The organism is Pseudomonas sp. lyk4-TYG-107, from assembly GCF_030209055.1.
GTDB classification, from domain to species: Bacteria; Pseudomonadota; Gammaproteobacteria; order Pseudomonadales; family Pseudomonadaceae; genus Aquipseudomonas; species Aquipseudomonas putida_A.
Genome location: NZ_JARVST010000012.1, coordinates 169,509 through 227,179, shown reverse-complemented (window position 1 = coordinate 227,179; position 57,671 = coordinate 169,509). Strand labels below are relative to the sequence as shown.

Below are 57,671 nucleotides of genomic sequence, written 5' to 3'. Positions count from 1 at the left end.
TGCCCACGTCCAACAGGTTCGCGGAGGCATTGAACGTCGCGTCGGACAACCGGGCCGTCGGGCCAGGAAGCAGTCGTGGGCGCATCATGCTGAAGCCGGCAAAGTAGGTGCCCACACCCGACAGGCGCAGGTACGGAGCACTCAAGTCGATCCGTGCCGTGCCTTTGGAATTCTCGGCGAGAGACAGCGCTGCGGCGAACAGACTGAGGCTCTGATTCATGCGCAGATTGACGTCACCGTCAAACGACAACAGACCGTTGCTCAGCAGGCTGAGATTGTCGAAACCGCCCGTCATCAAGCCATCGGCACTCAGACGGGCTTGACCGTAACGCAAGCCATCGGCGCCTTCGCCGGGTTGCAGGTTCGCGGGCAGCAGCCCGTTCCCTGCCGCTTGACCAATGATCATTTCCCTCGGCGAGCGCACCGCGTTGCTCGCCGAATCGGAATACAACGGCGTCTCCAGCGCCAGTTCCAGACGACCACCGGCCGCCCCGACGCCACCCGCCGCCGCACGCAAGTTGCCTTCAACGAAAAGACCGTTATAGGAACTCAAACTGATGCGCCCGCCGTCCGTTGCGATACGCGTCGGGCCTTGACCGGCGATATCCAGAACGGCCTCGGTGCCCGAGGCATCCAGCCGCGCGCCCGGACGTACAATCACGTAGGCATCGGCAGCCGTGGCGGTTGCCAGCTTCGCATCGATCTCGCCGCCGATGATGAGGCTGCCGCCCTTGCCGACCTGCCCGTAAGTGCGGCCCAGGGTGTCGGTCGCCGTATTCGCACGCCCGGCGACATCCAGCACGGCCTGCTCGCCGATCCAGATCGAGCGGTCATGTGCGCTCGGATCAGCCGTTTGAATCGAAGTGGCCGGCTGGATCGAGCCGAATTGTTGCTGACGAATATCGATCGTGCCGCCCCACGCATTCAGTTCACCATCGACGGTGATCTGCCCGGCACCACGCAGCTTGATGCTTTGCCCCGGGTCGACACTGATGCGCGAGCCACGGCCCAGGGTCAGCGGGCTGTCGGCCGCGTCGATCAGCCCGACCAGCGTCGCGCCACCTTGCAGGGTCAGGCTGGCACCGGCACGTTGGGTCAGCACGCCCTTGGTCGGGTTTTCCTGGAACAGCGTCGGTGACCACAGTTCCAGCGCCGTTCGCGGATCGGCGCCACTGACCTGGTTGGGTGCCGCATCACCGAAACGGTACACCGGCAGGGTCACATCAATCGCGGCGCCTTCGGCAACGTCGAGCCCGCTGAGACCGATCAGGTTGTAGGCGGAGAACCCCTTGCCGAACAGGTCAGTGGACAGTTGCAGGGTATTGTCTGCCAGGGCTTTATCCGTCTGGCCGACGAGAATCCTGTTGGCCTGCACCGTCAAGGTGCCGCCGCCCGTGACGCCGTAACCGCGCAGTTCGCCATTGAGGTTCAGATGCGATGTGCCCGGCGCGGAAATGGCACTGGACTCCAGCGTCAGATCACCGCCCTTGCCACCCCGGGTCTTACCGTTAGCGAGCACAGCGCCACCGGAAGAAACGTCGAGCAGGCTGCCGGCAGCGACGTCGATATCACCGCTGCTGCGGATCGATATCAGGCCACCGTTCAGATACGCGAGGCTGGCGTTATCGTCCGGGTTGGTGCGCAGGTTGCTCCACAGCCCTCGGGTGTCGAGATGCACGCCCTCGGCGATGCGGGTTTGCGTGGTTTTTTCGGGCTTGGCCGCCAGGCGCGTGTCGGTGTTTGCGCCACCATTGAACTGATTGAGTACGTTGCCCAGGCGCAGACTGCCACCGCGAGCGGTCAGGTCGGCGCCGATCTGCACATCCGGGGAATACAGGGTGATGTCGCCACCGTTATCGACCGTCAGCGCACCGTCAACGGCGATCTGATCCTTGGCCGAAACCTTGAGTGCACCGAGGCGGAATCCGTTGAGCTGATCGTTATCGAGATACAGCTTGCCCTTGCGGGCATCGGACACCACGCCGGTCAAGTCCGGATCGTTGCCAGCGACCGGACGCGTGCCGCCGATCTGCACCTGATCGAGCAATGGATTGAGGGTGTAGAGCAGGCCATTCGACGCCGCGACGAAGGTCGGGTCGTAACTGCCGACGATCAACTGCGCACGCCGGGCCAGTGCGGTCTGGCTCTGCTCATAGCCATCGAGCACCGGTTTCGGCGCCTGATTCTGCCGCTCGCCCTGATACACCTCGCCGATCATTTGCCCGTCGAGTACGGCGTTGGCCGTGGAAATCACCAGTTGCCCGGCATCGCGGCCCACGGTGTAACCCGACTCGAAACGCGAGCGCGGGGCAATCAGCGGGCTGTAGTAATAACTGGTCTGGCCCCAGCGTTGGCTGCTGTCTTCATAGCCTTTGTACAGGCCGGTGTAGAGCAGGTCCCCCGGCGCACGCGACACTTCATACAACTTGCCGTCGGCGCCACGCAGCCAGCTCTGGCGGATCTCGCCGCTCTGCACATCCAGGGTGCCGCCGGACAGGTTGATCAGCGAACCCTTTTCAGTCACCACGTCGTTGCCGGCAAAACTCACCGTGCCGCCCTGGGCCATCCACTCGCCGACGCTGTGCCCTTGCGTGCCGAGGTAACCGCCGACTTCCAGCAAGCCACCGGCGGTGTACCAGCGATCCGTGGCGTAGCCGTTGGTGCCGGCCGGTACATACACCAGATCGCGCACATCGACCCAGATGTCATTGCTGTTGAGCGCGCCTTTCTCGCGGTTGACCGAGGCATCGCGCTGCTCGTTGCCTTGCACGTTGATCTTGATGCTGTTGTTTTCCATTGTCACTTTGACGCCGAGGGCACCGGATACATCGATCATCGCGCCGTCGCGCACCAGGCTGCGGCGTTGTGCATTGACCGCGACCTGGCCGCCGGTGGCCAGGGTGATCGAGCCGTTCTGGAACTCGACACTGCCGCCGCTCTGAATCTCGACGCGTGACTGATCGCCACGGATCCGGTTGTTGGCCGTGACGCCCGTCAGCGCGGCCTGATGCTGGCTGTCGAGGGCGGTCAGGTCGCTGCTGTCGAGCATGATTGCCGTGGCACTGCCCTGCCCCAGCGTGACGCTGCCGTTGCTGTCGGTGCTCGGGTTGGTCAGGTGAATCGTGCCCCGCGTCGCCACCGACGTGCTGGCGAGCAATACACCGTTCTGCACCACCTCATGACCGGTCAGGGTGATGTCGCCGGTGGCGGACTGGATCAAGCCGTTGTTGGTGACATTGCCCGCCACGGCACCGGCCTTGAAACCGGGGATGACTTCGTTGCCGAAGGTGGTGGACAGCGCATTGCCTTCGGTGCCCGAGCCTTTGCGGATGTAGAAACGGTCGCCGGCCGCCAGCACGGTCTGGCCCTTGGCGGAGTTGATGCTGCCGTCGTTCTGCACTTCATTGCCGAGCAGCAAGGCATAACCACCGGCAGCGGTAGACGATGCCGGCTTGTGGGTGTCGATGGAGGCACCGCGTTCCACCAACACCTTGCCGGCGGCATCGGTGAACGTCGGCTGGGTGCCGGTGCTGTCGAAATACAGACCCCGATCACGGAACTGGATATCGGTGATGTTGGCGGCAGCGGCCACCAGGTTGCGCACGTTGACCTGACTGCTGCCGCTGAACACGATGCCGTTGCGGTTGATCAGCATCACCGTGCCGTTGCCCTTGATCTGGCCTTGAATCTGGCTGGCCCGGGCATTCGGATCGTTGACCCGGTTGAGCACCGCCCAGTTCGACTGCTGGGCGAAATCGACCGTGGTATTGCGACCGACGTTGAAGGTTTCCCAGTTGAGGATCGCCTTGTCGGCGGTCTGCTCGATTGTCACTGTGGTTTTGCCATCGACCTGGGTCTGCTGCGGGCCCTTCGCGTTCTGCCAACCCTGGGTCAGGCTGTTATCGACTTTCAAGCCACCCTCGCCCAGGCCGTCCGGCACGAACTGTACCGTGCCCAATGCGGCGGCGCGCCCGGCCGCCTGCGCCGCTTGTTGCGCGGCAATCGCGGCGACCGTGTTATTCAAGGTCTGAATCGAGCGCTGCAATTGCTGGTTGGCTTTTTGCTGCTGGGCCAATGGCGGTGTCATCCCCGGCAGGCCTCCCACGCTCGGACGCGCAGCCGCGGCCTGCTGCGCCGCACCCTTGGCGGCAAACCAGCTCGAACTGAACGCCGTCTGCGCTTGCGCGCTACCCGCCACCAGACATAACGCCACCGCGTGCGCCAATGGCTTGAGCAGCCACAGCGCCGGCTCCACGGCATCACGCTGGAAGGACTGAACGTGGGTACGACGACGGGAGGGGCGAGCGAGCATCACTACGAGATCCTTTTTTGATTGCCACACTTTGGTTGCCAAAGAAGCCGCAGGCCTGCAAAAACCTGCTGTTACGACATAGGCCGTTGGCGGAGGGCGCGACCGAACGGATGTCACACAAACTTCATGTTCGGCGTGTATCCGAGCCAAAAAAAATGACGGCAACCCGAAGGTTGCCGTCATCGGTGTTACGACCGCGCGAGCTTACAAAGGACGACCGATAGCGTTGCAGACGCTGGCGTTGTTGATGTCCAGGTTGTTGCCCGAAGTGTTGGTGATGAAGTTGGCGGTCACAGCGGTTTTCCAGGCATTAGGCACGGCGACGAACTTGTGGGCCTGGGTCGCAGCGTTGTTGCCCGGGTTGCTGTAGTGCTGGGTCAGGAAGGCTTTGACGGCCGCGGCCACGGCTGCATCCTTGTAGCACTGACCGAAGATGAAGTTGGTGTAGGCAGCCAGTTTGTAACCCGAAGCCGGGTTAGCAACCACTGGCGACCACTTGGACGGATCGGCAGCATCGATAGCATTCGCCGGAGGATTGACCGACGACAGCGCCAGCGTCACGTTGAGCGCAGTCGGCTGAACACCGTTAATGCGAGCAACAACAGCGTTGCTGGTGGCATCGACGCCGTCCGGACCTACATAACCGATGGAACCGTCAACCGCGTTCACGGCAGTGGCAACTTCGGAAGTGTTGGCGACGCCAACCCAGTTCGAAGGCAGAGCGATGCCGCCGATACGAGCGCTGGTGAAGGTGGAGTTGGTCGCAAACTGAGTCGGGCAGACCGAGCTCAGGTGACGAGTCAGGATTTCCGAAGTGCCGCTGGAAACGTTGCGATAAACAACGCGGATCGTGGTCGCGTCGGAAGTACCCAGCAGAGCACCCCAGGTGGTTTTCTGGCCCGAGAACACTTCGCACAGCTGAGCGCTGGTCAGGTTCAGCGCGGTCTGGCCGGCTTTTTTGTATGGGATGGCAACCGAAGTGGCCACCGACGGCAGTTGAATCAACGGGCCGTACGAAGCGTTGTAAGTGTTCTTGTAGGTGCTGAGTTCCGAAGCGTTGAGGATCGAGTCGCTACCGGCGAAATGCACGGTGCCGGTGGTGCTGAAGCCGGCCGGGTTGTTGGTCAGGAAAGCGGTCTTGCCACCGCCGCTGCCGATGGCCGCGTAGCTGAAGTTGGCAGGCAGGATGCTGTCGGCCGAACCTTTGTACAGAGCGGCTGGCAGAGTGGCGCCACCACCGGTAACGGCCATGGCTTGAGCGGAAGCCAGAGCGGCGACGGTCAGGGAAGCGGCGATCAGAGTGCGCTTGAACATGAAGAATCTCCTTTTCAACGATGGTTGTGAACACAGGTTTTCAGGGGTCTTGCATGACACTGGGAAGACTCACCGCTGACCTTCGCAAGCGCGGTCCGTGGTTAAGTCGCACTGAGAAATTCGCATCTTGCAGTGACAGATAAAGGAAAAAACCTCGGGAGCTGCGCGCTGATTTTCCGACGGTTTTCTCGGGTGTTTGCGGGGGATTGCGAGGGGTCTGGATCGTGGGTTTGGCTGAAACTGGCTGCAGCCGTTGCGGGGTGGTTGCAGATGACAGAAAGGAGAACCCGAGGATGGGGGGAATCAGGGTCGGGTGAGTATCAGGCTGAAGGGAAAATATTTGAATTTTTTGCTGTTTCGGCCGGCGTCATCGCGAGCAGGCTCACTCCTACAAATTGAAATGCATTACACCTGTAGGAGTGAGCCTGCTCGCGATGACGCCAGACCAGACACCCGAAAAATCACCTACTGCACCAACTGGTTGATCTCAATGATCGGCAACAACACCGCCATCACAATCACCAGCACCACCCCGCCCATCACCACAATCATCAGCGGTTCGAGCAACGCGGTCATGCCCATCGCCCGCCGTTCGATATCGCGGGACAGCGTTTGCGCCGCACGTTCGAGCATCGGCGGCAGTGCGCCGGTTTTCTCGCCGCTGGCGATCAGGTGAATCAGCACCGGCGGAAACACGTTCTCCACCCGCAGCGCCGCCGCAAGGTTCACCCCTTCGCGAACCTTGGCCGTGGCGTCGCTGACACTCAGGCTGAGCCGATCATTGGATAGCGTCTGCCGCGCCGCCTCCAGCGCGCGCAACAACGGCACCCCGGCACCGCCGAGAATCGCCAGGGTCGAGGCGAATCGCGCAGTGTTCAGGCCCAACACGAAACGCCCGATCAGCGGCAATTTCAGCACCCGATGATGCCAACTCAAACGCGCCGCCGGATTGCGCAGATACAGGCGCCAGCTCCAGAACGCCCCTGCCATGATCGCCGCACACAACCAGCCCCACGCCCGAATGAAATCACTGGCGGTGAGCATCGCCAAGGTCAGCCCCGGCAAGTCCTGCCGCGCCTGGGAAAACGCACTGACCACCTGCGGCACCACGTAACTGAGCAGGAAAATCACAATGCCGATCGACACCAGCCCGACCACACCGGGGTAGATAAACGCGGTGAGGATCTTGCCGCGCAGGTTGTTGCGCTCCTCGATGTAATCCGCCAGCCGCTCCATCACCTGCGCCAGATCGCCGGACTCCTCGCCCGCAGCGATCAACGCGCGGTAGATCTCCGGAAAATCCCGTGGTCGCGCCGCCAGCGACTCGGCCAGACGCATGCCGCTGCGCACATCGGCGCGCACCGCACTGAGGGTGTGGGCGATGTGTTTTTTCTCGGCCTGCTCCACCGTTGCGCTGAGTGCCGCTTCCAACGGCAGGCTGGCACCGAGCAGGCTCGCCAGTTGGCGGGTGGCCCAGGCCAGATCGTTGTCCGACATACGCGCACTGAACAAGCCACCGCCGCCATGCTGGGCGACGTTGCTTTCCTTGTGCACCGACAACGCGGTCAAACCACGGCTGCGCAACACGCCGAACGCCGCGCCCTGGCTGTCCGCCTCCAGGTGCCCGGACTCGATCTTGCCAGTGGCGTCGGCGGCTTCAAAACGATAGCGATTCATCAGGCGTCCCGGGTCACACGGAGGATTTCTTCAGGGGCGGTGGCACCGCTGCGAATCCAGCGCTCGCCGTCCTCGCGCAGGCTGAACATCCCGGCCTTCGCCGCTGCCGCACGCAAGGCCTGCTCGCCTGCCCCCTGGTGAATCAGGGTGCGGATGTCGTCGTCGATGCAGAACAATTCGTGAATGCCGGTGCGACCGCTGTAGCCGGTGTGATTGCAGGCGGCGCAGCCCACCGGGCGCCAGGTGCCCGGCGCTGCTGAATCTTCCTGTTTGCACTCTTTGCAAAGGCGCCGCACCAGCCGCTGGGCCAGAACGCCGAGCATCGACGAAGCGAGCAGAAACGGCTCGACACCCATGTCGATCAAGCGGTTGACCGCCGACACCGCATCGTTGGTGTGCAGCGTCGCCAGCACCAGATGCCCGGTGAGCGAGGCCTGCACGGCGATTTGAGCGGTTTCCAGATCGCGGATTTCGCCGATCATGATGATGTCCGGGTCTTGCCGCAGGATCGCCCGCAATGCCAGGGCGAAGGTCATGTCGATCTTGGCGTTGACCTGAATCTGGCTGATCCCCGGCAGGTCGTATTCCACCGGGTCTTCGACGGTGAGGATGTTGCTGGTGCTGGCATCCAGTCGCGCCAGCGCCGCATAGAGGCTGGTGGTCTTGCCGCTGCCGGTGGGGCCGGTGACCAGTACGATGCCGTGGGGCTGGCGGATCAGGTGATCGAGTTTGGCCAGCACCTGCGCGTCCATGCCGAGGGTTTCCAGGTGCAGACGCCCGGCCTGTTTGTCGAGCAAACGCATCACCACCCGCTCGCCATGCCCGGTGGGCACGGTCGACACGCGAATATCGATCGGCCGCCCGGCCACGCGCAGCGCGATACGACCGTCCTGCGGCAGGCGTTTTTCGGCGATGTCGAGTTGGGCCATGATCTTGATCCGCGACACCAGCGCACCGTGCAGCGCCTTGCGCGGCGAGACCACATCACGCAGCGTGCCATCGACCCGGTAGCGCACCACCGAATGGGTTTCGAACGGTTCGATATGAATGTCGCTGGCCTCATCGCGTGCAGCTTGGGTCAGCAAAGCATTGATCATGCGGATCACCGGCGCACCGTCCTGGGTGTCAAGCAGGTCGGTGATTTCCGGCATGTCCTGCATCAGTCGGTCGAGGTCGACTTCGTTTTCTGCTGCGCCGACCACAGCGGCGGCGCTGCCGGTGTCGGCGTAGGCCGTGGCGAGCAGGCCATCGAGTTCGTCGTCGCGCACGCGCTTGAGCGACGTTTCACCGAACTGCCGGCGTACCTCGCTGATCGACCAGCCGGGGGTCGATGGGCACACGGTCAGCACGCCGTCGCACAACAGAATGCGCTGGGCCTTGGCCCAGGCGTAGGGCAGTGAACTCATCTACACCCTCCCCCCATCCCGTGTAGGAGCTGCCGCAGGCTGCGATCTTTTGCTTTTAAAGATCAAAAGATCGCAGCCTTCGGCAGCTCCTACAGGTCCAGCGTCGCCCCGGCTCTCTATGGTGAGGGGAATTCTTGTGGTGAGGGGATTTATCCCCGATGGGTTGCGCAGCAGCCCCGAAACCTGACATCCGAATCCACCTGACTGACCGCGTGCATAGGTTTTGGGGCCGCTTCGCTGCCCATCGGGGATAAATCCCCTCACCACAGGTTTACTTCTCAGATTGAGGGTCGGATTCAAAAGCGTGTACTCCCTTCGATCGGCACCGCTTTGATAGCCGCGCGGGGGCCCGAAGCAGGAACTGGGCTAGGCACCCCCTGCGCCGCCGTTGGCAACTGCGGCGCCTGCATGTCCGGCATCGCCCAGCTGCGTTCCGGTTGCAGCCCGCCCTGGGCGCGGCGCATGAAGTCGTAGCGGTTGAGGGTGATGCTGCGCCCCGCTTCGCTGTCGCGGATGATGTACGGGCGCAGGAACACCATCAGATTGGTCTTGGTGATCGCCCGGCGTTCGTTGCGAAACAGCGCGCCGATCCCCGGCAACGTCCCCAGCCACGGTACCGCTTCATTGCTCTGGCTGTAGCCGTCCTGCAGCAAGCCGCCGAGGACCATGATCTGCCCGTCGTCGAGCAGGATGCTGGTATCAATCGCACGTTTGTTGGTCACGATCCCCGCCGACGTCGCGCTGGCCGACGCACGTTCGTCGATGCTGCTGACCTCCTGATAGATATCGAGCTTGACCGTGCCGCCCTCGGAAATCTGCGGCCGCACGTTGAGCTTCAAACCCACCTCTTCACGGGTCACGGTCTGGAACGGGTTGTTGCTGGTCCCGCCGCCACCAGTAACGTAGCTGCCGCTGACAAACGGAATGGTCTGGCCGACAAAAATACTCGCCGCTTCGTTGTCCAGCGTCAGCAGGTTCGGCGTCGACAGCACGTTGGTGCCGCCCTTGCTCTTCAGCGCCCGGGCCAGCACTTTCAGGTCGAGGATCTTGCCGATGCCGGGGATGTCCACCGTGCCGTTGACGTAACCGAGGTTCAAGCCCTGCGGCAGCACATCGAGACTGGTCTTGCCGTTGAGGTTGATCCCCGACCCGCCAAGATTCGCCCCGCCGATCACACCTTTACCGCCGAGATTGCCGGTCTGCCACTGCACACCGAATTCGCTGGCATCGTCCTCGCCGACCTCAACAATCAGGCTCTCGATCACCACTTGCGCGCGGCGCTGGTCGAGCAGGTCGATCACCTCGCGCAGGTTGCGATACAACGGCTCCGGCGCGGAAATCAGCAAGGTGTTGGTGGTGGCGTCAGCCTGAATCGTCACCCCGCCCGCGCTGAACGCGACGTTCTGCTCACTGGCCTGACTGCCGCCGCTGCCGGTCGAACTGCTGCCCTGCGCGTAACTGCCGCCGGTGCTGCCGGTGCTCGACGTGGTCGAGGTGTTGCCGCTGGTTTGCGTGCCGCTCTGCGCGCTCGAACCGCCATTGTTGTTGCCATTGCTGCCCATGGCACTGAGCACCGAGCGCGCACTGTCGCTGGTGCCGCTGTCGCTCTCGCCAGTCAGCAGCCCGCGCAGGGCCTGCGCCAGTTTCGCCGCTTGCGCGTTACGCAGATAAACCACGTGCAGGTTGCTTGGATTGCTCTGCGCGTTGTCGAGTTTGTAGATCAGGTTGCGCGCCAGCTCGGTGCGCTCGGGGCTGCCAGCGCGGATGATGATGGTGTTGGAGCGCGGGTCGCCGATCACCGCGATTTTCTGCGTCGGATCGTTGCCCGGCGCGTCGAGCAGATCGGCGACCATCGGCGCGATGTCGGCGGCGATGCCGTTCTGGATCTGCACCACATCGGTGTCAATCGCGCTCGGGGTGTCGATGGTCTGGATCAACTGAGCGACGCGCGTGAGGTTCTCGGCGTAATCGGTAACCACGATGGTGTTGTTGCCGGGGTAGGCATTGATCGGGTTGTTCGGCGACACGATCGGGCGCAACACCGGAATCAGGTTCACCGCGTTTTCGTATTGCAGGCGGAAGGTGCGGGTGAGCATCCCGTTGCCGGCGGGTTTGTCCGGGCTGTAGATCGGCCCGCCGAGCAGTTTCGCGTCAGCCTCCGGCACCACCTGCGCGACACCGCCGACATCGACCACGCTGAAACCCTGCATGCGCAACGCCGCGAGCAGCATGTCGTAGGCCTGGCGTGCCGGCACCTGACCTTCCGAGACCAGCGTCAGGCTGCCCTTGACCCGAGGGTCGACCAGAAACTGCTGGCCGGTGGAACGCGACAACGCGCGCACCACCGCTTGAATATCGGCATCGACAAAATTCAGCGTCACCGGTTGATCGCCCAGCGGATTGCTCGGCAGTGCGCTGCCGCGTGGGGCGCCGCCACTGCGTGCGCGTTCGGTGATGTTGTGCATCTGCCGTGGTTGCGGCGCGGTTTGTGCCTGGGCGCGTTGCCGATCGAGCAGCGCATCACCGCTGCGCTGGGTGTTGGCCAATGGCCGACCGAGTTCGCTGTCCACCAGCAACGGCGGCTGGTTCGGCGGCGTGGTGGTGTTGCTGCACGCGCTCAACGCCATCAGCAGCATCGGCAACGCCAGACGTGCCGGTTTGGATCCTGACCCCTTCATGAAGCTTCCTTAGCGCCCAGCGCCTGATCCATGCGAACGGTGCCTGACAATGTGCCGGCAGTGACTTCGGTCGAAGCGTTGTCGGCGCGTTGCAGACGGGCCTCGACCACTTGCAGAGAAAGTTGTGCCGGGGTGCTCAACAGCCAGTCGAGCACGGCATCGGCTGGCGCCGCGTCGAACGTCAGTTGCCAGGCGCCGGCCTCTCCGGCTTGCAATTGGTAATGCCCGGCCAGGCCGCTGGCCTGTAGCGTCTGTTCAAGAGACTGCGCAAGACTTTGCCCTTGCGGACGCACACTGACCTCGCGCAACAGCACTTCCAGCGCTTCGGTCTGCGCGCGCAACTTCGGCGTTTCGGCTTGCCAATAAGTGATTTTTTTCAGCGGCGGCTGGATCAATGCCACCCACACCAACAGCGACAGCAGCACCACCGCCATGCCGCCTACCATGCGTTTTTCGCGCAGGGTCAACGCTTGCCAGCGCACCTGCAACTGAGCGCTGAAACGCTGCCAACGGGCGCGATAAACCGCGAGCGATGCCTTATTCATCTTCTGCTCCGTTGTCGTCAGCGCTTTCGTCGGGAGTGCTGACTTCGTCGCTCGGGCGCAGCAGCCAGCCTTCATCATCGGCCGTCGCACTGATCCCGACCTGGGCTAATGCGGCTTGCCAATCCTTGTCCCTGTCATTGGCGCCGCGCCGGGCATCGGCCAGCAGACTCAACTGCAAGCTGCCATCGACAAACGTCAGGCGCTCGACTGTGCCAGCCATGAACGGCATGCCACTGCCGGCCTGCAACACCAGCCGATTGAACGGCTGCGCCGGATCCTCCGCCGCGCCCTTCTGCCGCGCCGCCAGTTGCTGACGCGCCTGCTGCAGCGGATTGAGGATCACCGGCAACTCGGGAAACGCCTGCTTCACCCGTTGCGCCATCTGCGCCTTGAGCTGCTGGCCCTGACTGGCTTCGCGGGCGGCATACAGGTTCAAGCCGATGACCCACACCGCCACCGCCAATGCGCACAGCCCCAGCGCCCGGCCCCAACCGCGATGCTCGCGGCGCTGCTGTTGCACCGCGCCCTGCAGGCCCCAACCGGGCAACGGCCCGGTCCAGCGCTGCACCTCGGCCATCGGCAATTGCGCTTCCGCCGGCGCTGCCGAGCCGATCCAGTGCAGCGGCGTGCCGCAGCTCAGCAGCCAATCGCCAATCTCGTCGTCGAACAGCGGCTGCACCCGCGCCACCTGCACGCTTTCGCGCAGCAACAAATGGCCGTCCTGCCGACAGGCCACCGTGCCCGGCAGCACCGGCAAGCTGTACGCCGCCGGATACAAGCCGCGCAGATTCAGCCCGGCCTGCTTCAGCAATTGCCCCAGATGCTGCAAGCGCTGATGCGGCGCCCAGGCGATCTGCACCTGCCCCGCTTCATCCCGCGAACTGTGAGCGATGTGCATGTCGTTGCTGTCGCCGAGCATCAAGGCCTGTGCCGCGCATTGCACCGCCGCTGCGGTCTTGTTCGCTGGCAACGGCGGCAGGTCGATGCTCGCCAGCAGGCTGTCCGCCGGGTGCAGAAAAACGCTCAGCGGGGGCTGCTTCGCTGACTGCCCCAGTTGAGTAAAGGTCAGACGCTGCTCACGAATGACCTGCCCCTGACGGTCCAGCCACACGCAGTCCATTTCACTGTCGAGACTCAACCCCGCCAGTGGCGGCAAACTCACACGCAACTGACTCATACGCCCACCCGCGACCAGATCACTTGCGGCAGACGATCCTCGCTGCGGTGCAACAACGCATCGAGACTGACCCGACGCTGATCACGCCGCGCCTCGCCGCGCAGACGAAACCAGTCACTGGTGATGCCGACCTTGACGCTGGTCAGCTCCAGAGTGGGCATGCGCAAGCGGTTGACGAAATCGCCACGGTTGATGAACCAGCGCCCGGCGTCACGCTCATTGATCAGCGCCTGCGCCCGCTCCAGCGACAACCCCGGCACATACGCGGCCAACACCGGCGCAGTGGCGGTGTTGCCATTGAGCCAAGTGGTGGCCGGGATCACCGTCAGGTACGGCGCCAGTTTGCCGATGACCGCCTCATTCACGCCCTCGACGCTGCGCAAATCATCGACACTGCGCAGCATCGGCAACTTCGGATTCTGTGGCTTGCGCGAAACATTCGGCGACGTGGCGCGGCCACTGTCAAAGGCGTTTTTGCTCGTGGTGTTCTCGGCTATTTGCGGGTTCAACAGATACGGATAAGAGCCAATCACCCGCTGACTGATGCGCTGACTTAACCCGGCACTGATGCCGATCAACTCGCACAGCCGCTGAAACGCCTGCACCTGCGCTTCATCGACACGCTCGTTGGCCACCAGATTGCGCAGGTTGAACTTGCCCTGCTCATCCTCCAGCCGCCCCTCGAAGCCTTGCGCATTCAAGCGCTGCGCCCATGGCTGATCGAGCCGGGTCAACGGATCACGCTGCCGCGCATCCCAGAGCAATTGCCGGCTGATCTCCAGACCACCGTGCAACACCCAGCGCCCCTGCACACGCTGCTGATCCGCTTCCAGCGCACGGGTCGAAACGCTCTGCCGCGTCAACATCCCCGCCGCAATCACCGCGACCACCGCCGCGATCAACAGCGCACTGATGATCGCCATCCCCTGCTGGTTCGATTGGCTGTTCATCACCGGCCTTACAGCTGCCAGGAACCGATATCGGCATTCACGCCGTCGCCGTCAGGCTGACCGTCGGCACCGAGGGAAAAGATATCGATCTCGCCATTCGCGCCGGGGTTGAGGTACTGATAAGGACGACCCCACGGGTCATTCGGCAGACGCTCCAGGTACGAACGCCAGTTACTGTTCTTCGCATCCGCCGGCCGCTCCACCAGCACTTTCAAACCCTGAGTCATGCTCGGATAAGTGCCGTGATCGAGACGATACAACTTCAGCGCCTGCATCAAACCGCCAATATCCTGCTTGGCCGCCGTGGCCCGCGCCTGATCCGGCCGATCGAGCACCTTGGGCACCACCATCGCCGCCAGAATCCCGAGAATAACCACCACCACCATGATCTCGATCAGGGTAAAACCCTGCTGCCCGCGGGGCATCCGGCTCGGTCGCTTGGGCTGTTTGAACTGCGCGATATCCATCTCGACATTCCCTTGGCTTGATTCGATTCGACGCGCAGTGTTGCAAGAAGATATGTCAGGGATGTTGAAAATCCTCGGGAGTTTTCGTCGTCAAGCCGTCAAGGACGCGGGTTAGGGTCGAGGGCTGAGTTAGAGTTTTGGGCCTGTTATGCCGACGCGTTCCCGAGAAAGCGGATTCACCCTGATTGAAGTGCTAGTGGCGCTGGCGATCATTGCTGTGGCGATGTCGGCAGCTGTGCGTGTGGCGGGGTTGATGACGCAGAGCAGCGGGATTTTGCGGGATCGTTCGGTGGCGATGATTGCGGCGCAGAGCCGGATGGCCGAGCTGCAACTGGAAGGTCGATTGCCGACCGGTGTGAAAGCCGTTGATTGTGATCAGGGACGCCTGCTATTGCGCTGCGAACAAGCCATCGCCACAGCCGAAAACGGCCGATTGCTCAAGGTCGGCATCCAGGTCTTCAACCGCAACCAAGACGCCCCGCCCCTGGCCCGCCTGGAAACCCTATTGAATCGCCCCCTGTAGGAGCTGCCGAAGGCTGCGATCTTTTGACGTTGATCTTTTAGAACCAAAATCAAAAGATCGCAGCCTCCGGCAGCTCCTACACAAAAATCTCAGGCAACGGAATTGGGCGCATGCACCATCGCCATCGCCAACAAACCAACGCCCCCAGACTCCAACGTCGTACAAAACATCTTCGACCAACATAAAACCCTGTGGGAGCGGGCTTGCCCGCGAAGGCGCCAGAATGGCCGACGTAAAATCGGGGGCGGATTTACTTTTCCTGCAATGCGCAATGCCTTAATGATGATTGCCTGTCGAATGCCCGATCATTTCCAGAGGATGGTATCGGCCGGAAGCAGTCAGCGCATGACAATGGTATTGTCCACTCCTTTTCATTGTTTCTGACAGATTATGAATAGAGTCAAACTTTCAATCCGGGCCGTTACTCCGGCACCAGGCATCCCTGAATCCATGGATACCTGACATGGCCAACACAACGCAAAACGCGAGATTAAATGAGTTGCTGGGCATGAGCGAAGCCAGTATTGACAGGGCTAAGTCCAACACAGACTTATTGAAGGTGATCCATCAGTTCGTCTCCTACGATGGCCCGCTCGAATTCGATCGCACACGCGCATGGTGGTTTTTCGGCACTGGCCTGCTCTTGCTTGCGAGCGCTGTGGCTCTGTATTGGCTTGGGAGCATCTATAGCGTCGCTCTGTTCTTTTACCGGTTGGAAGTTGATCCCGACTCGTTCGGCATGGGCACAGGTTTTTTTGGCATCGTGATTGCCGTTTGGAGTCTGGCATGGATGAAAACCACATCTGATCGGTTGCCGTCGCTCAGTAAAAGAATTGCTCGACTGTCATCCTACTTTCACAACGGACTGACCTTCCTGAGAGAAGACTCGGCCACGACCCTCAAGAAACTGGACACAGAATTTGGTGATTATCGCCGGGGCGACTACAGCCGCGAGTTGGTCGAGTCGATACGGGGTGTATTTACCGGCACGATGCGCAACCTCCCTTACACATACCGCCAACTGCACTATGTCAACAAACGAGAGGTGAACACCACGGTTACCGACGAGAAGGGCAATACCAAAACGGAGACTCGAGTGGTGTATGACCACTATGACCGGTACAGTTTGGTCATCGACTTTCCTTGGGTGACCGGAATATCGGTCAGATCTGATTACCAGTCAGAGAACGACTATTCGCACCTCATGGATACGGCTTCGCCGGATTTCAATAAAGCGTTCCGTTTGACCGGACTCAGCGAGATGCTCTGTGCGAAATTTATCAAGCCTTCGACGGTGCTGCACTTGCTGAAGCTATTCGACATTCTCGATCGTCCGAACCTGGAGTTCGGGGAAAGTGGAAAGCTTTGCCTCAGCTTCGCGAGCAGCGACCTATTCGCGTTCGGTACTGAGTATTCGCTGGCTTCACCCAAAAGGTTTTACTCAGAAATATCTGCGGGTGTCGATCTGCCGCGCCTGATGTCTGCGCTCCATTGGAGCCATGCACTCAGTGAGCTGCACGATGACAACTTTACCTCCTCGCTCCCAACAAACCGCCAAGAGAAGTAAGCAATGGACATTACCCTCATCCTCTCCGCTGTGATCGCTGTAGTCATAATCATCGCGGGCTTCAGCATCTACAACGGCATTATTGGGGGACACAACCGAGTACAACGTGCCTGGTCGGACGTCCTCGTTTACGAACGCCAGAAGACCAAAGTTCTCGATCAGTTGCAAAAGGTGCTATCAGATTTCATGGTCTTTGAAGCCAGCCTCCTCGAAAAAATCGCCGGCCTTCGCAGCGCGGTCCACGCCCTTCCTGCTGGAGCAGACGGCAATGCCCTCACGAAAGTTGAAACCGCCTCGCGGGAACTGATGGGTGGCTTGCGCATTGCTTTTGAGGCCTACCCTGACCTGAAAGCATCCGAAGCCGCGAACAACATGATGCGTGAAATTGCCGAACAACAAGAAAACGTCGGCGCAGCCATCACCATCTACAACCGCAACGTCGAACTGTTCAACAACACCATCGAGATGTTCCCTGGCTCGGTCGTCAACGGCCTGTTCAACAAGAAAACGCGTGTGACGCCATTCTCCGATACCGAGGCCTCGCAGGGTTTTTCTTACACCCCGAATTTCTAACCCGCGCCATGCGTCGAATCCATCACCCGTGAGGGTGATGGTCGATCACCTGCCTGCTTGAATAAATCCGCCGCTGATTTTTCCAAGCGCGATGCTGAAAGCAGCAGAAAACAAGATGAACACGGCGCGGGGGAGTAACCGACTCGCTCCCACAGGTTTCAGCGCCGAACACAACATCCAAAACCAACCCAAAACCCTGTAGGAGCCAGCCTGCTGGCGATAGCGGAATATCAGGCAGCAGAAACAGCGCATGTGTCATTACCATCCCTGCCCGCCCTACTCCGCATCACCCCGGCAACTGCAAATTATCCAACGCCCGATTCACCGCCAACTCACCGAGCATGATCAACTGCGCAATCCCCGCCAGCGCATGACGCTGCGACACCGGCAACAAGCTGGCGACGTTCTGCGCGAGGGTTTTGGCCGAAGCGAGTGTTTCACTGGCATCGACCAGCAGTTCTTCGGTTTTGTTGTCCGCCGTCACGGCATACATCCCACGGTGTTTACGTGGCGGCGGCGTGGAACCGGGCGGACAGAGGTAATGGTCGAGCGCGCGATCGGCGGCTTCGTGGAGTTTTTTTGAGTCGATGGATTCGTAAGGGGAAACCGAGGCGGTTTCGGGAGGGTTGGGTGTTGGTTTGATCATGGTGAAGCTCCTTGATTGCTGGAGCCGCCACGGTTCGCTGCGAAACGACGGAGGTGGCAGCTGTACGCAGGTTCGCAGACCGGGAATCAAGGAACCCGGCATACCCGAAGGTATCCCGCGCACAGCCGCCATGAAGCACCATTGCCAGAAATGGCAACGATTGGGAGCGCTGTGCGCCTTGATTGATCCGGGCTGCGAAACCCGATCGCTGATTCGTCAGCGACCGAACCACAATAGAACCCACCCCAAAGGCGCACAAGCCAGCGGATTCTGGCGTAGCTGTAGGCAACGGCGCAAGGATGTGTAGCCTGGGAGAGTGTCTGGAGATGTCTTTTTAAACGCCGACGTTTATCGAGGCATTACTGCGGTACCTCCCAACTAAAAAATCTAGCCCATTACCGGCAATTTTCCCGCGCACAAAGCGTAAACCCAGTCGGGGCGCAAAGGCATTGCGAGCAACCCGACAGAAGCCACTCACAAACAGTCAATCAAAAAATTGTAAGAAATGTTGAGCGCAACTTTTGCCTCAGGCATTCTGTGCGAAGCAAAAGTACATTGGTGGTAGATTTCCGCATTCCTCCCCCAGGGCGCATTTTCTAGCTCCCCCAAACGCTCGCCCTACGTACTTTCTCAGTGGCCGGAATGTCGATTTCTAATCCAATCAGGCCAAGGACATCTGAATCTTTGAAAAGGAACTTCCCGTGAGTGGCAAACCTGCAGCCCGCGTCACAGATCCCACCAATTGCCCGCTCCCGGGGCATGGCACTAATCCAATTGTCAGCGGCTCGCCCAATGTCAATTTCGACGGTCTTCCCGCCGCTCGGATGACCGATAAATCCGCCTGTGGTAGCCCGATCACTGGAGCGGTCAGCTCTACGGTTTTTATCAACGGGCTGAACGCCGCTACTCAAGGCAGTACCGGTGGCCACGGCAACGTAGTTGTAGGTGGCTCGGGCACGGTCATCATTGGCGATACCGTCGGATCAGCGCCTTTCAGCGGTCTGACGTCGATGCCTGTGCACTTCAGCGACAAGTTCAGGCTTATTGACGACGAGTCAGGGGAGCCGCTAGCTAATCTTGACTACGCCATTCAGCGTGCTGACGGCAGCATTGAGCACGGTGTCAGCGATTCAATGGGGTATACGCACGTAATCAGCTCGCACCTCGCCGAAACGATCCAGCTGTTTTTGGAGGATTGAAAATGGATGTCAAAGTAAATAACGGAAGTTTCCCTCATGGCTGAAGTCATTAGCAAAAACGGCCGAAAAATGTCACCTGTAGCCACCCGAACGGTGACGCCTGTCAAAGACTCCAGCACTAAAGCTGTATCCGTAGACGCAAAGCAACAAAAGAGGCGTGCCGAGAATACGGAGTTCTTAAAGAATAAAAATGTGCAGGCCTTTCTGGATACGTTGGCACAAGTCGAGGGTGGCGATTATCACGCGAAATTCGGCTATGGTTGGGCAGCCGGCTGGAAATCCGGGAAGTGGACATTCAGTGATGAGTCTACTCACCCAGGTCCAGGTTTTGGTGGTTCAACTACAGCTTCAGGAAGGTACCAGATCACCAAAGCCACATGGTCGGAACTCTCCATCAAAGCAATGGGGCTATCTGACTTCAGCCCCGGAACGCAGGACTTGATTGCCGTTGAACTCCTGCGCAACGTGAGCGCGATCGAACCGCTGATCGGTGGCGACTTAAAAACTGCAGTTGGAAAAGCATCAAAAAAATGGGAAGCGTTGCCTATGGGGCCGGGCTTGGCAAATCGACCAATCAATGGAAAGCCTTCCGGCCAACCTTATACTGATTACGACGAAGTAGAAAAAATATATAAGGGCTTTGGCGGTACTGTTAAATGAAACTAAAAATATTAGCCACCAGCCTTTTGTGTTGCGTCAGTTCATTTTCTAGCGCAGCAGACGTTCCTATCAAAGAGGGAATGTCATTTACGCAAGCCCGGAAAGTTTTGATCAAAAATGGCTGGAAGCCGAATCCAACCTACTCAGGTGAATTCGGGATTGAAAGCATCATCCAAAGAAAAGGCTTCAATGAAATCGAGTCCTGCACAGAGGGCGTCCGTTTCTGCAGTTTCAACTACATCAAGAACGGAGATTGTTTAGGTGTAGGAACTGTGGGCGAAGAAGTCAAAGACATGAAAATTTATTCCTGGAACTTCAAATGCCCTGAAAAGGATTGAAGCCAGAAATCGACAACAAGGTGGGCGGCGCTTCCCGAAGGTCCAGGCAAGAAGAATCACTATCCTGCGCAACCTTACGCCGAGTATCCGGACTTTTTATCGACCTAAAAAGCTGCGGGAGGAACTGTCCAATGAAGGCTTCAACCCTGCTACTTGTCGCAGTTTATTGCATGGGAATCAGCGCAGCGTTCGCCGGTGACCCGCAGGCGTCAAACGACAAGCACGGGCCAGCAGGCATCGCAATCGGTGAGCGTTTGGTGGCGGCCAGGGCCAAGCTAGTCAAACAAGGTTGGAAGCCCATGTCGATGCACGCCACCGACGGCTATGAATACAGTGGCGTGGAGCGGGAGTTGGCTGCACACAAGCTCTTCGAACTGGATACCTGCTCATTCGATAGCTCGCGTTGCATTTTGTACTACTCGAAGAAAGGAACTTGCCTACGCGTTGATACCCTCGGTGAGCAATTCAGTGACATGACGGTGACGCGATGGACCCATGAGTGTCCTGAAGCGACTCAATAACCACACGAAGACGGCACGGTAATAATCAACTGCTCCCACAGGTTTCAGCGTTGTACACAACATCTGCAATCAGCATAAAACCCTGCTCGCGAAGGCACCAGAATGAACACCCGATCAATCACCAGGTGCCCCGACACCTACATCAACCCGGCAACTGCAAATTATCCAACGCCCGATTCACCGCCAACTCCCCAAGCATGATCAACTGCGCTATCCCAGCCAGCGCGTGACGCTGCGACACCGGCAACAGGCTAGCGACGTTCTGCGCGAGGGTTTTGGCCGAAGCGAGTGTTTCACTGGCATCCACCAGCAGCTCTTCGGTTTTGTTGTCCGCCGTCACGGCGTACATCCCCCGGTGTTTACGTGGGGGCGGCGTGGAACAGGGCGGACAGAGGTAATGGTCGAGCGCGCGGTCGGCGGCTTCGTGGAGTTTTTTTGAGTCGATGGATTCGTAGGGGGAAACCGAGGCGGTTTCGGGTGGGTTGGGTGTTGGTTTGATCATGGTGAAGCTCCTATAAGAATGGAGCCGCCCAGAACTGTCGCTAAACAGAAAGGTGGCGGCTGTACGCAGGTTAGCGAACCGGTTATAGGCACCCGGCAGACCCGAGGGTCTCCCGCATACAGCCACCATAGCGGAGTCGCAGAAATTGAATCTGCGACAAAGCATGGAACGCTTATGCACCTATTTATAAGTCGAGTCGCTAAACCCGATCGCTGATTCGTCAGCGACCGAACCACAATAGAACCCACCCCCAAGGCGCACAAGCCGGCGGATTCTGGCGTAGCTGTAGGCAAAGGCGCAAGGATATGTAGCCTGAGAGAGTGTCTGGAGATGTCTTTTTAAACGTTGGCGTTTATCGAGATTCCCCTGTGCCAACGGTGGGGGTTGAGCACACAAAGGAGCGCTAAAGGAAACCTGATTTCACAGCTGCTCCGAAGCTGATCATGACCAGCAGCAAACAAATCACGCTCCATTGCAGCGCGACTAACTTACGTTTAAGCGGGCCTGGGAAATTGGCTAGATCTTCGGAGCTTATCTCGCCCCTTTTCAGATAAAACCTGGGGAAGGTAACAATTCCCGAAATGCCACCCACGAGCAGAAGCTTTCCCCAAGGCCCGCCATGCCGAAGTGGAGCGCGAGTCATGATCGCTGGGCAGTTTTTCAGGTGCTCCAACATCAAATCCATCTTTGTGTAGGCGAGGTGTAAACACACGCCTATCCAAAGAATAATCCCCGCCAGATCAATCAGCGCGATGGACAGAAGTACCGTATCAGTAACGCTTAAACTCATTTGCCCGTCTCATAGATCTTCCCACTGACCCTTTACCTGATGCACCTGCGAGTGTTCAAACGAGGGTGAACAAACCTGATGTCCCGTTACTTGAGAACTCCTGATTTACCCAAAGCGACCAGCACAACCATCGCAGAAAGCAGCACTATTGCGCTCCATTGCATCCATACAAGTTTCTGCCTGAGTGAGACCGGAAAGCTCGCTACATCTTCGGTGCTGAGCGTGCCCCGTCTAATGTAGAAATTGGTAAACGTAACGAGACCAGAGGCGCCACCTACCAAAAGTAATCTGCCCCAAGCGCCTCCGTGCTTCAGCGCCGCTAACCTGGTGCCGGCAGAGCTGTTTTTGAGGTGCTCAAGGATCACGTCCATCTTGATGTGGGCAATGTAGAGGGCAATCCCGATCCAGATGATCATCGAGATAATCACTACACCACACAACCCTCCAACTATCAGTTCAGCGGTATTCATTTAGTCACCTCGTAAATCACTTCGCCGAACATTTCACCGCCGGCCCCTCCTACCGCCCCACCAGCAAATGAGCCTGCCGCTACAACTACCACGCCGCAAGCAAGGGTTCCCAATCCACCGGTAGGCACGCCGAGCCCCACGCAGATTGCACCGACCACAGGAGCAGTTAGCACTGCTCCTGTCATTGCGCCACCGGCCACCCCACCAATGAAGCTACCGCCCTCCGTGTATTTAATCTTTTCACAGGCGTCTTTGTTGCCTGCCGCACAGACTTCTTGAACCTTCATGTAAGACGCCCCGCCACCTACGGCTGTACCAATCCAGCCGCCGTACTTAACAACCTTGGCCGCTCTGGCGACACCTTCCGTATGAGTGGCGTAGCCAGGAATCTGCCCCGGAGCTCCCGCCAGACTCCAGTGATGCACCAGACTTTTGCTGGATATGCCGAGGGCTGATTTCAGGCTCGGATGATCAGGGAAGCCGATGCCCTTTCTGGTTAAACCGGTGAGTTGTCTATCGAGCTTGGCAAACAAACGTGCACGTTCTGCAAAGAACTCTGAACTACGCAAGTGACCGTCACGCTGAAAACTTTTCTGGTGCAACGCTTCGATTTCCTTCAGAGAGGTTTTCACGTCCTCCAGGTTCTTGGCGAAAATCGATTCACCCACACCGATTGATGTTGAACCTTGCGAAAGAATGGATTCAATCTCGCTCCGATAGCGAACCATGAAGCTGGCCTCTTCGTCGCTCATGGGTTTGAGTGCCGCATCCACCTTCTGAGCCGCTTCCATGAGCAACGCTTCTTCACGCGTGCACTGCGGATTGTTCGGATCACTCAACACGATAAGTTGACCGGGCTTGGCATAACCGGTGACGTGAGGGTTGAGGCGCGTGAACTTCTCAAGCGTCGCCCCATCCGGCTTATCGAACAGCGCAGCTTCTAGCGCAGAGCGTGGCATGACTTGCTGAACGATGTAGAAACCGGGTTCCGCTGGTGCCTTCGCAGCAGCCGGTTTCTCCGCCGGTTCCTCAGGGTATTCCGCCCAGTACTTGGCGTGCAGGTCGGTCGGTTCTACGCCGCGATAGACCTTTTTTCTTGGTGGGTTAGGTAGCGCGGGCCTTGGTACATTTCCATATTCACTCATGCATCATCCTTGTCATTTCGGGAATACTGACTTGAAGTTCTGACAGCCGCACGCTATCGGAAAGCCCAAGTGCAGGCTGTAGGACAAAGCCTAAAATGCTACGTCCTAGCTGCTGATTCCTGTCATTCGCGGGGTGCGCAGGATAACCGGTGAGGGGAAATGGTTGTATGGCAGCAGATGGCCATCTCGTAGCGTTACCAGATGAATTGCGTGCGTTGATCTATTTTTCACACCCGATGGCTGCTTTCGGCCAAAAGCTGCCACTGAATAATTTCGGCGATTCAGTCGTGGTGCCCCTTTGAGCAGGCCAGCTTTTTTGCAGGTAAATCGCTACTAACGACGCATAGCCCAACAAGGTTGGACAGATGTATGAGGCAGATTGATATCAATACGTAGGAGAGCATAATGGGTCTTTGAGATCTATCAGACGTGTGCGGCACTCCGATGGAGGACGCAGCGAAAGTCAAGGATGCAAGGATGATGGGATTTAACAAGTTACTAGCAAAGCTGCAAAATACCTCGACCTACAAACGTATCACCCGGCGATTTCATACGAAAAGCCCTTTGCGCAACAGTTTTGTTGATTTGGCACCTATCGATTTTGCCGACCAAGATGGCCTTTACCAAGAAGCGCTACGCTTTGCGATGTGCAATGCATCAATACGTAATGTGGCCATTACCGGCCCGTATGGGTCAGGCAAGACCAGCGTTATCAAAACATTCGAGAAAAACAGCCCTTACCGCTCTTTGAATGTTTCCTTAGCGACGTTCAGTGACCCAAACTCTTTGACCCCCCCTCTCCAAGATTCGCAGCAGATCGATGTCACCGTTAAAGTTGAAAGAAGTATCCTTCAGCAAATGCTGTATGGGGCGGGCTCTGGCACATTGCCCTATTCACGGTTCAAGAGAATTTCCAAGCCACGATGGGTCGATCTCAATGCGATCTTGTTCGTAGGGTGGATAGCCTCCGTCGGTATGTTGTATCAGAATCATGACAAACTTCTGAAGGCACTCAGCAACCAAACATTGGAATGGGTCTGGATATTCACCGCGGCGTATGTGCTCCTTTATCTGGCTCGAACTGTGTCAAAGGCAATTCAAGCCTCACATTCGCTGTCAGTCAAAAAGCTGTCTCTTCAAAGCGGTGAGGTTGAACTGGACGGAATACCCGAAAGTTCCATACTCAACAAGCACCTAGATGAGATTATCTACTTTTTTGAAGAAAATGATTATGATCTAGTCGTTTTTGAGGATTTGGATCGATTCGGCAATCCTGAGATATTTATTAAGCTTCGTGAAATAAACAAAATCATAAATGATCGCCCCAAGCGTAAAGGGACGCTTCCATTCCTAAGCAGAACACAACCGCTAAAATTTGTTTACGCCATTAAAGATGACATATTTCTAAACAAAGATCGGGCAAAATTTTTCGACTTTATTCTCCCTATAATTCCAATAATAAACAACTCTAACTCCCGAGAGGTTTTGAAAAGGAGCATTGAGTCAGCAGGTTATGGCATAGGAGTCCAAGATAGGTTTATTGGAGAAGTCTCGCTATATCTTGACGATATGAGGTTAATAAAAAATATAAGCAATGAATTTTTGATATATGAAAAGAAAGTCGGTTCCAGCAATCTTAACGTCAATAGACTACTCGCAGCTATAATCTATAAAAATGCATACCCTAAAGACTTTGAGAACTTGCATCATGGAGGCGGCGCATTACACGAAATAGTTCAGCGGCGTACCAGTATTTTGATACAGTCCGCCAGCAACATAGATTTCCAGATAGAGGAACTCAGAACGCTGATTCAAGAATCAGATCACGAAACCAGCACCGCCATTGTTGAGCTTGTTAAATTGTTTTGGGGGCATTTATGCTCAACATATAATGAATATGATATTGTAAGCGTGTACTCAGGCGAAACCCCCATTAACATCTCTCAACTTTTGGAGTGGAATAACTTTGAGAAAATTTTTCAGGAGAAAAATCTAAACTTACAGGTTCGCCAACGAAATCAATACAACAACTACGAACAAAGACTCCCTCTATCTTTGTCTTTTAAAAATCTAGAGGAGGCGATATTTCCCGGTACAACATTTACTCAGCGCCACAGGAGTATAACTAATAAAAAAGCTAAAAATAGAACAGAGCTCAATGCGCAAATCGAAAAGCTAAAGTCCGAAAAATCTTCTCTAGCCAGGCAACCGCTGTGCCAACTTTTAATGCTCTGTGGCTTTGAAATTTCAGATATAGCAAAGCAGCACAATATAGATGACCCTCGCCTGCTAAATTATTTTATTCGAAATGGACACATTGACGAAACATATCATCTTTACATTTCTACCTTTCACGAAGGTAGAATGTCTCGAAACGACTGGGATTTCATACTTTCAATTCGAGACTTTAGAACGCCTGACCCAGCATCGCAGGTTGATAACCCAGCGGAAGTCTTGGAGGAACTTAGGGAGGAGGATTTTGGCTCAGGTCACTCCCTCAATGTTCACCTGATTGATGAGCTTATCCAAAATGGAACGACCAATACTAAAAGAATACAGATGGTCCTTGATTACTTTTCCAACAGCCTTCCAGAATCACAAAAGTTCTTTGACGCTTACTGGCTAATTGGAAAAAATACCCCAGCTTTAACCCGAATCATTGCTCAATACTGGCCGGGATACGGTATGGCCGCTATCGATGCCTCTTCGGCGACACAACACGTCGCACGCATTATCGCTTACGTCGAGCCGGATTTTGTTGCAGAGCAAATGAATATCGGCAGATCGTTAAGTGACTACATTTCAAAACATGCGGCAGTTATATTTGCTGAGAATATCGTATTTGAAAAAAGCTTTCAGGCTCTTGAGCTTTTAAAAATCAAAATCGAACAAATCTCTGACTGCTCCCAAAATATTGCGCTAGTTAACTACGCACACCAACAAGACCTGTATCGAATTACGGCTGACAACATTAAATTTTTAGTTGAACAGTTCGGCGCACCTGTCCAGCAACAAGAACACTACACTAATCACCTTTTTGACCTAGAGAGCGCGAACTATACCGCGATACTCGAATCCGGAAGCGATTCATTAAAGTCGTACATTGATCGAAATATTAATTCTTATGTACGCGATGTTGCCTGTGCGATAGATAGCAATAATTCAGAATCTCCGAACGCCATTGTCCGTTTGTTAAATCACTCTGAAATTGATCCGGACATGGCTATTAAATTCGCCCTGCAGCAAGATCACGTTTTTGCGAACTTCGATGATTTACCTGCCTATCAATGGGACGAACTTCTATATAACGAGAAGGTAAATGTAACATGGCCTAACATTCTCAGGTTTTACGGACTTGATGATAGCGATAAGGATCGCTTAAATGAGATTCTTGGTCGCAATGCGGTCTACCAAGCGCTTTCTGAGCAAAAAATCCCCATCACCAAGGGTGAAGAAGAACTAGTCAAGAGCCTGTGCCGTTTCTTGATCTCCGACCATGCATTAAGTGAAGTAGGCTTTAGGGCTTTGTGCAAAAGCGTTCCATATCGTTATCAGTCGTTTCCTGAGGGCTTACCAGAAGAATTCTCAATAATCCTCATCGATCTGGAGGTTATAAAACTCAACGATATATCGTTCAGCGAGACGCAAAGTTCAGCGTCGCTCAGAGCAAAGCTTATAGAGAAAAGCTTCTTGGCTTATACAACTGCGATGGATAAATACCCTCTAAGCCAGGAAGTAATAACCCTGCTCTTGACTTCAACCCTTTCGATGCAACAAAAATGTTTTATCCTGGGGCACATCACCGTAAACGACCTCAGCTCGAATGCAGAACTGGCGAAGCACGTAAGTCAATTACTCGGGCGTGAAGATCTCATCGATAAAGATTTTGATCTCGGCATGATCTCTTATTGTCTCGCTAACGCCCCAAAAACACTGGAACGAAAAAACATCCTCTACAACTTCGTAGATATACTTCCCGAGGCCGAAATTATTAGTGCGATGTTAACTTTGGAATCGCCATTCGCTGATTTAGCAAAACGTGGCATGCGGCCGAAGCTCGAAAACACTGAAAGGAATAGGCGCTTTGCAAAGTCACTAGTCGACAGAAAGATAATTTCATCCCAAAAGCCGAACGGCGATCATATTAGATTAAACACGTTTAAATAAGGGGGCTTGGGATTCGGAAAATCAAGAGCTTGGATGCCCAAACCATTTGGTTGCGTGAAAAACGCCGAACAGAATCCCTAATAAATGCCCTCTACAATCAATATTACCCGATATCTGTTGTATTTTGAGGCCGCAATCTTCCCTAAGCATTCTCGTGGTGGACATCCGATTTTGGCCGTGAGTGGTCGATCGCGAATGTCCGCTTCTGGCCGATAGCGGACATTTTCGTCTACCCGTATCAGCTTGGGAGCGACACATGCACTCGCTTGCGTCTCGGCTGCTTGCCTTTGGAGGCCCTTGAACCGGCATTCAACTGAACAGCAAAAAAATAACGACTCCGATCCAACAAATCAGGGCCTCATAAGGCTCGGCAAAACCACCCCCTCCCCCAACCTCTCCACCCCCAGCCTAACCCTCTCCCCCCTCTGCTCAATCACCACCCCATCCCCCTCCACCGCCACCAACTTCACCCCAGGCCCCACCCGCTCCCCCTGCAAAAAACTCCTCGGCGGCCCATCGTTCAAACTCAAAATCGCCACCGCCCCGCGACTCCCCGCCATCACCCCACTCACCTTGATATCCACCGGCGCCGTTTGATTGGAAAACCACTGCAACGCCGGGCTATCACTGCGTGCCGCGAGCATTTGCGGTGGCGCCGGAGGGGTGTGGGATTCGGCGGAGGTCAGGAGCAGCGACGACCAGGTCGCGACGCCGACCAGGGCGGCGAGCAGTGCGAGGGCCTGGACGGTTTGCGGGGGGGATATGCGGGTGGTGAGCATCATGGGCTGAATCTCCTTTTAGTCCCTGCTGACAGGCTACGCGGCAATTCTCACGGTTTTATTTCACACGGCTTACATGTTGGCCGTGCAGGATGTTTTTTTGGGACGGGGCAGGACGCAAAGGAGCGCGCAACCGATGAAGGTGGGCAAGCAGCAGGGCTTTACGCTGATCGAGCTGATGGTGGTGTTGGTGATCATCGGGATCGCCAGTGCGGCGATCAGTCTGAGTATCAAGCCGGATCCGCTGCAGTTACTGCGCAAAGATGCCGAGCGTGTGGCGCAGTTGCTGCAAGTGGCGCAGGCGGAGGCCCGCGCGGATGGCCGGCCGATTGTTTGGCTGAGTGATGGCAAGGGCTTTCGGTTCAGTCGGCGCAGTGATAGTGGGCGGGGTTTTGAGCATTTCAAGGATGATCCGCAGTTGCGTCCGCGTACCTGGCAGAGCCCGAAGCTGGAGGTGCGGGTGGAGCCGAAGCAGAAGGTGGTGCTTAACGCCGAGTGGATTAATCCGCCGCTGCAATTGACTCTGTCTGATGGGCTCAATCGGCTGAGTGTGCTGCGTGATGCCAGTGGCAGGATCAGTGTGCAATGAACGATCAACGGGGCTTTACCCTGATCGAGGTGATGGTCGCGATTCTGCTGATGGCGGTGGTCAGTTTGATTGCCTGGCGCGGGCTGGACAGTGTGACGCGGGCGGACAGTCATTTGCAGGCGAGCAGTGAGCAGAGTGACAGTTTGTTGCGGGCGTTGAATCAGTTGCAGCGTGATGTGGAGATGCGCGCGGGGATTGAATTGACCGAGCCGAAGAAGGTTGGCGTGGATGATGAGCCGCCGAGTGCGCCGCCTGCGTTGACGGTGCGGAGCAGTGATAGCAAGGGGTTTCGGCTGGATATTATTCGCCGTGCGGCGGATCAGCCTGGGGCTTTGCAGCGGGTGCGGTGGTGGGTCAAGGGGGATACGTTGTATCGGGCGGTGGCTGAGGCGCGCAGTCGTTATCCGTTGCCGGCGCCGGGGGCTGGGGTGGCGGTGTTGCAGGGTGTGAGTGATGTGCAGGTGCGGGTTTGGGAGGTGGATAAGGGGTGGCGGCAGTTGAGTGGGAATCGGCGGGAGGATCCGATGGGGTTGGAGGTTCGGTTGACGCGGGAGACGGCGCAGGGGGTGGAGCGGTATCGGCAGGTGATGGGGCCGCTGCAATAATCTGAATCACTGCAAAAAACTGTGGGAGTGGGCTTGCTCGCGAATGCGGTGGGTCAGTTGATGATGATTTGGCTGAATGGACGCCTTCGCGAGCAAGCTCGCTCCCACAGTTGGATTGGGTTTGGTCAGTTGGGGAATGGTTGGCTTGTGAGCTGTCATCGCTGGTAGGTCAGCTCCCACAAGCCGGTAGATATTGGTCGGCTGTCGGGCCGTCATCGCGAGCAGGCTCGCTCCCACAGTTGGATTGGGTTTTGTCAGTTGGAGGGGGGTTGGCTGTTAGGGCGTCATCGCTGGCAAGCCAGCTCCCACAGGGATTGGTGGGGTTGGTGGGGTTGGGTTAGCTGAGGACGACTACTCCGCCGGGGAGTTCGGTGCATTTGACGCCGTAGGCGTCGCGGATCAGCAGGGCGACGCCGGCGAGTTGGTCGAGGCTGAAGCGGGCCTGGACGCGGCGTTGGCCGAGTTCGCGGTTGAGCAGCAGCAACATGCCGGGGCGGTAGCGGTTGATCTCGTCGATCATCTGGCTGAGGGTTGCGCCGTTGAACACCAGCACTTGTTGGCGCCAGTTCATCACTGCGGCTGTGTCGACGCTTTGCACTGCGCCCACTTGTTGCGCGTCGTAGGTCAGTTGCTCACCCGGCTGCAGGCGCAGGCTGCGGCCATCGACATTGATGTCCACCGAACCATCGAGGCACGTCACGCAGACCTGTTGATCCGTGTTGCGCAAATTGAACCGCGCTTGGCTCGCCCGCAACCACCCTCCCCCGGCCTGCATCGCCAATGGCAACCGCGCGGTCTGCACTTCAACCTCACCGCTGACCAGCTCAAAACCTTGCACACCATCATCGCCAGAGCGCTGGTTGATACGGGTCTGGGTGTTGAGCTCCAGGCTTACGCCGTCGGCCGGTTCGAAGCGCTTCTGCTGGCCGACTTCGGTGATGTAATCGGCGCCGAGCCCTTCAAAGCCACCGGGAATCGTCCCGCGTACCAGCAGGAACGCCGCCGATGCGGCAATCGCTCCACCGAGAAACGCCCGTCGGCCAAAGCGCCGAGGCGACTGCAGCATTTCAGCGGCAGGCTGCAGGTTGTGCCACAACACCTTGGCCTCTTCGAAAGCGCGGGCATATTCGGCGCTTTGCGCGCACCAGTCGCGCAAGGCCCGGGCGTCGGCCACAGTGGCGCGGCCGGAGGTCAGCAGGACCAACCAGTCGTGGGCTTCGCTGTGCAGATTGTCGGCCGCCGATGGCTCGGCAGGTGTCAGTCGAAAGATGTTCAAACGCGCAGATTCTCAACGAATTGATCGGGCACTATTCAGAAGACGGTTTTCCGGCCCCGCGACCGAACCGCTGAAACACTTTTCTTTCCAGTTTCGCGGCGCAGAAGCCCAATGCAGCTTTGATTTCCTTCTCGACCATGCGTGTGGAGATGCCGAAGCGCTGGGAGATTTCCAGGTGTGGCGCTTCCTCCAACCGCGCTGCGATGAAGATTCTGCGACGCCGCGCGGGCAGCTCGTAGAGGGCGCTGAGCAGCGACTGGATTTCCTTTTGCCCACCGACCACCCGCGCCGGGTCCAACGCCTCGTCGCCGACTTGCAACAGCTCTTCGACTTCCTCGCCGGTGAGCAGGCGCGCATCGGCCTGACGGCGGTCGGCGGCGATGTTCAGGGCCATGCGATAGAGATAGGCATTGGGCCGCAGCAGGTTCGGCGGCGTTTCCATGCGGTCGACCCGCAGGTAGGTTTCGTGCAGCACGTCGTTGGCCAGGTCTTCCGAGCCGAGACGGCGGCGCAAGCGCACCCGAAAGTCCTCGTAGGACGTCAGGAACAGCTGGACCATCGAACCTTGTCCGGTGTCTTTCATCCCCCGGAAACTCCTTCCCATTTGGTGCATTCCATGCGTTTCCCTGACGACTCCGGTAACAACAGCAACGTGACCGGCTGACGCAACGCGCTGGGCGTCGGCCGGTCGATCCTGAGATTGCGAAAGCTCTCCACCAGCGCGGTATCGCGCCGTACATCGCCGGTGGTGGTAACCAACCGGTTGTGCTGCACCACGCCGTCGCGCCCGACCCAGACCTGCAACACCGCGCGATAACTGCCCGGACGGGTCAGCGGCGAACGGCACAGGTTGCGCTCGATCGCCGCTTGCACGGCGGTGGCGTAGCTGCGACTCACGGCGGCGCTGGCCGGCGTGGACTTTTCCAGGGCCGATGGCACGTCCTCGACCTGCGCCACCTGCAGGGTGAACGCGTCATCGCGGGCATAACGCGCCATCAGCCCGCTGCCGCCGAGCAAACGGCGCAGCGCATCGGCAGCGGTGTATTCGCCATCGACCGCCAACGAGCGCCGGCCACGACTCAACTGACTGTCGACCAGCACCGCAACGCCCGTGGCGTGGCTGTATTGATCCAGCGCCCGGGCCAGGTCCTGCGCCGGGATGTGCAGCGTCATGCGCAAATCGGCCGGCACCGGTTCGGCTGTCGCCGCACCGCTGAACCAGCCAAGCAGCAGCCCCAGACTCACCCGGCGCACGAGAGTCGCTGAACGCTGAAGACCGTCCCTGGAACTGCCTCGCTGCACGGCTGACGTACCCCTGAAAACCGTCATCCTGATGGCTGTTTATGAATCTGGTGTGACGGGCGGTGCAAAAAAACCATCACGGGATTCGCGCGAGGCTTGCACTAGACTCCATACAGAGAACGGCCGCTTCGGGCCGGCCAGGAGGCTTGCATGAAATCACTGTGGAAAATCGCCCTCGGCGGGCTACTGCTGAGCGCCTTCGCCAGTGCCCACGCCGAACAACCGTTGGGCTGTGTGGAGGTGACGGTGGGCGGCTACAAGGCGCCGAATTACGATTGTCTGAGTCAGCAGATGGGTAACAATCCAGAGGGTGCTGCCGCAGCGCAGAAGAATCAGGAAGCAATGAACGTTCCCGTGAACAAACGGCCACCAAATCAGGTTGGCCTCGCAACCCCGGCCGCAACTGGAACACGCATGGGCAACACCTTCGGCACCTCAGTCAAACCACAACGCCCACCCGCCAATAACGGAACATCCCCATTAACCAATAAATGAATCAAACACCTGAGGCTAAGAAACTCACACACCTAGAGGAAGGGGAAACACACCTGTGGCGAGGGGATTTATCCCCGATCGGCTGCGCAGCAGTCGTCAATCCCGCTGACTCGGTTTATCTGAAGGACCCGCGGCGGATAGTTTTGGGCCTGCTGCGCAGGCCATCGGGGATGAATCCCCTCACCACAAGGAATACCTCAATCACTAGAAATACCCCAATTAAAGGGTATGCACGTCAATCGCTCGGGGTTTGGCGAAAGCTCACGGCCAGACGATTCCAGCTGTTGATGGTAGTGACGACCATGGTCAAATCCACCAGTTCCGCCTCACTGAATTGCGCTTTGGCCAACTGATAAACATCGTCCGGCACATGACTCTCGGCCAACAGCGTCACCGCCTCGGCCCAGGCCAACGCCGCCCGCTCACGCGGATTGAAAAAGCCGCTGTCGCGCCACACCGCGATCGCATACAGGCGCCGATCGCTCTCCCCGGCCCGCCGCGCGTCCACCGAGTGCATGTCGGTGCAGAACGCGCAGCCGTTGAGCTGCGAAGCGCGAATCCTGATCAGTTGCAACAGCGGCGCCTCGATGCTCAGGTCGCTGGTCAGCGCCTCCATGGCGATCATCGCTTTCATCGCCTTGGGCGATGCGTTGTAGTAGTCCAGACGCGGGGACATGGGCAGGTCTCGGGAAGCGGAATGATGAGTTCACGGTAAGCGCAGAGCTGCCGGCGTTACAGCCCCAATTCCACGGAATATCGCTACACCACTGCCCCCCGGCCAAACACACAACCTTGTAGGAGTGAGCCTGCTCGCGATAGCGGTCATTCAGTCACCGCCATGTTGGATGTGCCGACGTCATCGCGAGCAGGCTCACTCCTACAAGGGGGACGGTGACCAATTTCGGGTTTTTGTGCTGCGCAACTACTGCCAATCACCCAACAGCGTTAATCTGGCCGACACCTCAATCGCCCCCCGGAGCCGCGTCGGTATGGAACTTCACGTCGTGATCAATGGCCGCAAGGACCTCGCCGGCCAGCTATACAACCAGTTGCGCGGCGCCATCGAGTCCGGGCGCCTGGCCGCCGGCACGCAGTTGCCGCCCAGCCGTCTGCTGGCCGAGCAACTGGGGATCTCGCGCAAGACCATTTCCGACACCTACGCGCAGCTCACTTACGAAAATTTCCTCACCGGGGTGATCGGCAAAGGCACCTACGTCAATGCGCGCCCGGCGCAGATTCAGCGCAAGCAAAGCCACACCGAACTGGCCAGCGCCGAGGTGATCGAGCGCTGGCGCAACCTGCCGGTGTTCTTGCGCCACCCGTCGCTGGAAGGCTCGCTGCGCTACGACTTCATCGGCGGCGCCACCAGCAAGGGCCAGTTCCCGCATGACGACTGGCGCCGCTGCGTGTCGCACGCGATGCGCCAGATGGCCGGCTCCAAAGGTTTCTACAGCGTGCCCGAAGGCCTGCCGGCGCTGCGCAATGCGATTGCCCGGCACATCGCGTTTTCGCGCGGGATCAACTGTCAGGACGAGGACATCGTGGTGTGCAACGGCGCGCAACAGGCGCTGGACTTGATCACCCGCGTGCTGATCAGCCCCGGTAGTCGAGTGGCGATGGAAGACCCGGGTTATCCGCCCGCGCGCCTGCTGTTCGGCACCCACGGCGCCGAGGTGGTCGGAATCCCGGTGGATGCCGAGGGGATTGTGGTCGAGCAGATTCCCGAGGGCACGCGGATGATTTATGTCACGCCGTCGCACCAGTTCCCGCTGGGCATGCCGATGAGCCAGGCGCGCCGCGAGGCCTTACTCGCCAGGGCTTATGAGCTAGGCGCGATCATCATCGAGGACGACTACGACAGCGAGTTCCGCTACGAAGGGCGGCCGACGGACTCACTGTTCAGCCTTGATCAGCGCGGCATCGTGGCCTACGTCGGCACCTTCTCCAAGACCCTGCTGCCGGAGCTGCGCCTGGGTTACGCGATCCTGCCGCCGGCGATTCTCGAAGCGGTGATCCGCGCCAAACAACTCACCGACCTGCACGCCTCGACCCTGCCGCAATGGGCGCTGGCCAAGTTCATTGCCGAAGGCTGCCTGCTCAAGCACATCCGCCGTTGCCATACGATTTACGCCCAGCGCCGCGAACGGATTCTGGCGCGCATGGCCGGTGATCTTTCGCCGTGGCTGGAGGCGATTCCGCCCAGTGCCGGGTTCCACATGGCGGTGTTGTGCAAAGTGCCGATCGACCTGCCGCTGGTGATCGAACTGGCGAAAAAAGTCGAGGTCGGGCTGTATTCCATCGACGGATTCCATTACCGGCAACCGGTGAAGAGCGGTCTGTACTTCGGCTTCGGCGCCATTGAAACCCTCGACATCGACACCGCTCTGGATCGCCTGCGCGACATTCTGCAACAAGTGGCGTGAATGATTGGTCTGGGCGATTAACCGCCGATTGGTTATTGGTGATCAGCAGGTGCAGGCCTATTCTGCACAGGCGTTATCCCTCAATGAGCAGGATTCGTCCGGCCTGATTCAGGAGTGTGAGCAATGTCCAACGAAGTGATCAACACCGTCCAGGTGCGCGCTGCCGCCGGCCGTTCGGAAGAACTCGGCCGGCAGTTGCAGAAGATCGTCGACACCCTGCGCCAGACACCGGGTTGCGACGCCTATATGGTCGACCGCTGCCCCGAGGACAGCCAGCGCTGGACGGTGAGTGCGCGCTGGCAGTCGGAAGCGGCGATGCAGGCGCATTTCAACCGGCCCGAGGCGCAGGGGTTTATTGACCTGATCGATAGCCGCTTGGCCAATAGTGTGGATTTCAACTCCTTTCCGATCATTTGACTTACTGACGCAATCGCTGGCAAGCCAGACTCCCACAGGGTTTCGTGTTGTTAACAATCATATGAACGACAGCAGAACCTGTGGGAGCCTGGCTTGCCAGCGATGGCGTATTCGAAAGCGCTGATATCCCCCAGATTGGTCACCCGATCTTCCCGAATATTGGCCGTTTGAATACCCCACCCCGCAGACTACTGTGGTCACCACCCCTCCCCAACTGGTGATCGAACATGAAAGCCCTGCACCTCTTCACCGCCGTTCTCGCCCTGTCCATGTCTGCCGCCGCCCTGGCTCACGACCCATCCGAGAAAGTCACCGTCCTGCAAGACCAGATGCTGAAAAACGCCCCCGGCAAGAAAGCCATGATGATCGAAGTCGACTACAAACCCGGGCAGTCCTCGATCGCCCACAAACACGACGGCACCGCCATGGCCTACGTGCTCGAAGGCGAAGTGATTTCCCAGGTCAAGGGCGAACAGCCGATCACCTACAAGAAAGGCCAGTTCTGGTACGAACCGGCCGGCTCCGAACATCTGGTGTCAAAAAACGCCAGCAACAGCAAACCTGCGAAGTTGCTGGTGTTCATGGTGTTGGCCCCGGACGAGCAAGTACTGATCCCCTTGAAAAACTGATGGTTGTTGGCACAGCCATAAATAAAAAGGCGCAAAACACTGTTTTGCGCCTTTTTATTTCCCGAGGCAATTAACCGATTCGCCTTAAAGCCAATAAAACTAATGCATCGCCACAACTCGAAAAATTGTCAGCTTATTTACAGGTTGGCGGGTTTAGTCTGAATCAACTGTCGTGCGCCCGTCACCCACAGCCGCGACAACGCTGACTTTCCGACTGAAGTTGCTTCACGGGAGACTCATCATGAAAATTGCTTTTGCCAGTACCTTGGCGATATCGGTTTTAGCCTTGTCCGCCTGTTCAGTACCCACCGCGCCGAAAGCGGTGTCGTCCCTCGATACCCTGTTCACCCAACCGGTCGGCCGCAGCAGCGCCGCCCAGGTGCAAAGCGGTCCCGGCGTGTCACTGGGCGTGGTCTACAGCCCCAGCACCCTGACCAACCGCGAATATCTGCGTGACTATCAGGCCAACGCCGGCACCGGTTTCGGCCAGAGGCTGTTGGTGCAGCCGATCCACGACGCCTACGTCAACACCTCGAAACCGGACATGGCGGTGGACTGGGTCAAGGCCTCGCTGCAACGTCAGTTCGGTTCGGTGACGGTGTACCCGGACATGCAGAGCCTGCGCGCGGCGCACCCCGATGTGGTGGCGATCGTCGACGCCCACAGCCAGTTGATTACCTCGCGCAGCTCCGACATCAAGGCCGATGTCAGTGCGGATTTTTATGATGCGAAGTTGAATTACATCGGCACGGCGAAAGGTTCGGAGGCCAAAGAACTGACACCGGTTTGGGCGGACTTCAAACGTTCGGAAGAGATCGTCGCGGATATTAATCAACAGCAGGATGTGCAAGTTCGGGCGCTGCAGAAGTTTGATCAGTCGCTGAATAACTTATTGACCAGACCGTCAGATAAAGTGTCGATGCTGGATAACAAACAAGCACATAAGTTGTATTGAAAGTAAGGCCCTCATCGCTGGCAAGCCAGCTCCCACAGGGATCTGCGGTGAGCACAAATTCTGTGAACACCCGAGAAACCTGTGGGAGCTGGCTTGCCAGCGATGAGGCCAGATTAATCAACACAAAATTCAGACATAAAAAAGCCCCGGCATCTCACAACACCGGGGCTTCTTCATTCAACCACTACTCAGGCCAGTTCAAGCTCGGCATTCGCAGCAGCCGCAGGCACCACCGCTTGCCCGCTCAACGCGAGGTCCAGCAGCTCACGGTTGGCAACGGCGTACATGGCGTAGTCAGTGCCGCTCGCAGCACGGATTTCCACCAGCATGGCGCGCCAGCGCTCGATCATGCTTTCGTGCTGTGCCATCCACAGCGCCAGGCGTGCTTCCACGTCCTGAGTGCCGTCGCCCTGTTGCAGGACAGAGATGGTGATCGCACGTTGCTGCCAGTCCACATCGTCACGGAACGCTTCACGGGCCAGGGCCTGCCAGTTGTTTTCAACCGGCAGCGCGCTGATCTGTTGCAGGTACCAGGTGATGTCCAGCGCACTGCCCACGGCGAAGTAGGCCTTGGCCACTTCGGCCGGATCCTGACCAGTGACGTCGGACGCTTCGATGATCGGCAGCAGGGTGTACAGGTGCGAGGTACCCGCCACCATACGCGCCAGCAACTCCGGTACACCGGCCGCGACGTAAGCCTGATAACGCGCCTGCCAGTTTTCACGGATTTCGCCGCTCAGCAGTTCGTCGAGCTTCAGCCCCAGCTCCTTGAGGTGCGGACCGAAGTGCGCGACGTCACGGGCAGCGTTCTGCTCGTTGCGACGGGCACGCAGGAACCAGCGTGTAGCACGGCGGCCCAGACGCATCAGCTCGTCCATCAGCTCCAGTTGCACGTCAGCGGAGACCTGGTAGTCCAGCGCTTCGATCTGACGGAACCAGTGCGGGAGGTGGAAGATGTCACGCACGATCACATAGGCGCCGGCCACGTTCGCCGGGCTCATGCCGGTCGACTCTTTGAGTCGTTGCACGAAGGTGATGCCCATGTGGTTGACCAGATCGTTGGCGATCTGGGTGCTGACGATCTCGCGCTTCAGACGGTGACGACGCATGGCTTCGGAGAACTTGCTGACCAGGGTCGGCGGGAACGCCGTTTCCATGTCGCGGGTCAGGTAGTCGTCGTCCGGCACCAGCGAGTTCAGCAGCTGTTCCTTGAGGTCGATCTTGCTGTACGAGATCAGCACCGACAGCTCGGGACGGGTCAGACCATGGCCTGCCGCAACGCGCTCGTTGATCTGCTCTTCGGTCGGCAGGAACTCGATGGCACGGTCCAGCTTGCCACGGCCTTCCAGATCGCTCATCAGACGCTTGTACTCGGCAATGCGCTCGTAGGCACGACGCGCCGCCAGGGACAGGGCCTGGGTCTGCTTGTAGTTGTTGCCCAGCACCAGACCACCGACTTCGTCGGTCATGCTCGCCAGCAACTGGTTGCGTTGCTTGTCGGTCATGTCGCCGGCCTGAACCACTTCGTTCAGCAGGATCTTGATGTTCACTTCGTGGTCGGAGCAGTCCACGCCACCGGCGTTGTCGATGAAGTCGGTGTTGGAGCCGCCGCCATTCAGACCGAATTCCACGCGACCCAGTTGGGTCATGCCGAGGTTACCGCCCTCGCCCACGACTTTGCAGCGCAGCTCGTTGCCGTTCACGCGCAGCGCGTCGTTGGCCTTGTCGCCCACGTCGGCATGGCTTTCGCTGCTGGCCTTGACGTAAGTACCGATACCGCCGTTCCACAGCAGATCCACCGGCGCCTTGAGCAAGGCGTTCAGCAGTTCGGTCGGGGTCAGCTTGTCGGCCTTGATGTCGAAGCGTTCTTTCATCTGCGGCGAGATGGCGATGCTCTTCGCGCTGCGCGAGAAGATGCCGCCGCCTTCGGACATGATGCTGGTGTCGTAGTCGGTCCAGGCCGAACGCGGCAGGTCGAACATACGCTGACGCTCGACGAAGCTGGTCGCCGGGTTCGGGTTCGGATCGATGAAGATGTGCATGTGGTTGAACGCAGCGACCAGTTGCAGCTTGTCGGACATCAACAGGCCGTTACCGAATACGTCACCGGCCATGTCACCCACGCCGACCACTGTGATGCTGTCTTCCTGGACATTGATGCCGCGCTCGCGGAAGTGGCGCTGTACGCCGACCCACGCGCCCTTGGCGGTGATGCCCATTTTCTTGTGGTCGTAACCGGCGGAACCACCGGAGGCGAACGCGTCACCCAGCCAGAAGCCGTAGTCGATGGCGATGCCGTTGGCGATGTCGGAGAAGGTCGCAGTGCCCTTGTCCGCGGCCACTACCAGGTACGGGTCATCGTCGTCATGACGCACGACGTTGGCCGGCGGCACCAGCGCGCCGTCTTTCAGGTTGTCTGTGATGTCCAGCAGACCGGAGATGAAGATGCGGTAGCAGGCGATGCCTTCGGCCGCGATCTCGTCACGGCTGCCGCCCAGTGGCAGGCGACGCGGCAGGAAGCCGCCCTTCGCGCCCACCGGCACGATGACCGAGTTCTTCACTTGCTGGGCTTTTACCAGGCCGAGGACCTCGGTACGGAAGTCTTCTTCACGGTCGGACCAGCGCAAACCACCGCGAGCAACGTTGCCGAAGCGCAGGTGCACGCCTTCGACGCGTGGCGAGTAAACGAAGATTTCGAACTTCGGTACCGGCTTCGGCAGCTCAGGGATCGCGTGCGGGTTGAACTTGAAGCTGAAGTACGACTTGTTCTGGCCGTTGGCGTCAGTCTGATAGAAGTTGGTACGCAGAGTGGCTTTGATCAGGTCCAGGTAACGACGCAGGATGCGGTCTTCGTTGAGCACCTGAACATCGTCCAGTGCGGTCAGAATCGCCTGCTCCAGACGCTGTTGCTTGTCTTCCAGATCATCGCTGCCCAGCTTGCGCGCCAGGTAGAAACGGGTCTTGAACAACCGGGTCAGCTCGCGAGCGATATCGGTGTGGTTGTTCAGGGTGCTGGCGATGTAACCCAGGTCGAAGCCCAGACGGATCTGCTTCAGGTAACGGGCGTAGGCACGCAGCAGCGCCACGTCACGCCATGGCAGACCGGCGGTCAGCACCAGACGGTTGAACGCATCGTTCTCGGCATCGCCACGGACGATGTGGACGAACGCGTCCTGCAGGGTGTCGTTGAGTTGCTGGATGTCGAGGTCCAGGCCTTCGGCGGCAGTGAACGCGAAGTCGTGAATCCAGAACTCGCGGCCGTTGGTGTGGCGCAGACGGTACGGGAATTCACCCAGCACGCGCAGGCCGAGGTTTTCCAGAATCGGCAACACGTCGGACAGCGCCAGCGGGGTGTCGGCGTGGTACAGCTTGCAATGCAGCTCGCGTTGGCCGGAGACCTGGCCCAACGGCTGATAGAAGCTCATCACCAGCGGATTTTTTTCGTTCAGGCTCAGCAGGTGCTGCATGTCGACCACGGCCGAATGCGCCGCGAAACGCTCGCGGTAACCTGCCGGGAAGCCTTTCGGGAAATCCGCCAGCACGTTGGTGCCGTGGGCTTCGCCGAAGCTTTCGACGGTCAGTGCGGCGTAGTCGTCCTGCCAGCTGCGGCAGGCCTGCACCACTTCTTTTTCCAGCAGCAGCGGGTCGATGTCGATGCGGTTCTTCGGATCGACGCGCAGAATCAGCTGCACGCGAGCCAGCACGGACTCGGAGAAGAAGGTCCAGAACTCGCAGTCGGTGGCCTTCAGGCGCTCCATCAGCACCTGCTGGATCTTCTGGCGCACTTCGGTGGAATAGATGTCGCGCGGCACGTAGGCCAGGCAGTAGCAGAAGCGACCGTACGGGTCTTTGCGCAGGAACACGCGGATCTTGTTGCGTTCCTGGATCTGCACGATCGACATCACGGTGCTGAACAGCTCGTCGACCGGGGTCTGGAACAGGTCGTCACGCGGCAGTACTTCGAGTACCTGCGCCAGTTCCTTGCCCAGGTGAGCCTTGGACTGGAAGCCGGAGCGGCGTTCGATTTCTTCGACCTTGCGACGGATGAACGGAATGACCCGCACGCTCTCGCCATACACCGAGGAGGTGTACAGGCCCATGAAGCGGTGTTCCTTGATGACGTTGCCGTCAGCGTCGATTTCACGGATCGACACGTAGTCCGGGTAGGCCGGACGGTGTACGCGGCTCGGGTGCGCAGCCTTGGCGAACGACAGCAGGGTCGGTTCGCGCAGGTAGTTCACTGCGTAGTCTTCGATGTGCCGGTCTTCGTTGGTCAGACCGGTGCGCAGCAGTTTGGTCAGACCGAGGAAGGAATTCTGGTCGTATTCGATATGACCGCCATCGGCCTGATCGACAACGGTGAACTCTTCGTAGCCGAGGAAGGTGAAGTGGTTACCCACCAGCCATTCCAGGAAGCTCTTGATTTCAGTCTTTTCGTCGGCATCGACGGCGAATGCGCTGTGATCGAGCTTGGTGAGGATCTCCTGCACCTTGGCCTTCATCGGCTCGAAATCAGCGACCGCGACGCGCACTTCACCGAGCACCTGCTCCAGCTCTTTGCTCAGCACATTCAGTTCGGCCGCGTTGGCGCAGCGGTCGATTTCCAGGTACATCAGCGACTCGTGCAGCACGCCTTCGCCGGTGCTGCCCTTGGGCAGGATTTCCAGCAGCTCGCCCTTGCTGCCACGGCGTACGCTGAGCACGGTGGTCTGCAGGGTGTGGATGCTGTAGCCGCGACGGTTCAGCTCGGTGCGGACCGAGTCGACCAGGAACGGCAGGTCGTGGTGCAGAACCTCGACCGCGGTGTGGGTCGACTGCCAGCCGTGGCGTTCGTAATCAGGGTTGTAGACGCGCACTTGCGGTTGCGCGTGATCGAAGCGCTCAAGCAGGCGCCACGCGGAAAGAGTACAGCCAGCGAGGTCGGAGAGGCGACGTTGAGTCAGCTCGTCCAGGGAAATGATGCCGAAGAATTGTTCAGCGAACAGCGCCACTTGTGGCAGTGCCTGTTCACTGATGTGCTGCGCCAGTGCCGCTTGCAGTTGGTGCTGGAAGTCGGCTTTGCTGGCTGCGGTGAAGAACGCCATCTGTGGTACTCCGCTTAAGCTTGTTATTGATGGAAAGCGTCGCGTGCAACACCCCTTTCGGGGCTTGTGTCGCCCTGTTCCTGATTCTCGGGCAGAGGAAACAGGGGGCAGGTGGGTGAAGCTGGACGAGACACTCAGGTCACATTCACCTTCCATTGAATGGGCATCTGCAAAAACGACTGTCGAGGCTGCCGACAATGCCTTTACGGGTGCTCATCCGTTGCGCAGCTTAATGGGTGCGACAATGTGTCTGCTTGCGGTGCTGCGACATATTCGGTCATTGGCACGTAAACCAAGGCTTTGGCAACGGTAAACACTAGCATTCATGGCGCAAAACGCCGGCCTGAATGCCCGTATTTACGGTACATCTGTGCCAGAAGTGACCATTGACCTGTGTCGCGTTCACGACACATCCTCTGACACTCTCACATGCAGAAATTCCCGAGGGCTGGCAGAATCGCGCCCAATTGCGACCAACACGCCCGCCGAGGCAGGAATTCCCCCATGCAAATGACCACCGCCCTACTGATCGTCAACCCATGCGACGACGAAGAAGACAACATGGCCATGCTCTGCTGCCATAGCGACAAGGGCGACATGTTTCTGATGAGCCGCTACCCGGACGAGGACGAGCTGGAGATCACCCTGGATGGCGAGCCTTCGACGCTCGACGGCGTGAAAGTCACCCTGACCAAGACTCTGCTGAAGATTGAAATCGCGGCGGCGGATGCCGATGCGCTGAATGGCGATGATGTGCTGGAAATTACCTTCAATCCGGACATGGTTGATCTGGATGAGGTTGAGGAAACCCTGAAGAACATCCTTGATGGCACCGGGACCTATATCAGCCAGATCTGATGCTGGCTGGACTGGCCTCATCGCTGGCAAGCCAGCTCCCACAGTGGCCGATGTGTTGCACAAATCGCATTCGCACTTCTGATACCCGTGGGAGCTGGCTTGCCAGCGATGAGGCGAAATTTGACGTTGTCTGGACTGCCCCCTTCGCGAGCAGGCTCGCTCCCACTTTGACGGGTGTACGCCGTTCAAATGTGGGAGCGAGCCTGCTCGCGAAGGCGTCCGAAAGAACACTGCACCTTTCTCCGGCTACAAAATTCCAACAAATCCCCCAGTCATTTCCCGCACTTTGCGCAAAATGCCGTTAGTCGCCGCCCCCCTCGATGGATTAAAGTAACGCCCCCAGCCCCGGCGTTATCCGAACGCCTGCGGCCACCCTTTCCAGGAACAGTCACCGATGGAACATCGTGAAGCGCTGCTGGCGCTGCGAACCTTTCTTTCAACGCAGATTCTCGGCCAGGAAAAACTCATCGAGCGTTTGCTCATCGCCCTGCTCGCCGACGGCCACATGCTGGTCGAGGGCGCTCCGGGTCTGGCCAAGACCAAAGCGATCAAAGAACTCGCCGAGGGCATCGAAGCCCAGTTCCATCGCATCCAGTTCACCCCGGACCTGCTGCCGGCCGACATTACCGGCACCGAGATCTATCGCCCGGAAACCGGCAGTTTCGTGTTCCAGCAAGGGCCGATCTTCCACAACCTGGTGCTGGCGGACGAAATCAACCGGGCGCCGGCCAAGGTGCAATCGGCGCTGCTCGAAGCCATGGCCGAACGTCAGGTCAGTGTCGGGCGCAGCACTTACGAGCTGTCGCCGCTGTTTCTGGTGATGGCCACGCAGAACCCGATCGAGCAGGAAGGCACCTACCCGTTGCCCGAAGCCCAACTCGACCGCTTCCTGATGCACGTGAAAATCGGTTTCCCGGATGCTGCCGTCGAACGCCGCATCCTGCAGCAGGCCCGTGGCGAAGCGCTGAATGGCGAAACCAAGCCTGAACGCCGGGTCAGCCAGCAGGCGATCTTCGCTGCGCGCAAGGAAATCCTCGGTCTGTACATGGCCGACGCAGTGGAGGAATACCTGGTGCAACTGGTCATGGCCACGCGCACCCCGGCCAAGTTCGACCCGGAAATGGCCGAGTGGATCGCCTATGGCGCCAGTCCACGTGGCTCGATCGCCCTCGACCGTTGCGCCCGGGCCCACGCCTGGCTAGCCGGTCGCGACTTCGTCAGCCCGGAAGACATTCAGGCGGTGCTGTTCGACGTGTTGCGTCACCGCATCATTCTGTCGTTTGAAGCCGAAGCCGCAGGCATCGATCAAGATCGGGTGGTGCAGCGGATTCTCGACGTCGTAGCCGTCGCTTGACCCCCATGAACGCCCCCCTGCCGTCCGAACCGGGCATCCGCATCAGCCTCACCGATCTGATCGAGATGCGCCACCGTGTGCGCGAAGTGCAGCTGTTTTCCACACCCAGTCAGCGCAGCCCGCTGATCGGCCTGCATCACTCGAAATTCCGCGGGCGCGGGGTCGACTTCGATCAGGTGCGGGTCTATCAGGCCGGCGACGATGTGCGCACCATCGACTGGCGCGTGACCGCGCGTACCCAGGAGCCGCACACCAAGCTGTTCCATGAAGAACGCGAGCGACCGATTTTCATCATGGTCGAGCAAAGCACGCGGCTGTTTTTCGGCTCCGGGCTGATGTTCAAGTCGGTGCTTGCAGCGCAAGCGGCGGCGCTGATCGGCTGGGCGGCGCTGGGGCACAATGATCGGGTCGGCGGGCTGGTCTTTGGCGACAACGAGCATTACGAAATCAAACCGCGCCGCAGCAAGCAGAGCCTGCTGCAATTGCTCAACCGCCTGGTGAAGGTCAATCAGTCGCTGCACAGCGAACGCGAGCCGGACCGCGACGCCCTCGGCGTGGCGCTGCGCCGGGCGCGTGAGGTGTTGCGCCCGGGCAGTCTGGTGATCGTGATCTGCGACGAGCGCGCGCTGTCCGACAGCGCCGAGCAGCAACTGAGTCTGCTATCGCGTCATTGCGATCTGTTGCTGTTGCCGCTGTCCGATCCACTGGATCACGCCCTGCCTGCCGCCGGGCTGCTGAGATTCGCGGAAAGAGGCGCACAACTGGAACTCGACACCCTCAATTTCGATCTGCGCCAGACCTATCGCGCTCAGGCCGAAGCACGCATCGCCCGCTGGGAATTGCTCGCACAAAAACTGCGGGTGTTGTTGATGCCGTTGAGCACGCAAAGCGAAATGGTCGAGCAGATGCGCGAGTTCCTCAATCCGCAGCGTCCGGGGAGCAGTCGATGAACGGCCTCGAACAACTGCAACCGCTGATTTCCCCGCCGCCGATCGACTTCTGGCCTCCAGCACCGGGCTGGTGGCTGCTGCTGTTATTGCTGCCGTTGCTGGGCTTCGCCGTGTGGCGTTTGCGCCGGTTCATTCCGACCAGGAAACGCCCGATCGTGCGCGCCGAACAGCCGCTCGACCCCGTGCGCATCGCCGCGCTGGCCGAACTGGCACAGATGCCCAAACCCTACGACGGCGCACCGGCCGGTGCCTGGCTGCAGCAGCTCAACGGTCTGCTCAAACGCCTGTGCCGCAACCACTACCCCTACAGCCAGAGCCACACGCTCAATGGCCGCAAATGGCTGGCGTTTCTCGACAACCGTTGCCCGGCCGCTGGCCTGACGCGCTGGATGGTGCTGGTCGAAGGTGCTTACAAACCCGAATGCAAACTCGACGACAAAGCCATCGCCGGCCTGACTCAAGCCGTCGACACCTGGATTCGCAAGCATGTTTGAATTCGCCTGGCCGTGGATCTTCGTGCTGCTGCCGCTGCCGTGGCTGATGCGTCTGGTGCTGCCGGTGGCCGACAGCGGCGAGCCGGCGCTGCGCGTGAGCTTCCTCTCCGACCTCGAAGGTCTGGCACGGCGCCGGGCCCGCGCCAACCTGCCGACGTGGCGCCAGCAAGCGCCGTTCCTGCTGCTGTGGCTGTTGCTGCTGAGCGCCGCCGCACGTCCGCAATGGCTCGGCGAACCGTTGCCGATTGCCGCCAGCGGCCGCGATCTGCTGGTGGCGGTGGACGTGTCCGGCTCGATGGACTTTCCCGACATGCAGTGGCAGGACGAAGACGTCAGTCGCTTGTCGCTGGTTCAGCATCTGCTCGGGGATTTCCTTGAAAGCCGTGATGGCGACCGCGTCGGTCTGATCCTGTTCGGCAGTCAGGCCTATCTGCAGGCACCGCTGACGTTCGACCGGCATACCGTGCGCGTCTGGCTCGATGAAGCGCGCATCGGCATCGCTGGCAAGAACACCGCCATCGGCGATGCGATCGGTCTGGCGCTGAAGCGCTTGCGCATGCGTCCGGCGCAAAGCCGGGTATTGATTCTGGTCACCGACGGCGCCAACAACGGCGGCGAAATCGATCCGTTGACTGCGGCGAAACTGGCCGCCAGCGAAGGGGTGAAAATCTACCCGATCGGCATCGGTGCCGACCCGCAAGACAGTGGCAGCACCGGCCTGCTCGGGGTCAATCCGAGCCTGGACCTTGACGAACCAGCCCTCAAAGCCATCGCCAACACTACCGGCGGGCAATACTTCCGCGCCCGCGACGGCAAAGAGCTGCAAGCGATCCGCGACACCCTCGATCAACTTGAACCGGTGACTCAGCAACCGACCCAGGCGCGCCCGGCGCAAGCCTTGTATCAGTGGCCGCTGGCATTGGCCCTGCTGCTTAGCCTGTTGCTGGTCGCCCGCGAATTGTGGCCGGACAACCCGCTGCAACGCCTGTTTACCAAGGAGCTGTATCTGCAAAGTCCGCTGCCTGACTGGCGCGAGCGTCTCAAGCGCCTGCGTCTGCGGAGGCGCCGATGATCGCGCTCTGGCCGCACTGGTTCCGCCCTTGGTGGCTGCTGCTCCTGCCGCTGCTCGGCTGGCTGATCTGGCAACTCTGGCACCGGCAGAAACGCGCCGGACGCTGGCAGATGATTCTGCCGCCGGCGTTCCACGCGACGCTGCTCAGCGGTGGCAATGGCCGCGCCAGCAAGCTGCCGTGGGTCGCCCTTGGCGTGGCGTGGCTGCTGACCATCGTCGCCCTGCTCGGGCCGAGCTGGGAACGCGTCGAACAGACCAGCCAGAAACCTGCCGACCCGCTGGTCGTCGTTCTGGAGCTGACCCCGGAAATGCTCGCCACTGACTCGCCGCCAACGCGACTGGAACAGGCCCGGCGCAAGCTGTTCGACCTGTTGCAGGCACGCAGCGATGCGCAGACCGCGATCGTCGTCTACGCCGGCAGCGCGCACACGCTGGTGCCGCTGTCGGATGACCTGGCGACCAGCCACAATCTGCTCGACGCCCTCAAGCCGTCGCTGATGCCGGAAAGCGGCCATCGCGCTGATCTCGGCGTGAGCAAAGCATTGGCCTTGCTCAAGCAAGGCGCGCTCGGTCAGGGACGGATTCTGCTGATCGGCTCCTCGCTGACCGAAGAAGAACGCCAAGGCATCCGCCGCGCCCTCGGCCAGCAATCGGCACAACTGCTGATGCTCGGCATCGGCACCGCTGAAGGCGCGCCGATCGCTCAGGAGGACGGCAGTTTCCTCAAGGACGAACAGGGCGCGATTCGCGTGCCGCAACTCGACAGCCCGGGCCTTGGCGCATTCCTCGCCAGCGTCGGCGGCGAGTACCACAGCGCGCGACTGGACGAGTCCGATTTGCGCGCCCTCGGCCTGCTCGATGGCCCGCGCAGCCTGCGCGACGATGGCCAGACCGTGCGCCTCGACACTTGGGCCGATCAGGGTTACTGGCTGTTGTTGCCGCTATTGCTGCTGGCTGCCTGCGCCGGACGGCGTGGCTGGTTGTTTTGTCTGCCCTTGCTGTTGTGCCTGCCGCAGCCAAGCTACGCTTTTGACTTCGAAGACCTGTGGCTGCGCCCCGATCAACAGGGCCTGCACTTGCTCAAGCAGAAACGCCCGGCCGAGGCTGCCGAACACTTCGAAGATCATCAGTGGCAAGGGGTAGCGTTGTACGAGGCCGGCGATTACAGTGGCGCCGCTCAGCGTTTCGCCGAAGGCAGCGATGCCCGTGCCCACTACAATCGTGGCAACGCGCTGGCAAAAAGTGGTGAGCTGGAAGCGGCGATCGATGCCTATGAACAGGCGCTGGAACTGCAACCGGATTTGCGCCCGGCGCTGACCAACAAGGCCCTGGTGGAAAATCTGCTCAAGCAGAAGAACACCCCGCCACCGGCCGAACCACAGCCACAACCGGCGCAGCCGAATGTGCCCGGCGATGAACCACCGCCAGCGACCACGCCGCCACCCGCGGTGAAAAGTGACACCCCGAGCGAGGCGCAGCCCGGCGAGTCGGCCAGCGAACCGCCACCGACCACCCCGCCGCAACCGGGCCCCAACGAAGTGCCGGGCAGCGATGAAGCGGAAGAAACCGACACCGTGCCAACGCTGCGTCCGAGCGAAGACAACCTCGAAGGCGAGCAGCGTCAAGCACTGGAACAATGGCTGGGCAAGATTCCCGACGACCCGGGCGAACTGCTGCGACGCAAATTCTGGTACGAACAGCAACAACATCAGGATCAGGAAAAAACTCGATGACCCGTTTCACCGCTCTCTTGCTGCCCCTGCTGCTCTGCACGGCCACCGCCCAGGCGGCCGAGCTGACGGCCAGCGTGGATCGCAGTCGCCTGAACTCCGGCGAGACGGTCGAACTCACCCTCGAAACGGATGATGTCACGCAGTTCGGCAAACCCGACCTGACCCCGCTGGAACCGTTGTTCGAGGTGCGCGGCACGCGTCAGGTCAACCAGTTGAACACCCTTAATGGCGACACCCGCGCCACCACGCGCTGGATCATTACCCTGCTGCCGAAAGAGAACGGCAGCGTGGTTATTCCGCCGCTGCAACTGGGTGAGGTGCAGAGCCAGCCGATCACCGTGCAAGTGGTCGAAAGCGACATCCGCGAAGAGAAAAACAACCTGGACCCGGTGTTCATCGAGGCCAGTCTCGACCAGTCCAGCGTGTACGTGCAGGCCCAGGCGATCCTGACCCTGCGCATCTACCACTCGGTGTCGCTGTATGACGACAGCAGCCTGACCCCGTTGCAAATCGCCGATGCACGCATCGAGCAACTGGGCGACACCCGCACTTACGAGAAAGACATCAACGGCGTGCGCCATGGCGTGATCGAGATGCGCTATGCGATCTACCCGCAGCACAGTGGCTTGCTGACCATCGCCCCTCAGACTTTCAGCGCCACACTGGTCGACACCCAACCCGCTCAGGACGCGACCGCGCAAGGCCCGAAACCGGGCAAGCTGCTGCACGTCAGCTCCTCAGAGATTCCGCTGACGGTCAAACCGAAACCCCTGACCTACCCGGCCGATGCGCCGTGGCTGCCCGCGCGTAGCCTGAGCCTGAGCGAAAGCTGGAACCCGGAGCCGGATCACCTTCAGGTCGGCGATTCCCTGACCCGCAGCCTGACTTTAAAAGCCGAAGGCCTGGCCAGTTCGCAGTTGCCGGCCCTGCCCGCCACCGAGGCCAACGGCCTGCGCCGTTACCCGGATCAACCGGTGCTGAGCAACCAGAGCGGCGAGCGCGGCCTGATCGGCAGCCGTGAAGAACGCGAAGCACTGGTGCCCAGCCGCAGCGGCGCGATCGAGTTGCCGACCGTCGACGTAATCTGGTGGAACACTTTCGAAGATCATCTGGAACACACCAGCCTGCCGGCGCGCACCCTGCAAGTGGCGAACAACCCGAGCCTGCAGGTCGACACCCCGGCCGGCACTCTGCAAGTGAGCGCCATCGATAACGATGTGTTGTGGTGGTGGAAACTCAGCACCCTGAGCCTCGCCTGCACCACCCTGCTCGGCTTCGGCCTGTGGTGGCGTGCGCGCTGGCAACCGGCGGTGCACCGCGCCGCCCAAACCGGGCCGAGCCCGCGCACCTTGCTGGACGACATCAAACGGGCGTGCCAGGCGAATGATCCGCAAGCGACGCGGCAGGCGCTGGATGCATGGGCGCGGCAGCAGCCGGAGACTTTGGCTGATATGGCGGCGCGCTTCGTACCGCTTTCCGACGCCCTCGACGGCCTCAACGGTGCGCTGTACAGCGAGACCGGGCAGCTTTGGCAGGGTGAGGATCTGTGGCGGGCGATCCGCACGATTCCGGCGGCGGAACGGGTGCAGGATCCGGTGGGTGACAGCGGGTTACCGCCGCTCTACCCGAAGTAATCCTCCCCAAGAGATAGTGAAGCCCTGTGGCGAGGGGATTTATCCCCGATGGGTTGCAGAGCAGCCCCGAACTCTACAACTCAGGTCTGCCTGACACACCGCATAGCCTCATTTTACGACTGCTTCGCAGTCGATCGGGGATAAATCCCCTCGCCACAGAGACCTTCACTCTACTTGGGCATTGCTCGACCACAGCGAGTGCTTTTGCCAGTAAACTCCCTCCTCTTCAGCCGCCCATCATTTCCCCGCGGCCATCACCTTTTTCTGTTGCGGAGTCCACCTTGCGTCTGTTCCACACCTCCGACTGGCACCTTGGGCAAAACCTGCACGGCCAGGAGCGCGATTTCGAGCATGCGTGCTTTCTCGAATGGCTGCTGCGCCAACTGCAACTGGCGCAGCCGGATGTGCTGCTGATTGCCGGGGACATCTTTGACACGGTCAATCCGCCGGTCAAAGCCCAGGAGCGCCTCTACGACTTCATCGTCAGCGCTCACGAGCAACAGCCGTTGCTGACCATCGTGATGATTGCCGGCAACCACGATTCCGGCTCGCGCATCGAACTGCCGGCGCCGTTGATGCGCCGCTTGCGCACCCATGCACTGGGGCGGGTGTTGTGGCTGGATGACGGCCAGCTCGACGCCGAACGGCTGCTGCTGCCACTGCCGAATGCCCAAGGCGAAATCGCCGCTTGGTGCCTGGCGCTGCCATTCCTGCGTCCAGCCGAGGTGACCGGTGCGCATCTGGGCGACAACTATCTGCGCGGTATCGGTCAGGTGCATGAATGGCTGATCGAAGCGGCGAATGCCAAGCGCCAGCCGGGTCAGGCGCTGGTCGCCATCAGCCACGCGCACATGGCGGGCGGCTCGGTCTCGGAAGACTCCGAGCGCAGCCTGATCATCGGTAACGCCGAAGCGCTGCCCGCCAGCCTGTTCGGGCCGAGCATCAGTTACGTCGCCCTCGGCCATTTGCACAAGCCGCAGAAGGTCAACGGTGAAGAACGCATTCGCTACAGCGGCTCGCCGATTCCGTTGTCGTTTTCGGAGATCGGTTATCAGCACCAGATTCTCGACGTCACCCTCGATGGCGAAACCCTGGTCAGCGTCGAACCGAAACTGATCCCGCGCTCGGTCAACCTGCAACGCATCGGCCCGGCGCCGCTGGCGGAGATCCTGCTGCAACTGGCCGACCTGCCGAACATCGATCTGCTCGCCGAAACCCAGCGCCAGCCATGGCTGGAAGTGCGCGTAACCCTCGATGAGCCGCAGCCGGATCTGCGCCATCAGGTGGAAAACGCCCTGCAAGGCAAAGCCGTGCGACTGGTACGGATCGCCGCCGAGTACGCCGGCAACCGTGGCGCCGATGGCAGCGACGACGGCAGCGCGCTGGTCGAACTGGATCAACTCACTCCGCAGGAGCTGTTCAGCCGCGCCTGGCTCGACAATTATGGCAATGAGGTCGATGAGCAGACGCTCAAGGACTTCGCCGAACTGCTGCAGGACGTACAGATGGAGGGCGAGCAGCCATGAAGATTCTCGCCATTCGCTTGAAGAACCTCGCCTCGCTGGCCGGGCCGTTCGAGATTGATTTCACTGCCGAGCCGTTGGCCAGTGCCGGTTTGTTCGCGATCACCGGACCGACCGGCGCCGGTAAAAGTACCTTGCTCGATGCCCTGTGCCTGGCGCTGTTTGGCGCCGTGCCGCGGCTGAACAACACTGGCCGTGACGCCAAGGTTCCGGATGCGGACGGCGAAATCGCCACCGGCGACCCGCGCACCTTGCTGCGCCGTGGTACCGGTGAAGGTTATGCAGAGGTGGATTTCGTCGGCGTCGATGGTCGCCGTTACCGTGCGCGCTGGGAAGCCAACCGTGCCCGCGAGAAGGCCGGCGGCAAGTTGCAGGCCAGCCGGCAGAGCCTGCGCGACATCGATCAGGATCAACTGCTCGCCAGCCAGAAAGGCGAATACAAAACCCAACTCGAAGCCGCGCTGGGCCTGAACTTCGAACAGTTCACCCGTGCCGTGCTGCTGGCCCAGAGTGAGTTCAGCGCATTTCTCAAGGCCGACGACAACGACCGCAGCGAACTGCTGGAAAAACTCACCGACACCGCGCTCTACACCCGCCTCGGCCGCCGCGCCTTCGACAAGACCAAAGAGGCCCGCGAAGCGCACAAGCTGCTGCAGGATCAGGCCACCGGCGTCACCCCGCTGACGCCAGAAGCGCGGGCCGAGCTGGACGAACGCTTCAACGCTGCCCAGCAGCAATTGAAGTTGCAACAAGCGCAGCTCAAGCAACTGGAACAACAGCACAGTTGGCTCAAGGATTTGCGCCAGTTGCAGGACGCGCAACAAGCCGCAGCCGAACAATTGCACAGTGCACAGCAACAGTGGGAAGGTCTGGCGGGTGAACGCCTGAAACTGACGCGCCTGGAGCAACTCGCGCCGCAACGCCACCAGTTCGCGCGCAAGACTGAACTGGATGCGCAACTGACGCCGCTGGCGGCACAGATTGCCGCGCATACCCAGCAACACGGCGAGCTCAACGAGCGCCAGACGCAACTGGAACAGGCACTGGATGCGGTGAAAATCGCCCTGAGCGAAGCGCAGCAGCGGCACAGCGAAAGTGCCCCGCTGCTGCGTCAGGCCTTCGACGAGCAAAGCTCCCTTGCCCGCCTCGCCAAGGACACCGCACTCAGCGCCGAGGCCCGGCAGTCCGCCGAGCAAGCCTGCACCGAAGGCCAGAGCGCGATTCAAGCGTTGCAGACGAAACAGGCCGAAGTCGCTGAACGCTTGCAGAAAATCGCCGCCGAGCTGGAACAAAGTGCCGATCTGGCACCGCTCAGCGATGCGTGGAATGCCTATCGCGATCGCCTGCAACAGCTGATGCTGATCGGCAATCGCCTGAATAAAGGTCAGGCCGAACTGGCGACCCTCGAACAGAATGCCGCGCACAGCGCCGTCGCGTTGGCCACGCAGAAACAGCAACTGGAAGTGCTGTTCAAAGAGGCCGGCGCCGAGCCGGATGCCGTCGCCGAACAGATCGGCATCCTCGGCAATCTGTTGCAGGACAACCGCAAACAATTGCGCGCCATCGAAGATCTGACGCGGTTGTGGGCCAGCCAGCAGGAACTGGAAAAACGCGGCGCTGAGCTGCAACAGCGCCTGCTCGATGCACAGCAGGAACGTGAACGTCTGACCCAGGACGGGGTGAAAACCAAGGCCGAGCTGACCGTCGCCGAACAAACCCTCAACGTCACCCGTGAACTGCTCGAGCGCCAGCGTCTGGCCCGCAGCGCCAGTGTCGAAGAGCTGCGCACGCAGTTGCAGGACGATCAGCCGTGCCCGGTCTGTGGCAGCAACGAGCATCCGTATCATCAGCCGGAAGCGCTGCTGCAAAGCCTCGGCCGTCATGATGAAAGCGAACAGGCCAACGCCCAGCAAGTGGTCGATCAGCTCAAGGAAAAGCTCATCGAACTGCGCGCCGAAGTCGGTGGCGTGATCGCTCAACAAAAGGAGCTGCTGCAACAACAGGAACAACTGGTCGCGCAGCAACAGGCACTAGCGCCGAGCCTCGACGCCCATCCGCTGTCCGCTCAGTTACTGAACCAGGACGCCGACAAACGCGACGCCTGGCTGACCCGGCAGAACGATCAGTTGAACCAGAGCATCGCTCAGGACGAACAACGCCAGAGCGCCCTGCTCACCCTGCAACAGGACGCGGCGCGTCTGACCCAGCAACTGCGCAATGCCGAAACCGCGCATCAGCAAGCGGCGCAGCACCTGAGCAACCAACAACGCGAACTGAGCAGCGACCGTCAGCGTCTCGACGAGGAACTGACCGCGTTCGCCAGTTTGCTGCCGGCCGACACCCTCGAAGCCTTACGTATCGAGCCAGCGGCGACTTTCATGCAGCTGGACCGGCAGATTGCCGAGCGCCTGGCGCAGGTCGAGCAGCAAAAGGAAGAGTTGGCCGAGCAGCAGCAACGCCAGCAAACGCTGGAGAAGGAACAGGATCGCCAGCTCAGCCGCGTACAGCAATTGCAAAGCGCCGAGCAGCAATTCAGTGCACTGGCCGAGCAGCAACAAGCCAGTCAGGAAAAACTCGCGCAACTGCTGGGCAAACACAGCAGCGCCGAACACTGGCAGCAGCAACTGGAACAGGCTGTGGATCAGGCGCGCAACGCCGAAACCGGCACCGCTGCGGAACTGCAGAACGTGCGCACGCAACGGGTGCAGATTGGCGCCGAACTCAAGGCTCAACAAGAACGCTTGCAGGCGCTGCAAAGCGAAGACGACGAACTGACGCAGAAGATTGCCGACTGGCGCGCACGCCATCCTGAACTGGATGACGGCGGCCTCGAAGATCTGTTGCGCATCGATGACACGCAGCTCAGTGAACTGCGCCAACGCTTGCAGCACAACGAAAAAGCCATCGAACAGGCCAAGGTGCTGCTGCAGGAACGTGATCAGCGTCTGGCCGATCATCAGGCGCAGCACAACGGCAATCTCGATGCCGAACAACTCGCCAGCGCGCTCGCCGAGCTGCAGAACCAGTTCAACCTCAGCGAGCAACAGTGCGCCGAACTGCGCGCCGAACAGGCCGAAGATCAGCGCCGGCAAAACGCCAATCAGGCACTCGCGCAGCAGATCGCCGACGCCTATGCCGAGTACCAGCGCTGGGCGCGTTTGAATGCGTTGATCGGCTCGGCCACCGGCGACACCTTCCGCAAGATCGCCCAGGCCTACAACCTCGACCTGCTGGTACATCACGCCAACGTGCAGTTGCGCCAACTGGTTAAGCGCTATCGCCTGAAACGCGGTGGCAGCATGCTCGGCCTGCTGGTGATGGATACCGAGATGGGCGACGAATTGCGCTCGGTGCATTCGCTGTCCGGCGGCGAGACTTTCCTGGTGTCGCTGGCCCTTGCACTGGGGCTGGCATCGATGGCCTCAAGCACGCTGAAAATCGAATCGCTGTTCATCGACGAAGGCTTCGGCAGCCTCGATCCGGAGTCGCTGCAACTGGCGATGGATGCCCTCGACGGCTTGCAGGCCCAGGGACGCAAAGTCGCGGTGATTTCCCACGTGCAGGAAATGCACGAACGGATTCCGGTGCAGATTCAGGTGCAACGCCAGGGCAACGGCTTGAGTACGCTGGAGGTGAAATGAACACGCTGTATTCGTTCCGCCGCTGCCCGTATGCGATGCGGGCGCGGATGGCCCTGCGTTATTCGGGGGTGCCGGTGGAGATTGTCGAAGTCAGCCTCAAGGCCAAACCGGCCGCGATGCTGGCGATCTCGCCCAAAGGCACGGTGCCGGTGCTGGATGCCGATGGGCAGGTGATTGATGAAAGTCTGGAGATCATGCGCTGGGCGTTGGCGCAGCATGATCCGGACGATTGGCTGCTCGGTGGTGATTCACGGATTGCCGGGGTGATCGAGGCTAACGATCAGGGGTTCAAGGTGCATTTGAACCGCTACAAGTACGCCGAGCGCTATCCCGAGCAGCCGATGGAGGTTTATCGCGCTGAGGGGGCGTTGTTTTTGCAGCAGTTGGATGAGTTGCTGAGGGATCGCGATTACTTGCTGAGCGATCACTTGAGTCTTGCGGATGTGGCGTTGCTGCCGTTCGTTCGGCAGTTTGCGCATGTTGATCGCGAGTGGTTTGCGCAGACGCCTTATGTGCGGTTGCAGGCGTGGTTGCAAAGTTTTCTTGAGTCCGAGCTGTTCACGGCGATCATGAAGAAGTAACCCGAACTCCTGGTACCGAACTCCTTGTGGCGAGGGGATTCATCCCCGATGGGCGGCGAAGCTGCCCTGAAATCAGACACCTCGGTGTATCAGAATAATCCGGTTCGCCGGGTCTGGGGCCGCTTCGCGACCCATCGGGGATGAATCCCCTCACCACAATGATCGGGTTGTCTAAGCCAAGGCGTTGCACATGCCTAGTGCCATGCAATCCACTTCAAACGGCCCAAGAAAATCGACCTCAGCCTTGATCGGCGGATTACCGGCCAGCAACCCCTGCGAGTTCGCCCTTTCGATATTGTGCGCAATGCTGTGATTGGCCTCTATGGCCCGCGCCAGCGCACCCACCGAGCCTTGGCCGAAGCCAAGTAACGCGGCGCCATTGGTCATCAGTGCCAGTCCGGCGATGACCCAGAGTCTGTAGCCTTTCATGCGCCGCCCACTCCTGCGAGTTCAGCGCGATCAACCAGCACGTCTGCGCGGTGTTCGAACTGGATGCCGGGGTGTGCGACCTGGATCGGTGCGTCGAAGCTGTGTTGGGTTTGCGCGGCGATGCTGACGAACAGCACCAATGCCAGGTAAAGACCGATGGCCAGGTAGGCGCCGCGCTTGGCTGAAGTAATGATTGAACTGGCCATGATGTTCTCCGTGGGCATGTTTCAGTGCCGTCAGGATCGATCAAAAAAGCCGCGGTAACCACTCAGGGTTTGCCATAGTAAACATCAGCTTGGTTGATTATTTAGCCGGTCTATTTGCGCGGTTCAAGAAACCTATCAGGCTGCGAAAAACACACGCACACGTGTAGGAGCTGCCGAAGGCTGCGATCTGTTGATTTTGCTTTTTAAAAACAAGATCAAAAGATCGCAGCCTTCGGCAGCTCCTACAGGGAATTGTTCGAAGCGGGCATTTCAGTGTTGGGCTTTGTGATCCAGCGCGGCGTAGAAGTTGGCGCTCTGTTGCAGATATTTCTGGGTATAGCTCTGGGTGTGGGATTTTTTGCTGCTGATTTCAGCGTTGGCACTGGCTGGCAATGCAACGGTGGCAGAGATGGCGGAAGCGGCGATAACGGAGAAGAGATTGAAGTTCATGGCGGTAACCCTCGTGTTTGGTTGGCTTGCTTGCCCGGTTGGGCCGTGAAGCAAACTTAACGCTCGAGGGTTGATCGCTTGAAATGCTTTGTAGCATTACCGGATATCAGCGCGATTAATACAACGAGACAGGCCCCGAATACCGGGGCCTGTGGCTTATTGTCGCACTAGAAACTTCAGATCGCTGGGGGCGTCCATCGGCAGTTTTTGCACGGTTTTGCCGAGCAGACCGGTCTTGGCATCGCGCTCGACGACGACAATTTCGTTGCTCTTCTGGTTGGCGATCAGCAGAAACTTGCCACTCGGATCAAGGCTGAACTCACGCGGGTGATCGCCTTCTACCGAACGCTTTTGCAGCTCTTTGAGCTGACCGGTCGCCGGATCCATGCTGAACACCAGCAGTTGATTGGCGGTGCCACGGTTGCTGACGTAGAGGAACTTGCCATCGGCCGAGGCATGCAGCGCCGCGGCGGCTTTGTCCGAGGTCGGCTGACCGGCGGCCAGATCGACCAGTTGCGTCTGCGTCAGCACGCCGTCGTGGTAGTCGAACACCGCGACCTGTGCG

The 57,671-nt window shown here is 59.4% G+C and carries 49 protein-coding genes (2 of these 49 cut by a window edge); 25 read left to right on the top strand and 24 right to left on the bottom strand.

The annotated features are described in order from the left end of the window. The 9 genes from QRN61_RS12180 to gspG all read right to left on the bottom strand — a co-directional run. A protein-coding gene (locus tag QRN61_RS12180) for a filamentous hemagglutinin family protein (protein ID WP_285373871.1) crosses the window boundary here: on the bottom strand, positions 1-4,312 show its 5' end (the start). The gene continues 8,186 nt to the left of window position 1, outside the view; 4,312 of the gene's 12,498 nt are visible here — the first part of the coding sequence; it begins with the start codon at positions 4,310-4,312; its stop codon lies off the left edge, out of view. A gap of 204 nt (positions 4,313-4,516) precedes the next feature. Further along, on the bottom strand, positions 4,517-5,626 hold the full coding sequence (locus QRN61_RS12175; protein WP_285373870.1) for a substrate-binding domain-containing protein: 1,110 nt from the start codon (positions 5,624-5,626) through the stop codon (positions 4,517-4,519). Positions 5,627-6,091: 465 nt separating this feature from the next. After that, the gene (gene gspF, locus QRN61_RS12170; protein ID WP_027613651.1) at positions 6,092-7,303 is read right to left on the bottom strand and encodes a type II secretion system inner membrane protein GspF; all 1,212 of its coding nucleotides are present in this window, start codon (positions 7,301-7,303) and stop codon (positions 6,092-6,094) included. Further along, a complete protein-coding gene (gene gspE, locus QRN61_RS12165; RefSeq protein WP_285373869.1) occupies positions 7,303-8,709 on the bottom strand; it encodes a type II secretion system ATPase GspE in 1,407 nt (468 codons plus the stop codon). Before gspE ends, gspF begins: the two co-directional genes overlap by 1 nt. 296 nt (positions 8,710-9,005) lie before the next feature. After that, a complete protein-coding gene (gspD, locus tag QRN61_RS12160) occupies positions 9,006-11,387 on the bottom strand; it encodes a type II secretion system secretin GspD (RefSeq protein WP_285373868.1) in 2,382 nt (793 codons plus the stop codon). After that, positions 11,384-11,932, bottom strand: coding sequence for a type II secretion system protein GspM (gene gspM / locus QRN61_RS12155; protein ID WP_285373867.1), 549 nt, complete (start codon positions 11,930-11,932; stop codon positions 11,384-11,386). The genes gspD and gspM overlap by 4 nt, the downstream gene beginning before the upstream one ends. Continuing rightward, the gene (gene gspL / locus QRN61_RS12150) at positions 11,925-13,109 is read right to left on the bottom strand and encodes a type II secretion system protein GspL (protein WP_285373866.1); all 1,185 of its coding nucleotides are present in this window, start codon (positions 13,107-13,109) and stop codon (positions 11,925-11,927) included. Before gspL ends, gspM begins: the two co-directional genes overlap by 8 nt. Then, on the bottom strand, positions 13,106-14,059 hold the full coding sequence (gene gspK / locus QRN61_RS12145; protein WP_285373865.1) for a type II secretion system minor pseudopilin GspK: 954 nt from the start codon (positions 14,057-14,059) through the stop codon (positions 13,106-13,108). Before gspK ends, gspL begins: the two co-directional genes overlap by 4 nt. Before the next feature lie 8 nt (positions 14,060-14,067). Further along, positions 14,068-14,526, bottom strand: a complete 459-nt coding sequence (gene gspG / locus QRN61_RS12140; protein WP_064587824.1) for a type II secretion system major pseudopilin GspG — start codon at positions 14,524-14,526, stop codon at positions 14,068-14,070. 148 nt (positions 14,527-14,674) lie between these two features. Here gspG and gspI point away from each other — a divergent pair, with 148 nt between their 5' ends. From gspI to QRN61_RS12125, 3 genes are all read left to right on the top strand, one after another. Then, positions 14,675-15,049, top strand: a complete 375-nt coding sequence (gene gspI, locus QRN61_RS12135; RefSeq protein ID WP_285373864.1) for a type II secretion system minor pseudopilin GspI — start codon at positions 14,675-14,677, stop codon at positions 15,047-15,049. 463 nt (positions 15,050-15,512) lie between these two features. Then, complete coding sequence (locus QRN61_RS12130) at positions 15,513-16,616, top strand: hypothetical protein (protein ID WP_096797236.1); 1,104 nt, start codon at positions 15,513-15,515, stop codon at positions 16,614-16,616. Positions 16,617-16,619: 3 nt separating this feature from the next. Beyond that, positions 16,620-17,189, top strand: a complete 570-nt coding sequence (locus QRN61_RS12125) for a LemA family protein (RefSeq protein WP_096797237.1) — start codon at positions 16,620-16,622, stop codon at positions 17,187-17,189. 286 nt (positions 17,190-17,475) lie between these two features. On the opposite strand, the gene QRN61_RS12120 is transcribed toward QRN61_RS12125, so the two are convergent. Continuing rightward, positions 17,476-17,835 carry a DUF6124 family protein gene (locus QRN61_RS12120; protein WP_096797238.1) on the bottom strand — a complete coding sequence of 120 codons (360 nt, stop codon included), beginning with the start codon at positions 17,833-17,835 and terminating at the stop codon, positions 17,476-17,478. 701 nt (positions 17,836-18,536) lie between these two features. Here QRN61_RS12120 and QRN61_RS12115 point away from each other — a divergent pair. The 4 genes from QRN61_RS12115 to QRN61_RS12100 all read left to right on the top strand — a co-directional run bounded on the left by QRN61_RS12115 (position 18,537) and on the right by QRN61_RS12100 (position 20,553). Continuing rightward, positions 18,537-19,034, top strand: a complete 498-nt coding sequence (locus tag QRN61_RS12115) for a PAAR domain-containing protein (RefSeq protein ID WP_096797239.1) — start codon at positions 18,537-18,539, stop codon at positions 19,032-19,034. Positions 19,035-19,070: 36 nt separating this feature from the next. Continuing rightward, entirely contained in the window at positions 19,071-19,694 is a 624-nt protein-coding gene (locus tag QRN61_RS12110) for a lysozyme family protein (protein WP_096797240.1), read from the top strand. Then, positions 19,691-20,032, top strand: a complete 342-nt coding sequence (locus QRN61_RS12105) for a hypothetical protein (protein WP_257012806.1) — start codon at positions 19,691-19,693, stop codon at positions 20,030-20,032. The genes QRN61_RS12110 and QRN61_RS12105 overlap by 4 nt, the downstream gene beginning before the upstream one ends. Positions 20,033-20,163: 131 nt before the next feature. Further along, positions 20,164-20,553, top strand: a complete 390-nt coding sequence (locus tag QRN61_RS12100) for a hypothetical protein (protein WP_096797242.1) — start codon at positions 20,164-20,166, stop codon at positions 20,551-20,553. 142 nt (positions 20,554-20,695) lie between these two features. On the opposite strand, the gene QRN61_RS12095 is transcribed toward QRN61_RS12100, so the two are convergent. The 4 genes from QRN61_RS12095 to QRN61_RS12080 all read right to left on the bottom strand — a co-directional run bounded on the left by QRN61_RS12095 (position 20,696) and on the right by QRN61_RS12080 (position 23,460). Further along, positions 20,696-21,055: a DUF6124 family protein gene (locus QRN61_RS12095; protein ID WP_096797243.1), complete on the bottom strand. Its 360-nt coding sequence runs from the start codon at positions 21,053-21,055 to the stop codon at positions 20,696-20,698. Between the two features lie 403 nt (positions 21,056-21,458). Next, entirely contained in the window at positions 21,459-21,845 is a 387-nt protein-coding gene (locus QRN61_RS12090) for a hypothetical protein (RefSeq protein ID WP_096797244.1), read from the bottom strand. Positions 21,846-21,931: 86 nt separating this feature from the next. Continuing rightward, positions 21,932-22,315: a hypothetical protein gene (locus tag QRN61_RS12085; protein ID WP_095136353.1), complete on the bottom strand. Its 384-nt coding sequence runs from the start codon at positions 22,313-22,315 to the stop codon at positions 21,932-21,934. Then, entirely contained in the window at positions 22,312-23,460 is a 1,149-nt protein-coding gene (locus tag QRN61_RS12080) for a hypothetical protein (protein WP_096797245.1), read from the bottom strand. The genes QRN61_RS12085 and QRN61_RS12080 overlap by 4 nt, the downstream gene beginning before the upstream one ends. 477 nt (positions 23,461-23,937) lie before the next feature. On the opposite strand from QRN61_RS12080, the gene QRN61_RS12075 reads away from it, so the two are divergent. Beyond that, positions 23,938-27,627, top strand: a complete 3,690-nt coding sequence (locus tag QRN61_RS12075; RefSeq protein WP_285373863.1) for a YobI family P-loop NTPase — start codon at positions 23,938-23,940, stop codon at positions 27,625-27,627. Positions 27,628-27,977: 350 nt separating this feature from the next. On the opposite strand, the gene QRN61_RS12070 is transcribed toward QRN61_RS12075, so the two are convergent. Continuing rightward, positions 27,978-28,409, bottom strand: coding sequence for a type II secretion system protein N (locus QRN61_RS12070; protein ID WP_096797247.1), 432 nt, complete (start codon positions 28,407-28,409; stop codon positions 27,978-27,980). A gap of 133 nt (positions 28,410-28,542) precedes the next feature. Here QRN61_RS12070 and gspH point away from each other — a divergent pair, with 133 nt between their 5' ends. Together gspH and QRN61_RS12060 are read left to right on the top strand one after the other, a co-directional pair. Next, positions 28,543-28,995, top strand: a complete 453-nt coding sequence (gspH, locus tag QRN61_RS12065) for a type II secretion system minor pseudopilin GspH (protein WP_115989614.1) — start codon at positions 28,543-28,545, stop codon at positions 28,993-28,995. Further along, a complete protein-coding gene (locus QRN61_RS12060) occupies positions 28,992-29,600 on the top strand; it encodes a type II secretion system protein GspJ (protein WP_285373862.1) in 609 nt (202 codons plus the stop codon). The genes gspH and QRN61_RS12060 overlap by 4 nt, the downstream gene beginning before the upstream one ends. Before the next feature lie 337 nt (positions 29,601-29,937). On the opposite strand, the gene QRN61_RS12055 is transcribed toward QRN61_RS12060, so the two are convergent. Genes QRN61_RS12055 through QRN61_RS12045 form a run of 3 tightly spaced genes read right to left on the bottom strand, consistent with a single transcriptional unit; the run spans position 29,938 to position 32,121 of the window. After that, positions 29,938-30,876, bottom strand: a complete 939-nt coding sequence (locus tag QRN61_RS12055; protein ID WP_285373861.1) for a FecR family protein — start codon at positions 30,874-30,876, stop codon at positions 29,938-29,940. Between the two features lie 31 nt (positions 30,877-30,907). Then, a complete protein-coding gene (locus tag QRN61_RS12050) occupies positions 30,908-31,459 on the bottom strand; it encodes an RNA polymerase sigma factor (RefSeq protein WP_041062424.1) in 552 nt (183 codons plus the stop codon). Beyond that, the gene (locus tag QRN61_RS12045) at positions 31,456-32,121 is read right to left on the bottom strand and encodes a secretin and TonB N-terminal domain-containing protein (protein ID WP_256584967.1); all 666 of its coding nucleotides are present in this window, start codon (positions 32,119-32,121) and stop codon (positions 31,456-31,458) included. Before QRN61_RS12045 ends, QRN61_RS12050 begins: the two co-directional genes overlap by 4 nt. Before the next feature lie 207 nt (positions 32,122-32,328). Here QRN61_RS12045 and QRN61_RS12040 point away from each other — a divergent pair, with 207 nt between their 5' ends. Continuing rightward, positions 32,329-32,673, top strand: a complete 345-nt coding sequence (locus QRN61_RS12040) for a hypothetical protein (RefSeq protein ID WP_098964253.1) — start codon at positions 32,329-32,331, stop codon at positions 32,671-32,673. 235 nt (positions 32,674-32,908) lie between these two features. Here the strand turns inward: QRN61_RS12040 and QRN61_RS12035 are convergent, their stop codons facing one another. Further along, positions 32,909-33,349, bottom strand: coding sequence for a carboxymuconolactone decarboxylase family protein (locus QRN61_RS12035; protein WP_285373860.1), 441 nt, complete (start codon positions 33,347-33,349; stop codon positions 32,909-32,911). Positions 33,350-33,662: 313 nt separating this feature from the next. On the opposite strand from QRN61_RS12035, the gene pdxR reads away from it, so the two are divergent. The 4 genes from pdxR (at position 33,663) to QRN61_RS12015 (ending at position 37,097) form a co-directional block, all read left to right on the top strand. After that, entirely contained in the window at positions 33,663-35,096 is a 1,434-nt protein-coding gene (pdxR, locus tag QRN61_RS12030) for a MocR-like pyridoxine biosynthesis transcription factor PdxR (protein WP_097087175.1), read from the top strand. A gap of 123 nt (positions 35,097-35,219) precedes the next feature. Continuing rightward, positions 35,220-35,513: a putative quinol monooxygenase gene (locus QRN61_RS12025; protein WP_096797255.1), complete on the top strand. Its 294-nt coding sequence runs from the start codon at positions 35,220-35,222 to the stop codon at positions 35,511-35,513. Positions 35,514-35,740: 227 nt separating this feature from the next. After that, positions 35,741-36,142 carry a cupin domain-containing protein gene (locus QRN61_RS12020; protein WP_115989607.1) on the top strand — a complete coding sequence of 134 codons (402 nt, stop codon included), beginning with the start codon at positions 35,741-35,743 and terminating at the stop codon, positions 36,140-36,142. A gap of 241 nt (positions 36,143-36,383) precedes the next feature. Then, a complete protein-coding gene (locus QRN61_RS12015; RefSeq protein WP_285373859.1) occupies positions 36,384-37,097 on the top strand; it encodes an ATPase in 714 nt (237 codons plus the stop codon). A 188-nt stretch (positions 37,098-37,285) separates the two neighbouring features. Here QRN61_RS12015 and QRN61_RS12010 read toward each other — a convergent pair whose 3' ends face one another. Continuing rightward, a complete protein-coding gene (locus QRN61_RS12010; RefSeq protein WP_285373858.1) occupies positions 37,286-42,181 on the bottom strand; it encodes an NAD-glutamate dehydrogenase in 4,896 nt (1,631 codons plus the stop codon). Positions 42,182-42,685: 504 nt separating this feature from the next. Between QRN61_RS12010 and QRN61_RS12005 the strand changes: the two genes are divergently transcribed. The 10 genes from QRN61_RS12005 (at position 42,686) to QRN61_RS11960 (ending at position 56,021) form a co-directional block, all read left to right on the top strand. Then, entirely contained in the window at positions 42,686-43,039 is a 354-nt protein-coding gene (locus QRN61_RS12005; protein WP_097087167.1) for a hypothetical protein, read from the top strand. 394 nt (positions 43,040-43,433) lie between these two features. Beyond that, positions 43,434-44,393 carry an AAA family ATPase gene (locus QRN61_RS12000; protein WP_003218556.1) on the top strand — a complete coding sequence of 320 codons (960 nt, stop codon included), beginning with the start codon at positions 43,434-43,436 and terminating at the stop codon, positions 44,391-44,393. A 5-nt stretch (positions 44,394-44,398) separates the two neighbouring features. After that, positions 44,399-45,343 (top strand): DUF58 domain-containing protein, encoded by a 945-nt coding sequence (locus tag QRN61_RS11995; RefSeq protein WP_285373857.1) that lies wholly within the window; start codon positions 44,399-44,401, stop codon positions 45,341-45,343. After that, complete coding sequence (locus QRN61_RS11990; RefSeq protein ID WP_007968588.1) at positions 45,340-45,837, top strand: DUF4381 domain-containing protein; 498 nt, start codon at positions 45,340-45,342, stop codon at positions 45,835-45,837. Before QRN61_RS11995 ends, QRN61_RS11990 begins: the two co-directional genes overlap by 4 nt. Further along, positions 45,830-46,909, top strand: a complete 1,080-nt coding sequence (locus QRN61_RS11985) for a vWA domain-containing protein (protein ID WP_285373856.1) — start codon at positions 45,830-45,832, stop codon at positions 46,907-46,909. The genes QRN61_RS11990 and QRN61_RS11985 overlap by 8 nt, the downstream gene beginning before the upstream one ends. Then, on the top strand, positions 46,906-48,642 hold the full coding sequence (locus QRN61_RS11980; RefSeq protein ID WP_285373855.1) for a tetratricopeptide repeat protein: 1,737 nt from the start codon (positions 46,906-46,908) through the stop codon (positions 48,640-48,642). The genes QRN61_RS11985 and QRN61_RS11980 overlap by 4 nt, the downstream gene beginning before the upstream one ends. Next, positions 48,639-50,276, top strand: a complete 1,638-nt coding sequence (locus QRN61_RS11975) for a BatD family protein (protein WP_285373854.1) — start codon at positions 48,639-48,641, stop codon at positions 50,274-50,276. Before QRN61_RS11980 ends, QRN61_RS11975 begins: the two co-directional genes overlap by 4 nt. A 281-nt stretch (positions 50,277-50,557) precedes the next feature. Beyond that, positions 50,558-51,802, top strand: coding sequence for an exonuclease SbcCD subunit D C-terminal domain-containing protein (locus QRN61_RS11970; protein WP_115989598.1), 1,245 nt, complete (start codon positions 50,558-50,560; stop codon positions 51,800-51,802). After that, on the top strand, positions 51,799-55,440 hold the full coding sequence (locus QRN61_RS11965) for an AAA family ATPase (RefSeq protein WP_285373853.1): 3,642 nt from the start codon (positions 51,799-51,801) through the stop codon (positions 55,438-55,440). Before QRN61_RS11970 ends, QRN61_RS11965 begins: the two co-directional genes overlap by 4 nt. After that, positions 55,437-56,021 carry a glutathione S-transferase gene (locus QRN61_RS11960; protein ID WP_183780361.1) on the top strand — a complete coding sequence of 195 codons (585 nt, stop codon included), beginning with the start codon at positions 55,437-55,439 and terminating at the stop codon, positions 56,019-56,021. The genes QRN61_RS11965 and QRN61_RS11960 overlap by 4 nt, the downstream gene beginning before the upstream one ends. A 171-nt stretch (positions 56,022-56,192) precedes the next feature. Here QRN61_RS11960 and QRN61_RS11955 read toward each other — a convergent pair whose 3' ends face one another. From QRN61_RS11955 to QRN61_RS11940, 4 genes are all read right to left on the bottom strand, one after another. After that, complete coding sequence (locus tag QRN61_RS11955) at positions 56,193-56,450, bottom strand: hypothetical protein (RefSeq protein WP_047598405.1); 258 nt, start codon at positions 56,448-56,450, stop codon at positions 56,193-56,195. Beyond that, positions 56,447-56,656, bottom strand: coding sequence for a hypothetical protein (locus QRN61_RS11950; protein ID WP_027613086.1), 210 nt, complete (start codon positions 56,654-56,656; stop codon positions 56,447-56,449). The genes QRN61_RS11955 and QRN61_RS11950 overlap by 4 nt, the downstream gene beginning before the upstream one ends. A 270-nt stretch (positions 56,657-56,926) precedes the next feature. Then, positions 56,927-57,106, bottom strand: coding sequence for a hypothetical protein (locus tag QRN61_RS11945; RefSeq protein ID WP_096797266.1), 180 nt, complete (start codon positions 57,104-57,106; stop codon positions 56,927-56,929). Positions 57,107-57,262: 156 nt separating this feature from the next. Continuing rightward, a protein-coding gene (locus tag QRN61_RS11940) for a lactonase family protein (protein ID WP_285373852.1) crosses the window boundary here: on the bottom strand, positions 57,263-57,671 show its 3' end. The gene runs 767 nt beyond the window's last position; only the last 409 of its 1,176 coding nucleotides appear in the window; the start codon falls outside the window, past its right edge — the gene reads right to left on this strand; it ends in the stop codon at positions 57,263-57,265.

What these genes read in the sequence shown, in the direction of transcription:
- QRN61_RS12175 (WP_285373870.1), bottom strand. Translation starts at nt 5,626, where the DNA reads ATGTTCAAGCGCACTCTGATCGCCGCTTCCCTGACCGTCGCCGCTCTG.
- gspF (WP_027613651.1), bottom strand. Translation starts at nt 7,303, where the DNA reads ATGAATCGCTATCGTTTTGAAGCCGCCGACGCCACTGGCAAGATCGAG.
- gspE (WP_285373869.1), bottom strand. Translation starts at nt 8,709, where the DNA reads ATGAGTTCACTGCCCTACGCCTGGGCCAAGGCCCAGCGCATTCTGTTG.
- gspD (WP_285373868.1), bottom strand. Translation starts at nt 11,387, where the DNA reads ATGAAGGGGTCAGGATCCAAACCGGCACGTCTGGCGTTGCCGATGCTG.
- gspM (WP_285373867.1), bottom strand. Translation starts at nt 11,932, where the DNA reads ATGAATAAGGCATCGCTCGCGGTTTATCGCGCCCGTTGGCAGCGTTTC.
- gspL (WP_285373866.1), bottom strand. Translation starts at nt 13,109, where the DNA reads ATGAGTCAGTTGCGTGTGAGTTTGCCGCCACTGGCGGGGTTGAGTCTC.
- gspK (WP_285373865.1), bottom strand. Translation starts at nt 14,059, where the DNA reads ATGAACAGCCAATCGAACCAGCAGGGGATGGCGATCATCAGTGCGCTG.
- gspG (WP_064587824.1), bottom strand. Translation starts at nt 14,526, where the DNA reads ATGGATATCGCGCAGTTCAAACAGCCCAAGCGACCGAGCCGGATGCCC.
- gspI (WP_285373864.1), top strand. Translation starts at nt 14,675, where the DNA reads ATGCCGACGCGTTCCCGAGAAAGCGGATTCACCCTGATTGAAGTGCTA.
- QRN61_RS12130 (WP_096797236.1), top strand. Translation starts at nt 15,513, where the DNA reads ATGGCCAACACAACGCAAAACGCGAGATTAAATGAGTTGCTGGGCATG.
- QRN61_RS12125 (WP_096797237.1), top strand. Translation starts at nt 16,620, where the DNA reads ATGGACATTACCCTCATCCTCTCCGCTGTGATCGCTGTAGTCATAATC.
- QRN61_RS12120 (WP_096797238.1), bottom strand. Translation starts at nt 17,835, where the DNA reads ATGATCAAACCAACACCCAACCCTCCCGAAACCGCCTCGGTTTCCCCT.
- QRN61_RS12110 (WP_096797240.1), top strand. Translation starts at nt 19,071, where the DNA reads ATGGCTGAAGTCATTAGCAAAAACGGCCGAAAAATGTCACCTGTAGCC.
- QRN61_RS12105 (WP_257012806.1), top strand. Translation starts at nt 19,691, where the DNA reads ATGAAACTAAAAATATTAGCCACCAGCCTTTTGTGTTGCGTCAGTTCA.
- QRN61_RS12100 (WP_096797242.1), top strand. Translation starts at nt 20,164, where the DNA reads ATGAAGGCTTCAACCCTGCTACTTGTCGCAGTTTATTGCATGGGAATC.
- QRN61_RS12095 (WP_096797243.1), bottom strand. Translation starts at nt 21,055, where the DNA reads ATGATCAAACCAACACCCAACCCACCCGAAACCGCCTCGGTTTCCCCC.
- QRN61_RS12090 (WP_096797244.1), bottom strand. Translation starts at nt 21,845, where the DNA reads ATGAGTTTAAGCGTTACTGATACGGTACTTCTGTCCATCGCGCTGATT.
- QRN61_RS12085 (WP_095136353.1), bottom strand. Translation starts at nt 22,315, where the DNA reads ATGAATACCGCTGAACTGATAGTTGGAGGGTTGTGTGGTGTAGTGATT.
- QRN61_RS12080 (WP_096797245.1), bottom strand. Translation starts at nt 23,460, where the DNA reads ATGAGTGAATATGGAAATGTACCAAGGCCCGCGCTACCTAACCCACCA.
- QRN61_RS12075 (WP_285373863.1), top strand. Translation starts at nt 23,938, where the DNA reads ATGATGGGATTTAACAAGTTACTAGCAAAGCTGCAAAATACCTCGACC.
- QRN61_RS12070 (WP_096797247.1), bottom strand. Translation starts at nt 28,409, where the DNA reads ATGATGCTCACCACCCGCATATCCCCCCCGCAAACCGTCCAGGCCCTC.
- gspH (WP_115989614.1), top strand. Translation starts at nt 28,543, where the DNA reads ATGAAGGTGGGCAAGCAGCAGGGCTTTACGCTGATCGAGCTGATGGTG.
- QRN61_RS12060 (WP_285373862.1), top strand. Translation starts at nt 28,992, where the DNA reads ATGAACGATCAACGGGGCTTTACCCTGATCGAGGTGATGGTCGCGATT.
- QRN61_RS12050 (WP_041062424.1), bottom strand. Translation starts at nt 31,459, where the DNA reads ATGAAAGACACCGGACAAGGTTCGATGGTCCAGCTGTTCCTGACGTCC.
- QRN61_RS12040 (WP_098964253.1), top strand. Translation starts at nt 32,329, where the DNA reads ATGAAATCACTGTGGAAAATCGCCCTCGGCGGGCTACTGCTGAGCGCC.
- QRN61_RS12035 (WP_285373860.1), bottom strand. Translation starts at nt 33,349, where the DNA reads ATGTCCCCGCGTCTGGACTACTACAACGCATCGCCCAAGGCGATGAAA.
- pdxR (WP_097087175.1), top strand. Translation starts at nt 33,663, where the DNA reads ATGGAACTTCACGTCGTGATCAATGGCCGCAAGGACCTCGCCGGCCAG.
- QRN61_RS12025 (WP_096797255.1), top strand. Translation starts at nt 35,220, where the DNA reads ATGTCCAACGAAGTGATCAACACCGTCCAGGTGCGCGCTGCCGCCGGC.
- QRN61_RS12020 (WP_115989607.1), top strand. Translation starts at nt 35,741, where the DNA reads ATGAAAGCCCTGCACCTCTTCACCGCCGTTCTCGCCCTGTCCATGTCT.
- QRN61_RS12015 (WP_285373859.1), top strand. Translation starts at nt 36,384, where the DNA reads ATGAAAATTGCTTTTGCCAGTACCTTGGCGATATCGGTTTTAGCCTTG.
- QRN61_RS12010 (WP_285373858.1), bottom strand. Translation starts at nt 42,181, where the DNA reads ATGGCGTTCTTCACCGCAGCCAGCAAAGCCGACTTCCAGCACCAACTG.
- QRN61_RS12005 (WP_097087167.1), top strand. Translation starts at nt 42,686, where the DNA reads ATGCAAATGACCACCGCCCTACTGATCGTCAACCCATGCGACGACGAA.
- QRN61_RS12000 (WP_003218556.1), top strand. Translation starts at nt 43,434, where the DNA reads ATGGAACATCGTGAAGCGCTGCTGGCGCTGCGAACCTTTCTTTCAACG.
- QRN61_RS11995 (WP_285373857.1), top strand. Translation starts at nt 44,399, where the DNA reads ATGAACGCCCCCCTGCCGTCCGAACCGGGCATCCGCATCAGCCTCACC.
- QRN61_RS11990 (WP_007968588.1), top strand. Translation starts at nt 45,340, where the DNA reads ATGAACGGCCTCGAACAACTGCAACCGCTGATTTCCCCGCCGCCGATC.
- QRN61_RS11985 (WP_285373856.1), top strand. Translation starts at nt 45,830, where the DNA reads ATGTTTGAATTCGCCTGGCCGTGGATCTTCGTGCTGCTGCCGCTGCCG.
- QRN61_RS11980 (WP_285373855.1), top strand. Translation starts at nt 46,906, where the DNA reads ATGATCGCGCTCTGGCCGCACTGGTTCCGCCCTTGGTGGCTGCTGCTC.
- QRN61_RS11975 (WP_285373854.1), top strand. Translation starts at nt 48,639, where the DNA reads ATGACCCGTTTCACCGCTCTCTTGCTGCCCCTGCTGCTCTGCACGGCC.
- QRN61_RS11965 (WP_285373853.1), top strand. Translation starts at nt 51,799, where the DNA reads ATGAAGATTCTCGCCATTCGCTTGAAGAACCTCGCCTCGCTGGCCGGG.
- QRN61_RS11960 (WP_183780361.1), top strand. Translation starts at nt 55,437, where the DNA reads ATGAACACGCTGTATTCGTTCCGCCGCTGCCCGTATGCGATGCGGGCG.
- QRN61_RS11955 (WP_047598405.1), bottom strand. Translation starts at nt 56,450, where the DNA reads ATGAAAGGCTACAGACTCTGGGTCATCGCCGGACTGGCACTGATGACC.
- QRN61_RS11950 (WP_027613086.1), bottom strand. Translation starts at nt 56,656, where the DNA reads ATGGCCAGTTCAATCATTACTTCAGCCAAGCGCGGCGCCTACCTGGCC.
- QRN61_RS11945 (WP_096797266.1), bottom strand. Translation starts at nt 57,106, where the DNA reads ATGAACTTCAATCTCTTCTCCGTTATCGCCGCTTCCGCCATCTCTGCC.